The sequence below is a fragment of the Salarchaeum japonicum genome, from assembly GCF_020614395.1.
Classification (GTDB): Archaea; Halobacteriota; Halobacteria; order Halobacteriales; family Halobacteriaceae; genus Salarchaeum; species Salarchaeum japonicum.
Genome location: NZ_CP085325.1, coordinates 1 through 56,259 on the forward strand (window position 1 = coordinate 1; position 56,259 = coordinate 56,259).

A 56,259-nucleotide genomic window follows, 5' to 3' on the forward strand; every position below is an offset into this window, starting at 1 on the left:
TCTCGTCTGTCCCGCCCAGCTTTTGCACTGAATCTCGCTGTTCAAGTCAGGGTGGTCGTTCAACAACTGCAGATCACGTATAATTCGTAATTTACGAAATCTACGAAATAGACGCCTGACACAGATTTATGTGTGATCTCCGTGAATTACGAGATATGCCACCACTGATGTGGAACGGAAAACGAAGGGAGAGCCCGTTAGTCTCGCAAGAAAGACCTATTCAATTCAGAGGCCATGATCGTAATGTGCACAAATTACGTCTAATTCGCGATGGTCGTGATTCTGGTGACTCTCGTCAATTGCGTACAACTCGTGATTTACGCAATTTGCAGAGTCGCCACATGATACGAAATATACGTAAATCACGGAATGCACGGACTATGTGTACCCCACGAGCTAGCACGTCAATCAACGGTGATCGAGATGGCGAATAGGCTCACAGTTGCGATGCAGAAGGGGGGCGTTGGGAAATCAACCACCACAATCAACGTCTGTGGAGCGCTCGCGTGCGCAGAAGCGCTCGCCGACGAGAACGATGTCCTGCTCGTCGACGCTGATCCACAGGGGTTCGCCACAATCACACTCGGCTTCCGAGATTATTACGTGAGCGGTGACGCCGTCTCGTTGTACGACCTTATGCTCGATTTCGAGCGGTTTAGTGAGGTTAATGACATTATACAGTCACACGAGGAGTTCGATGTCCTTCCTGCTCACGGGAGTAATTTCAAGCTCGAACGTGAACTCTGGTCGGCAAACCGGTCGCTCGAACGACTCGATATGATCCTTGATGAGGTCGAAAGCGATTACGATTACATGCTAATCGATTCGCCACCGAATCTTGGACCACTCGCCGACGGAGCACTTCTCGCGGCAGAAAACGTTCTCTTTGTCTCGCGAGCGGATTCGATCGCGACCTTCTCAATGAATCTCCTCACCCAGGAGATCACCCAGCTCGAACGAGAATTCCAGCGCGATATCGGCATCGTCGGCGCTGTCGTGAACGCAGTGACGAGAAACAAAATCAGCGATGACCGCCTTGACTGGTTTTTGGATAACCTCGGCGAAGAGAACGTCTTCATCGTCCCAGAGACCGTCGCCATCGAAGGGGCGTTCAACCAAGGACATTCAGTATACGAATTCGAGCCATCGAACCGCCACCGCAATCAGAAGGCCGAAGAAGTACGGGAGATCTACGACCGCCTCGCCGATCACGTGGAGGGACACTATGCCTGAAGAAGACGACGACGCCCTTGGACAAATGCTCGGGGATCGAATCAAGGGGACCAAGGGTGACGCAGCGGATGAAGAGCGAGACACAGAGGAGCTCAGCAATGAAGTTGAAACAGAATCTGCCTCGGGTAGTGATACCAGCGGAGCAACGTCCCCAGACAATACGGAATCTGCGCAAATTACGCAATCTACAGATGAGTCTTCTGAGGATGACGAAAATGGGAACGGGACAGAGTCAGAGACGGAAGAAGGCACCGTCCGGTCTCGCTCCCCGTTCCCGCTGTACGTGACTCCCGACTTGAAAGAGACTGTGCAGAATCGCTTCGAGAAGTTCAATGCTCAGCGGACACTAAACGATGAGGCTCAAGTCGAGAAACACAAGCACTTCATGGAGGGCTTGTTACGCGCTGGACTCGATCATCCTGAACTAGAAGAGTACGTCCTTGACGAATTCAAAGACGACTGAACACTAACTCGCTGGCTCACAGACCGAGTTTTTCTCTGATACGACTCAACCCCTTCTTCGGACCGATACATGGCCAGAGGTACGTAATCAGAGCGAACGAGAATCAGACGCAACCACACTGGCGAACGCGACGTTCTGTTGCACCTGCTCGATCTCCACGGTCGGCTGCTGGCCGGGTTGGGTATCGGGGACGATCACGACGTAGCCGCGGTCGACTTTCGCGATCCCGTCACCCTGATCACCGACCGTTTCGATTGTCACCTCGCGTACTTCACCCTCCTCAACAGGCGGCTCAGGAGATTCACGCTGATGGTCAGGCTGGGCACGACCTGCGGACGCGGACTCGTGCTCATCCTGCGCCGACGTGGGTGCGTCGAAGACAGCGATCCGATACGTTTCTCCGAGAGAGACAGCGTCATAGCTGAGTTCTCCAGACGGAACCTCGAGAACGTATGTCCCGTCCCGCTCGTGAACAGTCGCGCTGAAAACAGAGCGAAGCGAGTCCGGAATTTCGACCATTCGATAGTCTATACCTGGCTAGTAGAGAACTTAACTCCACGGAAGCGGCATAAGACAGTGACCTCCTGTACTGTCGGTTGTTCGGTCCACCACCTCGGGGGCAAGCCCCGTGTATCCGCCTCGGACCGCTTGTGAAGCCACCGTTCTGCCACTATTGAACCGTGAAATAATGTGGTCTTGTTCGTACAGCCACATAGGAGCTACAAGCATCGCGTCGAAAGAAATTAACCAACACATCGACTCATCAGACAGTCTGTTGGTTAACGCCGTGAAATACGGTGGTCTCAAAAAGAATTCGAGAGGGTAACTGAATCACCGATCGGGACAGAGAATCCGACGACAGCCTACGAGTAAGCGTCGTTGAACTCCCGTTCACGGCGCATCAGCTCCTCGACACCGTGCTCGAGAATACCCCACCCCATTGCCGTCGGCCGATAGTACGTGTAAAAACCCTGGCTGTCGGCGGTCCGTCGCTGGCGCTTGTCGACAAGCCCGACGTCGACCAGTTCGTCGAGATGATAGTGGAAATTGTGAGATTCGACATCGACCGCGGTCTTGAGATCGGCAGCACTCAGTTCCTCATTGGCGACGAGCGTGCGGAGGATCCGGAACCGCGTCGGGTGGCCGATCGCCTGTTGCATCGCGAGGTACTCCTCGAGCGTCAGCCCGCTCTCTTCGGGAAGCGGCGGGTCCGGCTGACGAACCTCCTCTGTTGGCTGGCGATCGGTTTCGGACATTTGGGGGTGCCTCAGGTCCTACGTTGGGACGCCACCTACTTAGTCGTTCTCGACTAGAATATTCCTGAGAACACCGATATTTATATACTACCGTTGCGAATGAACGAGTCGAATGCGGCAACGGATTATCGATAATCTCCCCCGTGCCGCCGGTGATTCAGATGCGCTCGCCCCAGTCCGGCGGGAACAGTTTCTCGTCTATCTGATGGGCCCATATCGGACATTCGACGTCGACGCGCTACTGCCGACGGACGCCGATGTCGAAACCGATGCTCCATCGTTTGCGACGTGGGACGAGACCAGCGGCGAGCACGCCGAAGACGAGGTCTTGCGGCTCCTGCAGGAGACGCGGGACTGCCTCCGCGACCGCGGGTTTAATGCCTTTCTCGCAATCGACGTCGGGATTCCGCTCGACGAGATGGATGCCGCCACACAGAGTATCGCCTTTGCGCAAGCGAGTAATGCAACGATCTTCATCGCTCCACAGGTCGGCGACAACCTCGGTGTCGGGATCGAGATCGGGAGCGTCCTCGAGGATATGCTGTCGACAGCTGGAATGCAGGGGCCGGCGGCCGATGCAACGCCACCAACGCGTGCGCGACGGGTTATGGTCGCGACCGAACCATCGGTTCGAAGTGCGATGCTTGGCGCCGTCCACGCGCGCTGGGATGCCAGTGTCCGGACGTTCACCGATGCCGCGGACTGCTGTCGGCTCTGCGCACAGTTCTGTACCCACATTCAGAACGAGGAACTCTACGGCTCGCTCGACCGTCTGGACTGATCGGACTCGCGGTCACCCCGGGAAGACCTCTTCGCCGGAGCTGCTGCGAGAGTCACCCGAGAGCAATACTCATTGTACTTATTGTACCTCAGAACCAGTTCGAAAGCTCGTGAGTTCGTCGATTCGGTCTTCCAAGTCTTCGATCTCACTGCGGAGGACATCTGCCTCCTCGCTTTCAGTGGCCGCGAGTCGGTCCTTCAATCCCTGCAATCGCGTCTCTTTCACGTCCTCGTTGACGTCGGCTTTCCTGACGTACGCCCGCTCTTCGATATCGTAGACGTCCTGCTCGTGGAGGTCAGTCACGTCAAGTGCGTCTTCGACCTTGTCCGGGTCGACGCCGAGGACACGATCCTGATCGATACCGGCGTCCTCCAACGCAGCGAGGACCTCTGTGTCGTCCTTCAGTGACTTCGACCGGCGCGAAGTTCGTTGGACGGAGCCGTACTGGGCATGAACTGGCTGGTCGTGATGGACTCGATCAAGGAGGGTATCGGCGATGTCTTTCCGAAGGTCGTTCGCGCCACGTTGCACATCCGAGAGTAGCGTGTAAAGATCGATGAGTGTCTCCGTATCCAGGGTGTCCATGCTGGTCGGATCGTGGCGTTCTAATTCATCAATCAACAGGAGTGCATCAGCATAGACGCCGACATCCGGCTCAGTTCTATCGTCAGTCTCGGTAGGGCCTTCACCAATCACCTGGGTGGCAGTCGGGGCGTCCGTTTCACCGAGGATCCCAGCGTCTTCGTCAATCTCGAATTGCGGATGAAGCGTTAGCACGGCCGCATAGGGTTCGGCATCCGGGGGAAGCCGGTCAAGTTCAAAGCCGCCACCCGCATCCTGAACGCGTCGATAGAGCGTTTCGAACTGGTCGCGCTGGAGCGGCTGAGAATCATCCGAGTCCAGAATTTCGATGATGACGCGGTATTCCTGTGAATCGGTAATACGAAACTGGGTGTGAGAAAGCGGTGTAATGAGAGTGGCCTCCGGAGAACGCTCCTCGGCCGCTTCGAGGAGCGTGTGCCAGTTCTCACTGAACGACATATCTATACTCTCGCTGCTGAGAGCTTAAAATCCCCAGTTCGCCCAGATTGCAGGGTGGTCAGAGCTGTCGACAGAAGCTCGTCATACTGGCGTACATCCCTATAGCGATCCACTCTCTCCGAACAACTCATCAATACTGTCGGTACGCATACCCGCATCAACACCGAAGCGGACGAGCTGTCGCCGAAGCCACGCGCATACTTGTACGAACGGGTAGTAAAATCGGCTATGACGGATGAGAATGAGCCGGTCCAGCATTGCACGGTGGATGAGCCGGTGAATCTCCCGACAGCACTCGAGGCAGCCGCAATCGAGTATCTCGACGTCGACGACCAGCGGACGATCGTGATCTATCAGCAGGCGATTCTGATGGTTATCGCCAGTAAGGGACAAGCAACGGCAGCGCGGGAATTTGCAGTCGAACTCTGGGAGGAGCCACCGGACGGCCTTCCTCGCGACCCGGATGATCTCATCACAGCATTCCTCGATGAGCTACTGGCGACCACCGATACAACTCGCGTTGAGTACTGAATTTCGTCTACTGTAGAAGGCTATGGACGAGAAGGATGTCCGAACTCAAGAAGGGAGCTATCGCGAAGTCTTATTCTATATGGTTCCCTTGTTGTTATTCACGATCATAATATGTCCCTCGAACGAACTGACATCCGGACTAATACTCCTCGTCTCATCGAACACATACGTGACAACTACGATGTCAGCCGACCACCAACCATCGTTGAACCCATCCAGAACTCGCAGGACGAGTATGCAAACCAGATGGATGCAGGCACACTCGACGAGGGGCGAACGCTCCGCATCACGTTCCGCGTAAACGTCGACGAGCGTTACGCGGAGATTACCGACAACGCGGGCGGCATGTCGCGCGAGGTGATGGCCGACGTGGTCCCCGAGATCGACACGACCTCCGCAGAGAAAGCCAGCGGGAAGAACGTCGGCTCCGAGGGTCGCGGCCTGTTCGCCGTCGCCGCGAGCACCGAGAAGCTGTATATTGAGACGCTGAACACCGATGGCGAACGCCTTGCCACCATCCTCTTCCCGGAGGACGGCACCACACTCCCCGAGCCCGTGCCGCCCCGTGAGATCGCGGACGACCCCGAAGAGGACGTCATCCAAGACGCGCCCCAACTCGCCGGCCCGGAAGGAACGCTGCTGAAACTGGTCGGCCTCGAACAGAGCGCGCTCAATACGCTTTCCAACTGGGACGAAGTCGAACGCGTGCTGGCCGAGCTGTTCACACCACTGTTCAGCCGCGACGATGTCGAATTCGTCTACCTCGTGGAGGAGGACGGCGAGGTCCAGCGGCACACGCCCGACTTCCCGACGCTCGACGAGCTGATGGACGAGGAACTGAAGCGGATCGACGAGCACCCGTTCTCCATCGGTGACGACGAGTACGTGCTGAAGGACGTCGTGTTCGGCCGGGCCGCCGGCGAGTACCCGTGGGACGGCATCGCGTTCTTCAAGGGCAACGACTACTTCGACGGCCCAGTCATGATGGTCGACAGCTACGAGCCGCACGTCTCCTCGATCTACAACGACGACCCGGAGATGATCGCCTGGTGTCGGATCGACGAGTGCGCCGAGCTCGAAGACCCGTCCCACCAGAAGCTCAACATCCGCAACCGGCAGACCGGACTCCGGAGCGTCACCCAGCAGGTGCACGCCAACCACTTCGCCGAGGAGAGCGCCTCGGACGAACAGGAGATCAACCGGCTGCTGCGCGACACCGTCAACCAGGCCGTCGACAGCCTGAACGACGAATACTTCCAGGACTTCGTCAACCTCGCAGAACACGGCGCACTCACCATCGACGAGGCCGGCAGCGAGGACCAGCTACGGTCCGATGACGACGGCTCGCTGCTCACGCTGAACCCGGAGGAATACCCGGAGTCGGTCGGCGACATCTCAATAGAGACGCGCGTGTACCCGCCCGAGACGCCCAGCGTGGACGAGTACGTCGTCCACGACATCACCGTCCGGGGCGATGAACTCGACACGGCCCTGCACCTGGACGACGAGATACTGGTCTCGGCCATCCCGGATGAGATCCAGACCGCCGACTTCACCTGGGAGGCCGAGACGCCGGGCTGGTACCACATCACCGCCTCCATCTCCGGCGTCCCGGAGGACACCGACCCCGCGGACTGGACGCCGTCTGACGACGACGTGATCGACGAAGGGCTAATCATCCTGCCCGTCGACGTCGAGCCCCGTGGAAACCAGCCGCCGCAGGGTAACGGCCAGGGCGGCAGCGGCCCCGGCGGCGACAGCGGCGGTGACGGTAGCGACACCGGCGAGGACGGGGACTCAGACGAGTCCGCGACCATCTTCAAGGAGATCAACGAGATCGCCGACCAAGACAGCCACATCTTCGCCGAGGCGTTCGTCGAGGGGGGCGGTGGGTTCACGGTGAACCTGAACAAGGCGCACCCGAAGTGGCGGGAGATCTACGAGACCGCGAGCCGCGAGGAGGACCGGAAGGAACAGCACCAAGAGTTCGGGTCGAAGAAGATCGCCCGCGCCATCATCGAGGAGCTGAAATTCGTCCAGCTGGAGGAGGCCGCCGAGGATGCCGACACGCGGGACGACCTGCTGGACGAGGCGTTCGACATCCGGCAGGAACACGAGGAGATCTATGCCGAACTGGAGAGCCACGTCGAGGAGATCGTCGTCGGGTAGAAGCTAATGACTAACTTCGTCGGTAGCGAACCGATGCATATGCACTGGAGGGACACCCCCACATCATGAGCACAAAGGACACCTCCGAACTCATCTCGTTCGTCTACGACAAAGTGGCCGAAGAGGAGGTCTGGGAGGTAAAGATCGTTGAACGGCGCGTCCGGCGAGACACCGAGAAGCAGCTCGCGCTGAACCGGAGCAAGGACTTCTACGACGAGAGTGAGGAGGAGAACGAGGCGCGCATCGAGTTCACGGACGTTTTCGGCGACTTCCTGATCGCGGTCGATGATATCTCGGAGGAATACGAGCTGGGGAGCGTCGAGTGGCACTGGGAGGTCGGACGACTGCTCCACGAACGGGACGTGGTGAGCGAACTAAAACACGATTCACACCAGGCGCTCGGCGAGCTCATCCCGCGTGACGATGTCGATGGTGACACGCTCCTCACCGCGAACAACATCTACGAGCTGTTCCCCGACCGGGATTTGCCCGAGACCGACCGCGTCACGATGCTCGGGAAGCTGAAGTACAACGCCGACTCCGTCGACGACGCCCGGAATGTATTGGAGAACGCGCAGCAGGCCGGATTCGTCCCGATGAACCGGGAAATCCGCGTCTGGAAGGATGTGAAGCCGAACCCGGAACTGGACGAGGTGGCAGCGCAGGTCAACCGCCGATTTCCGACGTACGACGACCCGAGCTCGAAGGTGAAGTTCGTAAGGCACGCGTACCACCTGTGTCGGGTCAACGACGGGAACATACCAGAAGACGACCAGATAGAGGCAGCGCTCAAAGAGCAAGAAGGATAGACGGATGCCACGACCGCCACGACTTAACGTATCTGTTTTCTTCGTCGAGTGGGTCGTCGACTGGCCCCGTGGTGGCAAAACCATTATGTCGCCTCGCTTCGTCGAACGGAATGTCGAAGTCACTAAGTACGGGGACTGACCCAGGATTATACAATGAGTGATGATGCATCTGGCGACTCTTCAATTTCCTACGACGATGTGGTTAGCGAGGCACTAGCGGAACGCGATCTTGATGAGGAGATCGACGCTCTCAGCAATATCTTATCCGAGAACCTTCTTGGCGACCGCAAGGCGCTTATCGAGAAGCAGATGCAGCTGGGCGGGTTCGAGGGGTCAGTCTCCAGCGCGTCCGATGTCCATGATATCAAGTCAGTATTCCAGGAGCACCCTGAGCAGGCGAAGGGGTTACTGGAGGAGCTGCAGGAGTTCTTCGATGAACTCCGGCGGGAGCCACCGTCACTCGATGAACTGAAGGTCGCGCAGGGACCGATCGGAGGGAAACCAGACGACGCGGAACTTACGGTCCACCAGGCGGACGCGACAAAGATCGAGCCGGACGTGGACGCTGACCACGAACACGCGATCGATGTCGCACCGAACAGCGTCGACCTGATCATCACGTCGCCGCCGTACTGGCAGAAGCGTGACTACGGGATCGAAGACCAGTTGGGACAGGAGGACTCGGCACAGGAGTACGTCGAGGACCTCGTGGCCGCGCTTGACAAGTGGCGGGAGTTCCTCCGGCCCGGCGGCTCGATCTTCCTGAACGTCGGGGATACGTACAAGCGCCGCAGCATCACCGGCATCCCAGGGATGTTCGTGCAGGAAGCCCGGAATGACGGCTGGACCATCCGGAACGAGATCGTCTGGGAGAAAAAGAACGGTATCCCGTCATCAGCGAAGGATCGACTGGCGAACCGACACGAAGCGATCTTCCATCTGACCAACGATCGCGACTACTTCTACGACCTGTACGGGTACTCGAAGGCGTACGGCAACGGGTCGAACGGTGGCGACGTCTGGGAGATCGCGCACGACCGGAACACCGGCGACCACCTGGCGCCGTTCCCGACCGACCTCGTCCGCCGGATCATCACGTTGGCGTGCCCGCCGGCTGTCTGTCCGGAGTGCGGCCACACTGCCGACCGAGAGTTGGAGCGCGACCCGATCAACCTCGACACGTCCCGGACACAGGCCAGGCGGGCGCTGGAGATCTACAACGTGGCCAAAAACCGGGATAACTTCGAGGCGTACGAAGACGAGGACGGCGAGTACCGCTGGCGGCTGACATCCGGTGACGATACCATCACGGAGAGCGAGGAGGTGTACGATTCGGAACGTGCTGCCGAGGAGGCCATCGATAACGTTCAGCTGGAGAAGAAGCACCTCAACGCGATCCAGAAGGTCGGGATTTCTGATGCCGGGAAGGCAAAGGAGTTCCAGGACGGCGCCGGTCGGAACGCCGAGGACGTGCAGGAACTGGCTGACAACGCGAAGAAGATCCTCGGCGGCTACTTCCGGGAGTTCACGTTCCCCAAGCCGACCACGAAGGGCTGGACGGACTGCGACTGCGAGGTCGACAAGCTTCCGGGCCTCGTGATGGACCCGTTCGCCGGGTCCGGGACCACGCTCGAAGCCGCGGACGAGCTCGGATACCGGGCCGTCGGCGTGGACCTGGACGACTCCCACTTCGATGGATGACCACTCCATGAGACCATGACAGAATACGTATTGACCGAAGAGGCGGTCCGCGACTGTATCGACGAGCTGGTGGAGCTCCCAGTCCACCGCCACTTCCCGGGGTACCTGTGCCTGGTCCGCGAGGCTGGACAGGAGGGGCGGACGACAGGGCTTGATTTCAACTATGACGAGTTCTTCGACGCGTTCTTCCGTGTCGCTGACGGCGATAAGCCGTACTTCGTCCCGTTCAAGGAGGCTGATGACCCGAACTGGCCGACACTCCGGTTCAACGAGAACGTCGCCGGGACGTACGCACAGTCCTCCCTGCGCGATACCTCGCCGCTCCGGGACGTGGCGAACGTCGACGGGTCGGGGCACGGAGCGACATGGACGCTCGTCGATGAGCACTGGATCCCGGCATGCACGCATTTCTGCAACAGTACGCAGATCCCGGTCGAGGCGTTGGCCGGGTTCCTGTTCCGGGACTACGCATTCAGTGCCCATGCGCCGGACGGGAACACGCTGGTCGATGCGTTCTGTGAGGAGTTCTACTACGGGCGAGCGTCGGACGAGTTCCAGCACCTGTACGAGATGGGCGCGGTAGACATCGGTTCGGAGGATTTCACAGAACATGAGTGACCAGAGCCGACTCGGCGACCAGAATCGTATCCGGTCCGCGGGGAAGGTCCGGCGGCTATCGCTGGACGACCTCGGAATCCCGCTGACCGATGAGAGCGAGAGCCGTGCGGAGAAACTGCTGCAGGCGGCCGAGGACGTTGCCCCGAACACTGTCGGGGACGGTCCGGACCGTGGTGCCGCGGTGATGACGGCGGGCGGCGCGATCTATGCTGCGGCCCGGATTGAGACGCCGGACCAGCGGCAGACCAGCCACGAGCTGGAGCTGGCGGTGAAGATGGCGCTGTCGGATGGTGCCGGCCGCATCATCGAGGCGACCGTCGTGTCCGAAGAGGAGCCGGTGTCGGTGTGCGGCGATTGCCGCGAGCTCGTTGCGGCGTTCGCGAACGAGGACGCGGTCATCCATGGCGTGGTGGATGGCGACGAGGTGTTCGCGGCGACGGTCGGGGAGCTGCTTCCGGACGAACTGTAGGACGCCCGAAATTCTCAAACCACGCCGGGACGAATTACCTGTAGACATGGGTACCTCCGTGCGGCCCTACGGAGATGGAGTGTTGGTCTATGAGCCGGTGTATAGCTGGATTACTAGAACAGCAGATATCATCGGGATGTACCTAGATCTCCCCGTCTCAATTGGGTTACCGCTCGCGTCGGAGATGGCCTGGGACGAGGTTGTTGGTGGCGTCGGAGTCTCGATATCTATTGTGGGGATGGCTCAGTTACTGCTGATGAAGCTATCTGGTCGGCTCTATCGAGGTGTCAGGCAACGTGTTGGACCGATGGAGATGGAGATCGCGATGTCCCCTGACGCCCCGACAGAGACTGAGGATGGCATGATCGGTCAGGTTATCTCTGCGGAGACGGTGTGACCGCGGCCAGTTGATAGAGGGTATCCCAATTGCTGGCTCCGGGTTATTCGACCATACAGTAGTCCGATACGTCCAGCTGATCTAATTTCTGATAGAACGCATCCCTGGCCTGGTCATCGACGAGTGCGTCCTCTATCGGGAGTCCTCCATCGAGTAGTGACGTGTTGGAGTCCATCCAGGCGAATATGATGATCGCAAGGCGGAGTATCTTCCAGAGATCTGACTGTAGGGGGCTAGGTTCACGGTCCACGTGGCCGCCGTGGGCCCACTGATTGCGGAGTTCATATCCTTCCTCGATCTTCTGAGCGACCGTGAGCGGATCGAGTCCATCGACCGTGTTCCCGATGAGGAACCCGGCGTACCGCGGGACATCGTTACTTGGAGTAGTGCCGCTCGTGTGCTGGACGAACAGTGATTCCAGCCCCATGATGGCCGATGTGACGCTATTCTGGGGGAGACCTAGGGCTCGGATCGACCGGCCGTAATGGCAGGTCGCGACGTCCACGGGCGGCTTGAAATTGTATGGTATCGACCACGGGTGCGAGAACTCGCGGGTCGTTGGCTCGTGAAACGGCCGCAATAGGGACAGCGTGTTCTCGACTTGCCCGCTGTTCGCCTCCGTGAGTTCTGCTTCAAGGGAAGCAGTTTCACCTCTGAAACGGTGCCCGAGCTTATGCATATCGTAGCTGATCGGCTTTAGATAGAACTGGGGGACACGGATCCACCCGCCCAGTGAGAGTCCGAGGGCGACCGTATACAGGTTGATGCCTTTGTCAGGCATTCTTGCGAGCACGTCGTTCTGCGTGTATTCGACCCGGAGGTACGAGTTATGGAACAACTCGTGGGCCTCGATCAGTGCTGCGGGCTTCCCAGCGTCCTCCTCGGCAAGGACTTCGCCTGCACGGAAACTCCGCGCTTCGACCCCATCGGATACCTGGACCGCGTCACCTTCGACCTGCAGGCCGTACAGGATCGCGATATACTCCCCCTTGCTCTGTCCGTGAAGATCCGCAACGACGTTGGAGTATACCCGATCCAACTCGGAGTCATACGAATCGATTCGCTCCCCTGTCTTCCCGAACGCATCGATCAGTAGCCGCTTGAGGTACCCGTAGCGGATCTCCCTGTCGTACTCGTCCTCCAGATGGGATCTGAACGCAGCCGCCGCCTCTACGTCGGAAATCCAGTCGATCTCCGAGAGCGCTTGGCCGAGGTCTGGGCGTTCGACGGCCTTGAACGTCGCTTCATCATCTTCATCAGATTGAAGCTGCCAGACCTGTTTCTCGGGCAACTGGACATCCTGGAGTTCAGCCGCGGCCGACTCCAGCAGCTCCTCCACTAACCGCCTCAATTTCTCGTCCCGATCACCGACTTCACTGAAATCGGAGATGTCCATCTGGGCTGTTCGACACGTTCTAGCGGGCGGAATTTAAGTTGTGCTAGTGACTTTCTCCACATAACATGGCTAAATCAGGGGCCTCGTCCGACGCCGAAGAACCGGATCGGGGCGATCTCGCCGGGTTCGTTTCTGAGGCGGAACGCGAGCATGAGTTTCAGATCGAGATCAGCTACGACATCCTCCGGCAGGTCTCGTCGCAGCTCTATACGAACCCGCGCCGAGCGATTGAGGAACTGGTGTGTAACAGTTACGACGCGGCAGCGACCGAGTGCTTCGTTTCGACGCCGGAGACGACGGACGACATCCTGCAGGTGCTGGACAACGGCGTCTCGATGGACAAGGACGAGATGGAGATCCTCTGGGAGGTGGCCGGAGGTTCCAAGAAAGAACTGGCGGAACAGGGCGAGGAGCGGGTGATCGACGCGGGCGACATCGAAGGACGGCGACAGATCGGACGGTTCGGGGTCGGGAAGCTAGCAGCGTTCGCGCTGGGGAACGAACTGACGCACGTGGCCACGAAAGACGGCGTCACACGGATCATCTCGGTTAGGCAGGAAGATATCGAGGGTCATGACGTCGGCAATCCGCCCGAGGCCGAGATCTACCGGATGGACGAGGACGAGGCCCGCGACTATCTCGGTGCGTATCTGGATGGCCTACCCGACCCGTGGGACCAGAACTGGGACAGCTGGACGCTGGCTGTCGTCGATGATGTTGACGAGGACAGCTCGGGCCGGGACCTGAAGCCGGAGTACCTCGACCGGATGATCCGGACCGCCATCCCGCGTTCGGCCAACTTCGTCGTCCACCGGAACGGGCAGAAGGTGGAGCCGCGGGACTACCCGGACGAGCACTACGCACACATCGAGAATCTGGCGAAGGACGAGGACGCCCGCGAGAAGGTCGAAGAGGGGCTGAAACAGTTCTGGGTGGACTGGAGCGAGGAGTACGACGAGGCCGACGACGTTCCCGAGGAGAAATACGAGCTCGATATCGTCCAGATCAATCCCTACGAGGAATCGGACGGGGACATCGATGACGACGATGTTGAGAGCAAGGACGCGGATGAAACCGAGGAGGACGATACCGAAGCAGATGATGGCGAAGAGGAAGCCGGCGACGAGGAAGTCAGTAACGAGGAGTTCGGGGCTGAGGTCGCCGCCGTCGAAGTTGACGACCTCGGCCCCGTCGTTGCCCGGGGAACGATCTACAAGGAGCTACTGACCCGTGATAAGCTTGAGGATCGGAACCTCCACGATTACGGGTTCAAAGTCAGGGTCCGGGGGAAGCTGCTGAACCGCGGGGATCCTCTGTTCGGCACCCGGGACAAGGTCTACCAGTGGTTCAAACGGTTCCACGGCGAGTTCGAGATCCCCGGACTCGATGAAGCGATCCTCGTACAACGGGACTCCGTCCGTGAGGGCCTGAAGCCCGAGCTGAGCCGAACGGTGATGGAGAGCTTCTTTAGTGTACTACGAAGCCGAGCTGTCGAGGCGAAACAAGAAGAGGAGGAGGAATACGACCCAGAAGAGTTCGGGCACCGCCTCCATTCAATCTCGCCGCACAAAGCGCCCCAGGCACTGGAGGGGCTCGCGAACCGTGACGACACCGATTACCCCCGGGGTGGATGGAAGGACGTCGATATCCACCTTGCAGAACACGGCCGTGACGGGGACGCAGTGGACTACCACGACGGCACCATTTACGTCAATACCGACCACCCGCTATTCCGGTCGCTGGAAGCTGATGACATGCCGAGCGAACTGGTCAAAGTCGTCGGAGAGGCGCTCGCGGGCAACCTCATCGCCTCTGGCTATCTGTCCTACAAGGACGTCCGGGAAGACCTGGTCGACGACAGCATCGATATCTCCGAGGACGCGCTCAGGACCGCTTCCCGGTACCTCGAAGACCCGATCGAGTATTACAAGGAACAGATCAAGACGGCGTCGCACGAGGGAGATGACCCCTTCGAGCAAGCGATTGTCGACGCGCTAACCCATATCGGCATCGAGGCCGAGCACTACGGCGACTCCGGCGACTCGGACGCGATCATCACATTCGGAATCCAAGGCGGCGAACAATTCAAAATCTCACTTGAGGCGAAAGGGAAAGAAGAAGGTGCTGTCGACCACTCGGACGCTGAATTCTCAACGGCTCTTGAACATATGGACCACGACGACTGTGACCACACGGTGTTCGTCGCACGAGAGTTCCAGCTCAACGGGCCGCCAGGCGTGGAGGATAGCAAACTCTTGAAGCAGTTCCGGAGGCACGATGACCTCACGCTGTTGACTGTAGAGGCGATCCAGGAGATGTTGGACCGGCACGCAGACCGCGGATTCAGCCACGAGCGGATTAAGAACATCATGACGACGGACGCTGAGCCGGGTAATGGAGAGCTATTGGACGTGATTGAGGAGGAATGGAACGAGATGCCTGAGGAGACCGGGGTTATGCGGACGGTCTTGGAAGAGGCTAGACAGCAGTTCCTCGATGAAACAGTCGACGCGCCGGACATTGGGATGGTGCGCGGTGCGCTACGTGCCAAGGGGAAAGATTCTATCGACAAAGACACAATCCGAACCGCTTTGAGGATCGCCCAGGCGGATACCGGGATGGTGAGTTTCAATCCCGACGACAATTCGTTCTCTATCAACCAGAAGCCGGAACAGATCCTGCAAGAGATGGATCAAAGTGGAAACAACTAATATAAACAAACAATCACGAGTGCTCTGTATTGGAAAATAAAGTATACGGGACGCCAAATGGTCATGAAACAGTAGGACTCTTACCTCCAGTACAACAAGCAGGACCCCCCATCACACTCGCCTACGAAGCAAGCGAAGCACACGACTATCGTACTAATGGACACAGTTCGTTCGCGCTGTCGAAAGTGTCCCCTCACAACTCAGCTGGGATCAAACGTGATTTGTCGGGAACTCGCTGAGCACGAGAACGGAATCAGACAGCGTATAAAAACTAGCAAGAACGAGGAGTCAGCCATCAATAGATAGTGGTGGCACCACTACGCTTTCCAGAATATCGGTGACGCGAGCTTCTGGACAGTCGCCTCTATCGATTTGTTGTGTGATCAACTACCACAATCTGTAGACTCACCTCTATCGACTTGTTCCTGTCACCGATGGAGCTGAGTCATCGACAACACCCTCACCCCTATCGACTTGTTCGATGAACACCCTACTGATTGAGTTGTGCATTCACGACGGTGCGGAGTTCGTCATTGTGGACATCATCAAGTCGTGAATCCTCTCGAAGCGTCTCGATGATAGTCTCCGGATTCTCACCAAACGTGAACTCGAGGTAGCTGCCTGAGTGTGGACCCTGACTCTTCCGCTCTGTCTCGACTAACGAATACGTCGTAAGTTCCTTCATTTTGTTCACGTACGTCTCCTGGTGGTACTGGTCCGAATCCAGGGTACCCGTCAAGTACTGATACACCCGGTAACCAATCGGGCTCTTTGCTGCACCAGTTCCGGCCTCACGGGCCACAGCTGCAGTCGCGAACAGACAGAGCTTCTTCTGCGTACTAATCCCACGTGTCACCTCCAACACGCGGTTCTTTTCAACCTTATCTTGGGCCTCTCGAACGTGCTCTTCACGGACTTTGTCTGCACCTGTTTTTTCTGCAATCGACCCCGCTGTTCGCATCAAGTCGATTGCCTTCCGGGCATCCCCGTTGGTTTGGGCGGCGAATGCTGCTGCGAGCGGGATGACGTCATCGCTGAGTGCATCCTCGTGAAAAGCGTCTTCCCGAGCCCGGAGAATCTCCCGGAGTTGGTTGGCGTCATAGTCACTAAAGTGAACGTCCTCGGGAGTGAACGAGCTGAGAGCGCGACTTCCCACACTCTCCATCATCTTCGTGTCGTTCGTGATGGCAGTAACAGAAACTTGGGCGGTGATCTCATCGGTGCTTCCAGCACGAGAGAGCTGATAGAGAAGGCGGGAGAAGGCTGGTTCGTCCTTGTCGCGACGACCGACGAGCATGTCGAGTTCATCGAGAATGAATACGACTGTATCGTAGTGGTCGTTGATCAGACGGTAGAGTTCGCGCCATTTTTTCTTGTTTGGAACCCCGTGTTCCGGAACGTCGACACTCGTTCCGATGTCGTTCGCCACCTTTCGTGCAAGTTCGTAGACGGCTGCACCGAGGGTGCCCACGTTCTGGCAGTTCATCTGGATGACACCGAACCGGATGTCACGACTCTCACAGAGTTCGACGATGTTCTGACAGACGGCGTTGATGATGAGCGATTTCCCGGTCCCAGAGGGGCCATAGAGGAGAAGGTTCGGCGGTCGTTCGTTACTTATTGCGACACGGAGGTGCTGAGTAATATCGGTGAGTTGGGTGTCACGACCGACGATACGTTCTTCGTCGACGATCTCGTTCGGTTCGAGGAGTGACCGGTTCTTGATGAGACTCGCGGCTTCTTCCTGCTCGAGAATGAGATCTTTGATAGAACCCGTGGACTCGGAGGTTTCCTCGGGACCAGGATCCGTGGGCATACCGGGACACACTCTATCAGGATACTAAAAGATTCCCCTGTCGATTTCTTTTCTATCGGTATGACGTTCAGAACCAGGATATCGGAGGGTTACACCGTTGTCCTCTGCGGCCCCCGACGATTTGTTAGGACCCCTTCGTCTCGACCGATCCAGGAGAACTCCCGAACACCCTCTCACCCCTATCGATTTGTTCTAACCAATACGGAGGGTAGGGTGAGAGAATTCCCGAACGGGCTAACGCTCCATCTACGTCACGATTAGCACGGGATCGAGAGCTGCTTTCATCTTCTCTTTCTCTTCTTTCTAGTTCTAGCTACTATCTAGCTAGTAGAACACACGTCTATCGATTTGTTCTAACTGCTCTTATTCGCTCTATTCTCCTCCTGATAGAGTATTTAAACAAGGGTCGAGAAACCAAGGGACGAAGACCAGGATCGGGCTGCTTGTACACTGTGGTGAGAGGTGTCTTGTTGTTCCTTCTGTTTCTTCGGCTAACTATTCTACACTCTTCCCTATCGATTTGTTCAATCCTCTCTCTGTACACCGATTATAACAAGAATCGAGCTAATAAAGGTGGATTTAGCCGAAGGATATTATTCTGATGAACCATATCCACCTCGGTTCCCCGTGATTGACTCCCCCTCCCCACCCTTTCTCGTTAGAACAAATCGATAGGGGTGGGTGTGTGGTCCTGGCGACACGGTCGCGGTGAATCAACCCGGCTACGTGTAGGAGCGGTCCTATGCTCAATCTTGATCAGAGATGGAAACCCCTCACTAGGGCGGAGAAGGAACTTCTCTCCACTGGTTCAATACCGATCTCCTGTGGGTGACTCCTCGCTAAACAAATCGATAGAGGTGACCCTCTGCATGCAGGTGGTTTTGTTGAACAAGTCGATAGGGGTGCGTCTCTTCGATATCGAAATAAGAGTGCGATTTTTCAGCTCCTGTATTCGGATCTCCGACCGAATCGACAAGACTGAGGACATCAAACGATACGGGACCGATGCGAGTCCACTCCACGACTTGAGCGCTGACAGCTTTCTTCTTTCATTTTGTAGACGGGGATACTTTTGAACAACTGGCCGTCCAACTCAAACGCTATTTCGCTTATTCGTCGGGACTGACGGGGCTTTTATATTTGGACCGGATCTTTTCTCCTTCTCTCCACTGCCAGTAGTAGTAGCGATTGTCGTTGATCTCCTTGATCGTGATCGTCGCCTTCGCCGGCACGTCGTCCGGAAGGTCATCGGGTCGCTCCTCAACGTCGTCTTCGTCCGATTCCTTCTCAAGACGGGCTTCCCGTTCCTTGTGTTCGGCTAGCCCCTCAGCGTAGCGGGCTACGTCCCGAAGCTGCTCCGGCGAGGCCTCGTTGAGAGTGTCGACTAATTCGGCTGGAAGTCCTGCCGGCGGGGTCGGTGGCTCGTAGGGCATCGACTGTCACCTCGTATTAACCAACAGAAGCCATCAATCCATAATTCTGTTGGTTAATAACGTCGATTCGACTCGGTCGGGAGTCGACCGTCCGGGCGGGGAACCCGCCCCTGCTTGATTTCGTGGTCCACCCGGCGGATGTGTTTGCAGCCGCCTTCGGGAGCTCGCTGCTGCCAATCCGGACAGGTGCAGGATTCGCTGATCACGTCGACTTCGTACCAGTTCCCCGACGCTGACCGAACTTCGTAGCGACCGCCTTTTTCGAGCAGCGAGACCTCCATTGCTTCGTCGACGGCGCGTCGGGTTCGCGGTTCGAGGTCCGCACGCTGGTTCGAGTGCTTCGTGACGACCATCCGGTCGCGAACATCGCCAGTCCGCCCACCGTCCGGCGCAACGGGGGCGGCTGGATCCTGGTGCCGATCTTGAAGGAGTTCCTCAACCGGATGGCCCTCCGGCCAGCGATAGTGGACTTCACAGCGCTCGCGATAGTCGTAGGAGCCACAGGCTGTGGCGTTCCCAGCCCACACGCGCCACGCGCCGAGGGCAGCCATCACGTCGACGACCACCCGTGGGACGATTTCGTACTCGTCGGGGTAGAAGATTCGGAAGCGGGTACACCCCTCTCGCGGTGGGACGTCGTCCCACCACTCGACGTCATTACCCCAACTGTCGAACATCGCTTCGTCCGCTCCGTACCCGACGGTTACGCCGTCGATTTCGGGCACGTCCGCAGCTGTCTCGTCAGACTCGCCTTCGAGCAGCCGAAGGACGCCGTACCGCAGGTACTCGTGCGCTGTCTGATCCGTCGATCGCGCTATCTGGTCGTGTTGTTCTGCAACTCGTTCCGCCTCGTTGAGGACAGCGGATAGATACGGTTCACACATAGTTCGTAGAGGCGTGACTGCGCCTCCGCCCCTCGGCGGGCGCTGATAGACTTAACCAACGAAATACCGTCTTACTGCCAGCTGTTGGTTAACTAGAAGAACCGCGTGTTCAGCCCTCTACAACCGTGTCGATGATCTCCTGTGCGGTCGAACTGATCCGCCCGAGACGCTCCTGAATGCCCTCTGCATCGTCGTCCTGCCACGCGGCAAGATAGAACGCTGATCCGCTCGTATCCAGGTTGAAATACCGCCCGACGATGTACGCAACGGCTTCCGCTTCGACCTCGCGTTTTGCACGCTCGGGTTCGTCGTCGACATCGAAATGAAGCAGTGCGTGGGCGTACTCGTGAATCAGCGTCACCGCGAGATCGGCCTGATTTGAGCGAGCTTTCGCTTCGACGACGGGTTGGCACTCGTCGAGATTCCGGTGTTTGCAGACGCCTTTCGCGTCGCCATGCTCCCACTCAGCAGCGTCGACGACACGGACGTCGATATCGAGCGTAGTTGCTGCATCGAGGAGTGCTGGCACCAGGTCGTCGGCGTCACCAGTTGCCTCGGTTTCCAACTCGGGGAGCGGTTCGCCCTCGGTTTGAGACACATCGAAGACTGCCGTTGGTTTGAATCCAACCAGTCCTTCGGACCACTCCTCGGCCGGTGTCTCGTCGTAGTCACAGTCGCTTTGCTCGTGGTAACTCGGTGAGTTCTCGCACTCAGGGCACTGCTTCGTAATAATGGGTGCCCAGATCCAGATCGCCTGTTCGCCCTCTTGGACGTGCCGGTCGAACTCCGACCGCCACGTATTGTAGCCCGCTACGCGGGTTGCCTCGGGACACTGGAGCTTGATCAAGAGGGTGTTGCGATGGGAGTAGTCGTGGAATCGGGACTGGACATCGAGCCACTCCTGGAACTGTTGGCTGGCTTTTGCCTCGTCGACGTCTGCGACGAGCTCGTCGATCCAGTCTTCGATGGTACTGTGCATCTCGTCGTGTCGGGTGTCGGTCTCCTCGAACGAGACCTTCGACTCGCTGGCTGTCATCATGGATTGCATCACACCAAGTACGACGACGTCTCCGAGAAGTCAGGACGCGCCGCGCCCCTCGGGGGCGCACGATAAACATCGGCGCGACTTCGGGGGGTTTAGATCGGGGCTGCTATCGGAGCGCTGCTTTCTCGTCAGCGAAGCCGACCGTGACGAGGTACTCGAGGAACGCGTCGAACTGGTCGACATCGCTCGGCGTGTCCGTCGCGAGGTGTCGAACCCACTCGATCGCCCACTGGAACGCGGGATCGGTTCCGCCCTTGCCATGTATATACCACCAGCGGGCGGCCTTCAGGACGACGAGCGGATTCGTCGGCGGTTGCTCGCTTGCGAGTCCACGAGTGATCGATCGGATTTCCTCGGGTACCTCAGCGGGGTCGACCTCGCCTGATTGGGTGTTCGATACGTCGACTGGAATATCGTCGATCGAGACATCGTTCGGACGCTGTTGTTGACTCACGGAAAATCACCTTCTCGGAGGACTTTTTGGATCGAGCCCTCGCCCCCTCCGGGGCGCGAAAAACCACTCGTAGCGTCACGCCGGTGGAATGTACACGCTCTGCTCGCCGGCGATCTCCTCGAGGTTGTTCCGATGGCGATGCGAGAAGTAGCACTCGTAGCTGCAGTAGCCACAGAGCACGCCGGTATCATACTCCGCGATGAAGGGACCGCGCCGAGTCGTCCAGACGTTCGCTTCACATTCGGTACACGCAGCACTATCGAGGTCGGTTGGTGACGGCCCCTCGTACTCGATTTCGAGGATGTCGCTATGTGGCGCTGAGTCAGGCCAGACGCCGTGGGACTGCCAGAAGGCCTTGATGCGGGCGAGACTGTGTCGCACCGTCTTCCGAACTGTGACGTGGGAGGCGTCACGACCGCTATCATCCCAGCCGTCAGCCGTCCAGAACTCCCCGAACTGCGCGCCGCGATGCAGCCCGTTCCAATCGAGGCCGACGATGTCGGCTGGTGGCTCGTCGGTGAGTGTCGGCCTGGTCAGCTGTCGAATGGCGTCGAGCTGCTTGGGCGGACTCCCACCGAGGATGTGGACGCGCCGCCCTCTCCAATCGGTTGGGTCGGAGAACTCGTGCGCCAGGCGATCGGCGTACCCTCGCGAATAGCCGAGGATGATATCATCTGGGATCGTGTCAATCACCGCTTGGGATTTCGGGACGATGATGACCTCGGCATCGGGAAAGCTGTCCTGAATCTCACGAGCAGCAGCGATGTGGGCGTCAACGTCAGTAGGTTCGTAGATGTCGCCGATGACACCGACCTGTGGCTCGTACTCGAAGAACCGCTCGACGAATCGATCCAGATCGGGGTTCTGGAAGTCGTTGTCGAGCATCCCGACGGGGAGGGTGAGATTCTGATATTGGGTCTCCTGATACCCGCAGTCCTCCCGAAAGCCGGGAAGGAAACCGAGCTCATAGGCCTCCAGAGTGAACGGCGCTCGATGGAGGAACGCCACGATGTCGGCTTGTCTGGCGGCAGCGATGTCGCTCGCCGTGCTGGCGCTGGAGCTCAGCTCGAGGGACATGATTGGAGTTACGAGGCCGCTGTTGGCCGCCCCGCGCCCCTTCTGGGGGCCTGACAAACCGAGGTACAGTCTGTTAACCAACAACAGGGAAACTTATGCGGGGATTGTTGGTTAAGGACAGGACTTACTCTTCGTCGTCAGTGGTCCCCTCCTCTCGAAGAGCCTCCACCCCTTTGGGGCCGACACAAACAACTCTCCGGACGATGACGCCCCGCCTCTAATAGAGATAAAACCGATACAACAGTTACCGTAATGGTCATCCCCCGCGAGTGTTTACAGGCCCGTATGGAGCGAAAGACGATCGCCGTCATCGGGATGTCGTGCAACGGGTGCGAACAGAACGTGGAGACCGCCCTGCGAAACCTCGATGGTGTAAATCGGGTCGAGGCCGACCACGACGCTGACACGGTCGACGTCGTCCTCAAGGATGGAGTCTCAGACGACGACGTGAACGCGGCAATCGAACAGGCTGGCTATGACGTAAAGGCTTAATCGGCTGTCACTCGGCCGTCTCCACGCTCGCCGTCGGTGCGTTCTTTGAGAGCGAATTCGGTGTTGACACCCTCACCGGAGAGGAGCTGACCAGCGAAGCTGTTGGCGAGGACGGCCGAGACGGACAACACCATCGCAAGCATCGCGAACACCGGGTGAACGAGCCCCGTGGTCGCGGCGGCGACGCCGATGCCGTTGAACGCAAAGGCCGTCACGAGATTCTGGCGAGTCTTTCGATAGCTCTCGTTCCCGATCTCATAGGCGTCCATCACGCCGCCGAGCCGGTCACCCATCAGGACGATGTCCGCCGATTCGATGGCGATGTCGGTCCCGGCGCCGATGGCGATGCCGATGTCCGCCTGTGTGAGTGCCGGCGCGTCGTTGATGCCGTCGCCGACCATCGCCACGCGGTGGCCGGCTTCCTGCAGGCGACCGATCTCCTCGCGTTTCTCGTCGGGCAACACGTCGGCCATGACGCGGTCGATACTGACCTCCTCGGCGACCGCGTTCGCGGTGCGCTCGTTGTCCCCGGTGATCATCACGGGCGTAATGCCGGCGTCGCGAATCCGCCGGATGGTCTCGGCGGCGTCTGCTTTGATTTCGTCACCGATGCCGATCAGGCCGAGTAGGTCACCGTGACGAACAACTCCGGCAACGGTGAGGCCGCGGCCCTGAAGTCGCTCAATATCGTCGCTCCTCTTCGAAAGGTCAATCCCCTCATCGCTGAGCCATCCGGGTTTCCCGACCAACACGTCGTCGCTGCCGACGATCGCTCGGACGCCCTTGCCGGTCACCGAGTCAAAGACGTCGGGATCCGCGTACTCGACATCTCGCTCGTCAGCGAACTCGAGGATCGCATCGGCGAGCGGGTGTTCGGAGAAGGCCTCCGCGCTGGCCGCCGTCGCGAGTACGTCTTCCTCGTCGGCGTTGAACCCGACGACCGCACTGACGGCGGGTTCGCCGACGGTGATCGTGCCGGTCTTGTCCAGCACGATGTGGTCGACGTCGGGGAAAATCTGGAAGGCGTCGCCGGAGCGCATCAAGATGCCACGGTTCGCTGCCTTCCCGCCACCCCGAATCAGGGCGAGCGGTGTTGCCATCCCAAGCGCACACGGATAGCCGAGGACGAGGACCGCCAGCGCTGCGAACGCCCCTCGCTGGACATTGGGGTCTGCCCCCCACGCGAGCGGTGCGACCACCCAGAAGAGGAACGAGAGCGCGGCAATCGTCAAGACGCCTGGGACGAAGTACTTGAGGACGCGGTCGGCGAGCTGGATAATGCCGGGTTTCATCGCCCGCGCCTCCTCGATCTCGCGTGCCACCTGATTCAGGAACGCGTCCTCCCCGGTTGCAGTCACCTCGATAAGCAGCGTCCCGGTCTCGTTGACGCTGCCACCGATCACCGTGTCGCCGACCGTTTTCTCCTCGGGGATGGACTCACCGGTGGCAACCGACTCGTCGACCGTGGACTCTCCCTCGACGACCATCCCATCGACGGGGATGTTCTCGCCAGGCTTGACCCGGACGTAGTCGCCGACGTTGAGGTCGTCGAGGGGGACTTCCTCGACGTCACCGTCATCACTGACGCGGCGTGCCGTGTCGGGCTGGAGGTCGAGAAGGCCTTGGACGGCTTGGGAAGCCCGCGTGCGGACGATGAGGCTGGTGTACTCCGAGAGGATGTGGTAGGTGGTGATGAACACGGCGACGGCGAAGAAGTGGACGGTCGGGAAGCTCGGGAAGACAAACAGGCCGAGTAACCCCCCGAGGAGCCCGGCGAAGGCGCCCGCTTCTAGGAGGACGTGCTGGTTGAAGATCCTCCGACGAAGGCTCTGGAACGCCTTCTGTTTGATGTAGCGCCCGGGACCGAACATCGTCCCGAGCGCTAGCCCCAGCGTCACCAGGTCCATCGCGAGCGATGCCGACTCGAAGCGTCCCATTACGAGAATCATCCACCCCATCAGGGCTGCGACAACGAGAGATGCGCCGCCAGCGATGAGGAGACGCCGCTTCCCGTCGGTGAGTTCGGCCTGCTGCTGCTCGTATCGTTTTGCCTTGTCCGGATCTCGGATGGTGTAGCCGAGGTCCCGGAGTGTGTCCTTCACCGCCACCTCGCTCAGGCGGTCATCGTCGTACTGGACGAGTACCTCCTCGTGGGCGAGACTCACGTCGACGTCCTCGACGCCGTCGGTCCGGGCGTAGGCCTTCTCGATGCTCTCGGCACAGAACGAGCAGGACATTCCCCCGACGTTGAATTGTTCGTGTGTCGTTCCCATCGTGAGTGGTGGTTATCGCGCGACGCGGAAAATCATTACGACAATAATTATAGCGGTATCAAAGTCCTAATACCGATGTCGGGAGAGTGGCGTTACTCTTACTGTCGTTGTTCGCCTATCTCCTCACAAGAATGGCGCTCCTCGAATCTGATGTGCCGATCCGCGAAGTCGTGACGACAGACCCGGAAAAAGCGAAGGCGCTGGAGAACGACGTCCGGGCGAAGATCCTCGATATGCTCGCGACCGATGAACTGACGATCGAGGAGATTCACGACGAACTGCATCGTCGCGGCGAGGAGAAGGCGGAAACAACGGTCCGCCACCACGTGAATGTCCTGAAGGACGCGGGGATGGTTGAGATCGCCCGTCTCGAGGAAGCTGGTGGGGGGACGCGGAAGTACTACAAGTCGAACACGCGAGTCTTCTCGTACGAGCTCCCGGAGGGTGCCGACGAAACCCTTGCAGGGGCGCAGTCCACCGCATCCGAGGAGCTGACATCCCTCATCGAGACGTTGTACGCGGACCACGGTACTGAGATCGAGGCGGTCGCCCGCGAGATGAAACCCTGTGAATACTGCGATACCCAGCACTACGAGGAGTTCATCGTTCGCGAACTTTTGAACCGTGCCCTCATCGAACTGGGCGAGAGCGGCACGCTCGAGGACGTGTTCTCGACCGACGACTGACCTCACTCGATACAGCAGCTCATTTTGGACGTATCCCGACGGAACGCCTGACAGGCCTGCTTGAACGCCTCGGAGAACGTCGGGAACGGGTGGACAGTATCGATGATGTCGTCGACGGTCAGTCCGAACCTCACAGCCAGCGTGGCTTCCATAATCATGTCGGCGGCACGCGGCCCGACCATGTGGACACCGACGATTTCGTCGGTCTCGTGGTGTTTGACGACCTGGACGAGGCCGTCAGTATTCTTCACGGCTTTCGCCCGCGGCACGTCCGCCATCTGGACGGTCCGGCACGAACAGGTGCCGTGCTCGTCCATATACTCGAGTTCGGTCGTCCCGACGGCGGCGACTTCGGGGCTGGTGAACACGACTGCGGGGACTGCATCGTAGTCGATGCTGACGCCCTCGTTGCCGAAGGCATTCTTGACGGCGTGATTGCCCTCCTTGGCGGCGACCGTCTCCAGTTCGGGCTCGCCGATCACGTCGCCCGCCGCGTAGATGTCGGGATTCGTCGTCTGGAAGTACTCGTCGACACGAATCGTTCCATCGGGGTTCGTTTCGACCCCTACCGTTTCGAGACTGATCTCCTCGCTGTTGGGCTGGACCCCGGTCGCGACGAACAGCGCGTCGCCGGTGACCGTTCGCTCAGTGCCGTCGACGGTTGTTTCGACGGCGACGCCCGACTGGATCGCTTCGGCGCCGCCGTCAGCTGCTGGCCTGCGGACGCGCCGGAAGTCGTTATCGGTGAGTATCTCGATGCCTTCCTCATCGAATGCACGCTGCATCTCGCGACCAAGTTGGCCTTCCATGTCCGAGAGGACGCGCTCGGAGCGCTGGAGAATCGTCACGTCGACGCCGACACGGTGGAGGATCTGGCCCCACTCCAGCGCGATGTACCCACCACCGAGCATTAGGATACTCTCGGGGAGGTCGCGCTCCTCGAGGATGGTTTCGCTCGTGTAGTAATCGACCTCCTCGAGGCCGTCGATGGGCGGCGCCCACGGTGAACTGCCAGTCGCGACGAGCGCCTTCTCTCCAGTAATGCGCGCGCCCTCGTCGGCGCCGTCGACGACCTCGATGGTTGTGTCGTCGACCAGCTGGCCGTACCCCTCGTAGATGTCGGTCTCGAAGTGCTCGGCGACATCGACGTAATTCTCCCGCCGGAATCCCTCGACGAGGTCGTCGGTCCCGTCGAGTGCGTCGGCCCAGTCGACAGTCGGTTCCTCAGGGTATCGAACGGCGTCGAAGGGATTCTCCGACGCTGCAGCGCCGCTCTCGGCGACGGCAAGCAGATGCTTACTCGGGACACAGCCGACGTTCACGCAGGTTCCGCCGATGGGCAAGCCGGTGTTCACCATCGCCGTCGAGAGGTCCCGTCGGCTCGCTTCAGTGATCGCGGCGAAAGCTGCGGCGCCACCGCCGAGAATCACGAGATCATAGTCGGATGTGTGAGTCATCTATACCGAAACTTTACGACGGGAAGTTCTTATACTCCAGAGTCCGAAGCTATAGAGTAGGTTGGAGGCCACGAAGCTATGGCAGATACTACTTCACCGGCGCCAACGTGCGATGTTGAGGGGACGTGCTATTGTCCGCTCACAGGAGTTATCGACACGTTGAGCCGAAAATACGCGATGCAACTCGTCAGTATCATCGGCGCACACGATTCGCTGCGGTTCGCGGAGATCGAGGCGCACCTCCCTACAGCGAGCACGTCGACAATCTCGAAACGCCTCGACGAATTCGAGGAGGCAGGGATCGTCTCACGGACGCAGTACAACGAAATTCCGCCACGCGTCGAATACGCGCTAACTGACGAAGGGGATGAGATTCGTTCGAGATTAGAACCCCTTCTTGAGTGGGCGACGGCGAACTCCTGACGTACGGATTCCAGTGAATTTCATCCCACATTTGAGGCTACTCCATTCAGGTGGGGGTGTTAGCCCCAAGACTATCCTTTCTTCGTGTGCTACTGTGACGCATGATAAACGAGGGAGCGTCTGCACCGTCATTCACTCTTCCAGGTCTCCGTGACGGAGAACAAACCGAGTACAGCTTGGATGAGACAACTGCGGATGATCGGGCTGCGTTGCTAGTTTTTTACCCATTTGATTTCAGTCCTGTTTGTACAAACGAACTGTGTGCGATCCGCGATGCAGAGTGGTTTCAGCTGACGCCGGCGCTCGATGTCTGGGCAATTTCTGGGGACAGCGTCTACGCCCACCGAGCATTCGCCGAGGAATACGGCATCAATTTCCCGTTACTTAGTGATAGTTCCGGGCGGGTTGCCGAGTCATATGATGTCTGTTATGACGAATGGGAGAACCACGAGCGCGTTCCACAGCGTGCCGTGTTCCTCATCGATTCGGAGCAAACGATTCGATACGCTTGGGCCACAGAAGATGCACTCGAGAAGCCGGATTTCTTCCCGGTTAAAGACGCTCTTGATACGCTGGAAGCGGAACGCGATGAATTCGGTCCTGATGATGTCGAATTAGTCGTCGAATATAACGAGGAACCGGAACCGCTCACGTAAACGGCTGTTTGAGGACAGTTTCAGTGAACGCCGCTCCGACAATCAGCCCATCGCCTCTTGGAACCGCTCACGCAGCGCATCTTCACGCTCCTCGAACTGGTCGACCTTCTCCTGTAGATCATCGCTGACGCGCTCGATGCTCGCGAGCGCACGCTCGCCGGCGAGCGACGCCTGCGACCCGTCGTCGCCGTCCGCCTCGAGCTGCTCCTCGTAGGCTCGCTCGACGCGCTCGATGGTACCCTCGGGGTTGAACAGGATGTCGTTGGCCGTGCGGACGTAGCCGTCCAGCGACGCACCCTCCTTGCCCTGGAAGAAGTGAGTGAGCGCGTACGTCGCGCCGGAGTGCAGCGTCCACATATCGATCTCGAACGGCGACGCAGCGTTCGCCTCGGCATCCTCGGCAGCACGCTCTGCGAGATAGTCCGGGAATCCCAGCAGGCTGTAAAACTCGGTGACGGTGAACGGGAGCTCGGAGAACTCGAGATCGATCTCCTGCGCATCTCGGATGAATTCGAAGAGGTCGTCGGCGACGAGTTCGACCTGGGCGAGAATCTCCTCCCACCAGGTCCGGAAGTCCCGAACGTCCCCGACGTGCTTGATGACTTCCTTGTCGGTGAGCGAGCGCATCGAATTCGAGCAGTACCCGTCCTGAGCGAATCCCTCGACGTAGACGGCGTGCTCACCGAAGAAGTCGTAGCCGGAGGTCACGCCCATCGTGATCGGGTCTGACCGCCCGGGCAGCCGGACTTCGAGGCCGTCGAACATCACGTCCATATGGACCTCGCCGCCGCCCCGGTAGCGCCGGATCTCGCCGAACATCACGTTCCCGAGCGGCGACCCGTCGATGGTCTCCTCGCGAAGGACCTCTTCCAAGGGCCTGTACACATCCACCGGGTTGATGATCGCGTAACTGTCCGTGGGGACGTGAAATAGTGGGTCTGCGTCGGGCTCGCCGTCTGTCGCGTGGTCGCGCGCTCTTGTCGGCTCGACCAGGGCGTTGAAGCGCTCCGTTTCGACCCACTCGTCGGAGTAGGGATTCCGGTATGCGACTGTCGTCTCGACGGCCTGCGGGAGGTCACGAATCGTCTCGGCGAAGGACTTCGGTTCGTCGACCGTTTTCTTCCGGCGGTACCAGTCGGGTAGTTCTGTATCGGTTCGTCCGTCGACGCCAGCGAACACGGTTCTGGATTCTGGGTCTTTCATTGCAGTCACCTCGAAATCGAATTCGTCGCTCGCGACGGCGCTCTCATCACGCGCCCTGCGCCCCTCTCACGGGCGCAAAAACAACCACTCTTAACCAACGCCCCGCCCACGAATCCAGTACTGTTGGTTAAACATCTGGACGGTCTCGACACCTGGCTTCGGCTCTTCAATTCACTCGTCGGCGTGGCGTCGACGGCGCACCTGTTCAGGATTCGGCACCCACGGATGTGCGTCCCAGCAGTGCAGGGCGTGCTCTTGTGCCGTGTCGAACAGCGCCTCACACGACCCACACTCGTAGGCGGTGTCGGACCACGGTTCCGTGACGAACATCGCCGTCACCGTCGATCTGACTGGATCTGGTGCGGCCGACCGCTGAACGTAATCATAGCCGATCACTGTCCGTCGACGAAGCGCCGACTGTGCCAGCCGTTCGGGCCGGTCTGCTGGGAGATACACCCAGCGGACGAACGCCTCTTCTGAGTCCTTCGCCGAGGGTTGAAGGATGAACCATCGGTTGTGCTCGTCGCGGAACAGATACCGCTCAGTGCCCCGGTTCTGGAGATAGAGCGGATCACCACGACCGGGAATCAGCCGAAGTCCCACTGACGGCGAGATCGGGGTGAGGAGTCGCTCTTCCAGTGAGAGCGAGCCGGACTCTCCGGATGATGTCTCGCTCTCGAAGTCATCAAGCGTCGCTTCGCCAGTCATGATTCGCCGGGATTCGTCTCGTCTGTGTCTTTCCCAGCTGTTCGCTCGTGCCGGTCGTTGTATCGCTTGAGTTCTCGGCCGATGCACTCCAGCGCCGTGACAGCGCGTTCGATGAGCTGGTACGTTGCTCGCGAAAGTCGGAATTTCTCCATCAGTTGGCCTCCTCTGGCTCGACGAGGTCGTTACTCTCAGCGACGAGTGCCTGAACGGCAGAGACAGGGTCGTTCTCGACCGGAAGTGTTCGATGGTCAAGCGGGGCGGGATACGCCCGGTCCCCCTGCGCACAAAGTATGATCAACCACTCTTCGCTCCCTTTGGCGCGGACGACGTAGTGGTCGATATCTCGACGTTGGAAGACTGTCCGATCTGTCCGGCTCACCGCACTCCAATTCGCCGGCAGTGACGATGACGGCGCCCCACCATCTGGCGTGAGTGCTCGGTACTCTTCGAATTCGGCGAGTGCCGCCTCGATATCCTCCCCGGTGAGGTGCCAGCAGTCGGCCGGGCCATCACACACCAGCTGACTGACCACGTCGTTGCGGAACTGGATGTAGTGTTGCTGGGCGACAGTTTCGTTGTCGGTGTAATCGAGGAGGAGCACACAGGCGAGCTGTGCCGGTCCGCTTCCCGTATAGCCCCAGTCGAATTCCGCCGGGCTATGCCGCACGAGACCGAGACTTCGATTTGGGGAGAGGCGTTCGTGTGCGGTGAGGTTCAGGACCACTGGCGTTCCGTCGACACGCATTCCGACGTACTCAACGCAGTCTGCACTCGCCTGCCATCGCTCACTCGCATCCTGTACGACTGCTCGTGGGTCGGTAGTCGAATTCATCTCCATCGGTTGCATGCGGGCGTTCGGATTCCCCGCACCCTGCTGGGGGTCGAAAAACTACCACCGGCTATTAGCCCCTCAGCGTCGCTTCAAAATTAGAATTCAGACTATTATAGTCCAGACTACAACAATTCATCAGACAATCAATCGATAGAGGCAAGTCTATTCTTCGAAGAGACAGCGAGCGGCTGCATCGTCGCCAGTGAGGGTCTGCTGATCCTCGTCCGTATCAGCGAAGAGTGTTGACTGATCTCCCTCGGATGTTTGCTCAACTTCGGGTCGATCGTCGACGCCGAACTCACTCGCCTCGGGGTGATCAAGACGCGAATCCCGGTCACGATGATCCACGTCAGCGCCGAAGTCCTCAAGCGAGGTCTCGACGCTTGTTTCGGTTACTTCGAGTTGACCATCGTCACCGAATGCGGTCTGTCGTTGAATCTCGATCTCTGGTCGATCGCTCATCTGGATTGAGCCTCCACCCACCGAGGCTCCGACAGACACCTCCGGGCGTTGGGTCAATCGTCTTGTGCGCGGAGTTCGCTGGCCCGCTGTTCAAGCCGGCGGAGGATTTGGACCCGTTGCTGATTCGCGTTCTCGTAGGCGACGCAGGCTCGCAGCGTCTCCATATCGTTGATCGTCACGATACCAGCGTTGATGAGTCGCGTATTCGGGGGCTCGAGCCGTTGTTCTGGCGAAAGATCGCTTGTGTCTGTTGTTTGACCGTCTGGATTGCTCACTGATAATCGCCTCCGCCACTGCTGAGGCGACAAAAAACGGCCCTCGTCGTTACCCGTCTTCTTCGGGTTGGATTTGGCGAGCGTCCTCTGCGAGATCGTGGATGTATTCTCTGAGGGTTTCCATGTCCTCGCGAGCGTCTTCGAGGGTCTTGCCTTTCGCTTTCGCGATTACCTCGTCCTGATCTCTGGTACCGGTTCCACGCTTGAGCTTTATGGTGAGGGAGACGCCGACGTCACTGCGTTCGACGTACTCCGTTCGTGTCGTCTGTTCGCTCGATTCAGCCGATTCGCCATCCGTACGAGATGGTTGGGTATGTTCTGACATGGGTTACTTTCGGTGATTGGTATTTAGATGGACGGTGCGGCTGGCTCGCCGGGTGTTTCGTGAAGGACTGCGTCGATCTCGGGCCCGGTGAGTCGCCAGCTTCCAGCAGACCCAGCACAGTCCAGTTGGCTCACGACCTCGGTTTTGAACTCCTGGTAGTGGTCGAGGGCGAACGCCTCGTCTCCCGTGTAGTCGAGGAGGAGTGCGAGCGCGAGTTGTGCCGGACCACTACCACCATATCCCCATTCGAATCCCGAGGGACTGTGATTCACCAGCGCGAGACTCCGCTCTGGTGTGAGCCGTTCTTGGCCGGGACGTTTCTCAACGATAGCCTGCCCGCTCTGCCGATATCCGACGTAGGCGATGTCGCAGTCGCTCGCTGGGCGTGTCTGTTCAATCGAGTGTGTGTCGCTAGGTCTACTCATCGGTCTGTTCGGGAGCTACTCGTTCGAGCACCCCCGCACCCCTCAGGGGGTGAAAAACAGTCCCAGGGACTGCTTGCCCCTACGCGAGATGGGAGATATCGGCTGGTTCGTCGACATCGTCGAACTCGCCTCGTTCGACCGGCTGCCAGTCATCACCGGGTGCTGGACTCCACCAGTCGACCTTGTAGGCACCTGGTGCGCCGAGGATCTTCACCCGTGCCGAGCCGTCAGGCAGATCACGACGGAGCTTCTCGTCGACGTGAAGGTTCCACGTCGAGTCGGTGTCGAAGCACGCGAGTACGGCCTCCTCGTAGCCACGGTCTTCTCTGGATTCCCGGAGGATGACCTGCGTGTTGCAGTTCTTGCAGAACACTCCCTCGAAGGGAATGTGACTGAATATCTCGTGCCCGCAGACGGGACACCAGAGGAACTCGAATAGTGCTTCTCTGTGGCGGTCGATGACTTCCAGACTCATCTGTGGATCTGGCCCGATTGAGACGGGCCACCCATTCCGGCCCAAAATAAACGTCACCGTAGACCCGCACCAATCAATCAGCGCTCGGCGCCGTACACGATTCTCGAGGATGCTTCGTACCCACAGCTCCGACACTCGAACCAGCGCTGAACCTTCGCGCCGTCAGCCGTTTTCCCACCGATTGCTACATCGCTGTTCGGACACTCGGGACAACTCAGTTCGGGCGCTGGCCGTTTCCGGAGATCGTCACGGAACGATTTCGCATCCTTCGTCTCGTACCCCCGCGACCACACCGGGTAGCCGTCGACGAGGATTACGCCACGCCACTTGTAGCGGTACGAGCCCGGGGCTCGGTGTAAGACAGCCCGAGCGCCGGTCTCCGTATTCCGGTATGCGAGTGTGGGCGTGCGGCTCTCGCGCTTCCAATTTGTGATCCGGGACATCTGTTAGAAGTGGACGTCGGCGGGCACGATCCAGAGCTCCTCGCTCTCCTCCAGCACTCGATCCAGCTGCTCACGGTGACGGATACCGTTCCCATATTCGTTGTACAGGAAGATTGTTGGCCCGTCGTAGGCACCGACCTGGTGGAACGCGTGCCGAGCGAGATCTTCGTCGCGCATGATCTCCTCATCGGAGAGTTCGTCAAGTGCTTCCCTCACCCGTTCGAGATTCCGATCGAACTCCTCTTTCGTCGCCTCCCAGCCACGCTCAAGCAGGTCTTGGCCGTCATCGGAGTCGACGGGCACCGCGGTCGGGAGATCTCCCCATCGCGCCTTCCCCGCAACGGACGTGTCCTCCTCGTCGAAGGTCACATAGTAGTCGAAGACGGCGCCGGCATGTGGGTCCGCGCCGACCAGGCGATCGAACACCGTCTTTCCGGTGACCAGCGCGTCGTCGTGCGTCGATGCCTCTACCAGTGCGTAAATCACCATATGCATCTCGAACACCTCGAAACGCCGACGCATCGGGAGTGATTGCTCGCTCGCTCCTGCTGCGCCGGCACCCATCGCCGGTGCAATAACAAACACGGCTCTCATGAGAACTCATAACTGATGATTGGCATCTGAGGCTGTGTGAATGGCTGAACGTAGTATGAGTGGCTTGAGCTATATTGGGTGTGTGATTGATTAGAACAGAAGGGAACTTTTACGGCTGAATGTGTTTGGAATGAAATGAGGATCGCAACCAAATCGGACTTCTCCTCAACACAGTACTGCTGTTTTCGATTCTAAGTAGTTCCAAATACAAAACCAGATACCTGAAAGCAGTCGATCCTACGCGATTTCACCCGGAACGCGTCACGAGTCGGTCAGAAGTTGCCGAAGCACGTAGTGCAGGATACCGCCGTGTTCAACATATCGCACACCGGCGGGCGTCCCGACCTGGGCCGTCACCGGGAACTCGACCGACGACCCGTCCGACCGCTCCGCAGTCACCGTCAACTCGGCCATCGGCTCCAGCCCGTCGTCCAACCCGTAGATAGCGAAGACTTCTGACCCGTCTAGTCCGAGCGCTTCACACGAGTCGCCGTCCTGGAACTGCAACGGCAGCACGCCCATCCCGACGAGATTGTCCCGGTAGATGCGCTCGTAGCTCTCGGCGATGGTTGCGCGAACGCCGAGGAGGTCGGTTCCCTTCGCCGCCCAGTCACGACTCGAGCCGGTTCCGAACTCCTCGCCCGCCATCACGACGAGGGGCGTCCCCTCCTCGTGGTAGCGCTGGCTGGCCTCGAACACGGTCGTCTGCTCGTCCGTCGGCTGGTGAATCGTGTAGCCGCCTTCGACGTCGTCGAGCATCTGGTTCTCGATGCGGACGTTGGCGAACGTCCCCCGCATCATCACCTCGTGGTTGCCCCGGCGGGCACCGTACGTGTTGAACTCGTGAGGCTCGACACCGTGGTCCATCAGCCACTGCCCGGCGGGGAGGTCCGAGCCGAACGGTCCTGCGGGGCTGATGTGGTCGGTCGTCACCGTATCACCCAGTGTCAACAGACACCGTGCATCCTCGACGTTGGAGACGCTAGGTTTCTCCAGTGGGAAGTCCTTGAAAAACGGCGGTTCCCGGATGTACGTCGAGTCCTCGTCCCACTCGTAGACCTCGCCAGTCGGCGCATCCAACGCCTCCCATCGTTCGTCGCCCTCGAACACGGAGGCGTACTTCTCCTCGAACATCGACGGGTCGACGAAGTCGTGGACGGCTTCGTGGATCTCGTCGCTGTCCGGCCAGAGGTCCGACAGATAGACCGGGTTGCCGTCCTCGTCGTACCCCAGCGGGTCGTGCTCCAGATCGATGTCCATCCGACCGGCCAGCCCGTATGCCACCACCAGCGGTGGGCTGGCGAGGTAGTTCGCCCGCACTTTTGGATGGATGCGTGCCTCGAAGTTCCGATTCCCGGAGAGTACGCTCGTCGTCCAGAGGTCGTGTTCGTCGATCGCGGTCTCAATCGGTTCGGGGAGTGGCCCTGCGTTTCCGATGCAGGTCGTACAGCCGTAGCCCACGACGTTGTAACCCAGGTCTTCGAGGTACGGCAAGAGTCCCGATGCTTCGAGGTACTGGGTGACGACGCGGCTGCCGGGTGCGAGGCTGGTCTTGACGTAGTCCGGGACGTCGAGGCCGCGCTCGACGGCGTTCTTCGCCAGGAGCCCGGCTGCCAGCATCACGGACGGATTTGACGTGTTCGTACAGCTGGTGATGGCGCTAACGACGACGCTCCCGTGCCCGATCTCGATTTCGTTGCCGTCGAGGTTCACTGTAGCGCGCTTCGTGAGGGGTCCCAGATTCTGTTTTTCAGTGTCGCCCGCTTGTTGAACGCCGCCGTCAGTTCGTTCGGCGTCGGTTGGTTCTCCGGTCAACTCGGCCTGGGTGTTGCCGCCCTCTCCGAGCCACCGGGCCAGCGCCTCCTCATCGATTTCATCGAGGGCTTCTTCGAACTCGCCGTGGAGTAATTCCCGGAAGTGGGTTCGCATGTCACCCATCTCGACGCGGGACTGGGGTTTCTTGGGGCCGGCGAGACTCGGCGTCACGGTCGAGAGGTCCAGTTCGACTGTCTCGGTGTACTCGGGGTTCTGCTCACCGAACAGCCCCTGGGCGTCCAGGTAGTTCCGGACGAGTTCGATGTGTTTCTCGTCGCGGCCCGTCAGTTCGAGGTAGTCGAGGGTGGCCTCGTCGACGGGGAACATGCTGATGGTCGAGCCCTGCTCGGGGGCCATATTGGCGATGGTCGCCCGGTCAGGGACGGTCAGCGTCTCCACGGCGGGGCCGTAGAACTCGACGAATCGGTCGACGACGCCGACGTCCCGGAGCAGTTCGGTGACGTGCAGTACGAGGTCGGTCGCTGTCGCACCCTCGGGGAGTTCACCCGTAAGTTTGACGCCGACGACTTCGGGGAGGTTCATCGTGATGGGCTGGCCGAGCATCGCGGCTTCGGCCTCGATGCCACCGACGCCCCAGCCGACGACGCCGATGCCGCCGATCATCGGCGTGTGACTGTCCGTGCCGACGAGCGTGTCCGGAAGCAGCCAGTTCTCGCCGTTCTGCTCGCGTTCGTGGACGACCTGCCCGAGATACTCTAGGTTCACCTGGTGAACAATTCCCGTTCCAGGTGGGACGACGCTGAAGTCGTCGAAGGCGTTTTGCGCCCACTTCAGTGCCCGGTACCGTTCGCTGTTGCGCTCGTACTCCAGTTCGACGTTCTTCTCGTAGGCGTCCTCGCTACCGAAGTAGTCCACTTGGACGCTGTGGTCGATCACGAGGTCGATGGGCACCTCGGGTTCGACGAGAGTTGGGTCGCGGTCCTTGCGGTCGACGGCCGACCGGAGCGCCGCGAGGTCTACGACGGCAGGGACGCCTGTGAGGTCCTGGAGGATGACCCGGGACGGCTGGAACGGAATGTCGGCGTCGGAAACGTCCGGTTGCCAGCCAGCGAGGTCACGGATGTCGTCCTCGGTAATGTCCTCCCCATCGGCGTTTCGGAGGACGGATTCGAGCATGACACGGATGCTAACCGGGAGTTTATCAAGTTCACAGAGGCCTTCCTCTTCGAGGACGGTGAGGTCGGCCATCTTGTAGGTCGTTCCATCGGCTTCGAACTCGCGGATCGCATTGAAGGGGTTCATTATTGTGGAATACTTCAAACGGAGTAACGGTTATTCTTGTCCCCGTTCTCGGGAGACGGGATTCGAGCAGTTGGACCTGCCCGAAGGGGTTCAGAGAGCTCGTTGCTCTCGCGTTCGACGAGTGGTACAGTTCTGCATAAGGTGGCACTGCCTTCCTCGCCAGTGTTCATGGGTTCAGGCACCCGTTTCTTGGCCAGTCTTACTGTCCATGCGTTCAGGCGCGATTCGTGACAACCGCATCGCGTTCCCGGTGACGCCGAGGCTCATCCCCATGTCGCCGACGATGACCGCGACCGCGACGCTCACCAGTCCCAGCGGGACGCCGAGTGCAAGCAGGGCCTTCACGCCGAGGCTCGACCAGATGTTCTGGCGGATCACGCCGTTCGCCGTGTGCGACAGCCCGTAGAGATACGGCAGCTTGCTGATGTCGTCGCCCATCAGCGCGATGTCGGCGGTCTCGATTGCGGTGTCCGTTCCGGCCGCGCCCATCGCGATGCCGACCTCAGCGGTCGCCAGCGCGGGCGCGTCGTTGATGCCGTCGCCGACCATCGCCACGTCGCCGTACTCCGCCTGTAACGCCTCCACGGCATCGACCTTCTCGTCGGGCAATAGTTCTGCGCGATACTCGTCGACGCCGACCTGTTCGGCGATCGCACGGGCCGTCCCCTCGTTGTCGCCGGTCAGCATCACGACGTGCGCGACGCCGAGTTCGTGCAGCCGTGCGACCGCCCGTTCGGCGGCCGGCCGCACCTCGTCGGCAATGGCGATAATGCCGATCAATTCGGTATCCGTGCCGACGAGGACGACCGTCTTCCCCTCATTCTCGAACCGCGAGATCGCGCCGTCCTCGAGGTCGGCACAGTCCTCGCGTTCGCACTGCTCGTGGGCCACTTCGGCGACTGCGCCGCCGTCGGCACGGAGGTGGGCGTGCGACAGGTCGAAACCCAACTCCTCGAAGAGGGCGGGCTTGCCTGCATAGTACGTCTCGCCGTCGATGTCTGCGCTGATCCCCTTTCCGGTGATGCTCTCGAATTTCTCGATACTCGGCACGTCATCGCCGGCATCCTTTTCGGCGCGTTCGAGTATCGCCTCGGCGATTGGGTGTTCGCTTCGCTGCTCGAGTGCAGCCGCGTGCTGGAGTACCGTCTCGTCGTTCGTACCGCCAAGCGCTACGACGTCCGTGACCGCGAGTTCGCCCTTGGTGAGGGTACCAGTCTTGTCGAGGGCGATGGCGTCCACCTCGCCCATCGCTTCGAGGTGGTTGCCGCCTTTGATGAGGACACCGTTCTTCGCGGCACTGGTGATCCCCGACACCACGGAGACTGGGGTCGAGATGACAAACGCACACGGGCAGGCGATCACCAGCAGAGTAAGCCCCCGAATGAACCACGCCTGCCAGTCGCCCGCGAAGGTGAACCCGTAACCGGCTAGGTCCACCGACACCGGATCAGCGATAACCAGCGGCGGGATAGCGGCGGTCAGGATTGCCAGCACGACGACGAGGGGTGTGTAGTAGCCGGCGAACTGGTCGACGAACTGCTCGGACTCGGTCTTCTTCGCCTGTGCGCCCTGCACCATCTCGATGATCTGCGAGAGCGTCGACTCCGAGGCGGCCGAAGTGGCCTCGAACTCGAGGTATCCTTCCTCGTTGATGCTGCCCGCGTACACTTCGTCGCCGGCAGCCTTGTCGACGGGGACGCTCTCGCCCGTGATCGGCGACTGGTCGACTGCACTCTCGCCTTCGATGACCGTCCCGTCGAGCGGAATCTTGTCACCGGGGCGAACAACCACGGTCTCGCCCACCTCCACCTCCTCGGCGGGCACCGTGACTTCCTCACCATCGCGAAGGACGGTCGCCTCGTCGGGCGAGAGTTCCATCAGCTCGCGCAGGGAGTCCCGTGCCCTGTCCATCGCATAGTCCTCGAGCAGCTCGGCGATGCTGAATAGGACGGCCAGCGTCGCCGCCTCGACGAAGTAGCCGATACCGGTCGCGGCGATGATGGCCGTCCCCATTAGCAGGTCGATGTCCAGACTCCGGTTCTTCGCGGAGTAGTACCCGCTACGGACGACCGGGATGCCACTGGCCGCGACGGCGCCGAGGAACAGGACATCTGCGATGTGGAGCGGGTACTCGAGGACACTTGCGATGGCGATGTTCTGTCCTGCGAGGAAGAACTCGAAGAGGAGCCCGACGGTGAGGAACGCCGCGCCGAGCCACGTCTTCTTCGCGCGAGGACTCGTCCAGACCTCCGATGGTGGTGCGATGTCGACGCCATCGGCCGCCTGGTTGTCCTCATCATCGCCCTCGGCGTCCGAGCCCCCGACGACCTCGTAGCCGGCGCCTTCAATCGCCTTGACGACGTCGGCTTCGCTAGTCCGATCAGGGTCGTACGTGACGTTGGCTGTGCCGGTGGTCGGCTGGAGCGTGACGTCAGTAATGCCGTCGACACGCTGGAGGCTCTTGTTCACCTTTTGGGCGCAAGAGGGACAGTCCATCTCGGGAACGGCGAGGCGGGCGGTCAGCTCACGTCGCTGTCCGCCGCCGCTCGTTCCTCCTGCTGCGTCCGGATTCTCTGTCATCACGTCACGGTAGGAGCGGGAGTTCGATATGTCTTTGTTGGAATATTCCAACTACGGCCCTCAGTGGGATGCCAGCCGTTCTTCCGCTACCCGCTCGCCGGCGACATGTTGCTTCGCCAAATGTTCTTCCGCCCGACGGAGTCGGTAGGTGAGTGTTGACCGTGGCACGTCGAGATGCTCTGCGAGTTCTCCAACATCGACCTCGCGGGGTGATTCGTAGTAGCCGTGTTCGACGGCGGCCTGGAGAGCAGCCTCTTGGGCTGGAGGCAATCCACTTGGTGTTCCGTCGCTTCCCCTAGCTGATGTTGTGTCCGCTGTGCGGAGCATCTCCATCTGGGCGCACTCCCCGACGGCGACTTTGAGAGCGTCGAAGAACGCCGCCACGTCGCCATCGCCGGAGTGGATGAGTCGCCACGTGTAGTGGCGGCCCTCGTGACGAGTCTCGAACAGCACGCCGTCGCCGAGGTGGTCGCGAGCGATGTGGGGGACTGAGGCGCAGGTCGGAGTGCGCTCCCAATCTGAGTAGAGGATGAGCGCGTTGTCCGTGCGGTCGAGGACGCGGGTGGTCTGTGTGGCGTTGCAGTCCTCGGTGGCGAGACAGTCAGCGTAGTAGTCGCCGTTGAGAAAGGCGTCCTCGATGGCGTTGAGCGCCTCAGGCGTACCGGTGGCATGGTCGACCCGCCAGAGACGCTCGGCAGTGGCGTGCAGCGAGAGCGAGCGAACGCGAGCGTCGGGGTGGTCGGCGAGGGCGTCCGCCACCCTGTTGCAGCCGGGCTCGTATTCGAGAGCGAAGACGAGTTCGCGCATACCCCGTCTAAGGCCTGCTACGACATAACCCATGGCCTGCAGCGTTATCGACCAGTAGATCTCAGATTACGTCGTCAGGGTCGTGAACTTCCTGCATTCGCTGTGCTTCGGCCGCGTATTGCTCCTGGAGGTCGGGGTCATCGACCATGCCAAGATTGCCGGGTTCAGCATCGACTGCTGCTGTCGTATCTCGGACGTCGGTGAAGGACGTGAGTGCGCGTTCCTTCCGATAGTACTGTTCTCCATCGGGTGTTGCGTAGGTGAGGATGATCAGGTTCTGCTCGTCATCGGAGTACGTCCGTTCGACAAGCCAAACACGAACGTCATCTTCAGACTGATTTGACATACTTAGACATCCCCCGATATCCACTAAGGGATTGGTGTTACGGCTTGCCGAGACTCGCTGTCTCGAAGGGTGATTCTCCGGTCGGAATGAGCAGCTCCTGTCGGTCTCCGACTCGCTCGGCCAGCTTCCGTTTCAGATACTGTCTCGCCGTCGACGGCGTGAAGACGCCCTTGTCGAGCATATCGCCGATGACGTCTTTGAGGGCCGCGAACTGGCCCTGCAGGTGGCCGTCGCCGACCGGCTCGCCGTCGTACCAACGCACCGTCGCGAGCGCACCGTTCCCGACCGTCTCTCCCTGTTCGACTGTCTCCGAATCGTACTGCAGGCCGAACCACAGCGTCCGATAGGCGGTCACCTCGAACGTCGTCGACACCACGAAGAACGCCTCGTGGTGGAGATAGTCGAGATGGTCCGCGACGATCTCGTCGAGCGTGAGCCCGGTGGCGCGGGGCTTCAGCTCCACGACCGTCGACGGCCGATCTTCGCCAGCGAGGTAGCCGTCGACCGCATCTGTCTCGAGGCCATCGGCTAACTCCGCCAGCAGCTGTTTCGCCCACTTGGAGTCGGTGTCTTCGCCACCGAACGGTGTTTCGGCCGATATTCGGTGTTTGAGCTTGAGATTCGCAGCACCCCAATGAGAGTAGTGGAGCGTGTACTGTCCGTCTGTCCGTTCGTACGCAACGAGTGCGCGGTGACCCATCGAGCAATCACCTCACGGGGCGACCGCGACTGGATCGCCCCGCACCCCTCCCGGGGGACGAACAAAGCTACTCGTCGATCGGGTCGGGTGAACTGAGGTCCGCGTGGAGGACTTCGCCGTCGCGAACGACGTACCGCTTGGCCAGGACTGGGAAGCGGCACTTGGTAAATCCGGCTGTCTGGATGTCGAATTCTTCGTTCGGTTCGAGATACTCCGCGAGCGACCGGAGGAACTCGTGGGTGACGATGCCACCGTCGTAGTCAGGAAGTCCGTTCTCACGAGCCTCGTACACTTCGAAGCTGTCGTAGCCCCAGATGATCAGTTCGCCGTCGTCGTCCACCTCCCAGTTGAGCGTCCCGAAGCAGTGGTTCTCACAGAGTTCGCGGACTGCCTGTGGGTCTGTTACGAGCGCGCCGGTCGATGTCGTTGCGGCTTGGAGTATTGCCATGGATTGTTCTCGGGAGCTGTCTCGCGCCCCCGCACCCCTTCAGGGGGCGAACAACCGTTCACGCTGTGACGGCCACAGGACGCTGAGCTGCCGACGCGTCGAGCTGTCAGGATTCTCTGTTGACGTCACCGTCCCCTGTCGTATTCGGTTGGGTGAGAACATCCACCTGCTCGAGGAGCGTCGTCGCGGTGCTAATTCGCTCTCGATCAGCGGGCCCCAATTGGTCGGCGTCGATACTGGAGAGGCTGCTAAGCGCGCGGTGGAGTCGATAGCCAGGGGTGTCTCGTGGGTCCATGTGTGCGCCTCCGCCAATTCTCGGCGCCGAAAAACACCGGCGGGCAGTCAGCAGGTGTGGTATCGTCGGGTGGTCGCGAGCTGGCTTCTGTTAACCAACAACTCCGAGCCGACACCAGGATTGTTGGTTAATTTGACGTTGTCTTTACTGACCGGCTTCGGGTTCGGGCCCGTAGCGTGGCGTGCCGCACCGCTGACAGCCCCACATTGGCTGCCCGGTCCACTCGTCATCGGGGACCGCCTCGAATTCGCGAAAACGATGCTTAGTCTCCCGACCACACTCCCGACACTCGAGGTGAATTCTGTTTGGGCGCTCGCGTCGTGACTGTTCGGTATCAGTTTTGTCAACGGATTCCTGGAGCGAAATCGCTGGCACCAGCCAGAGGTCGTCGTCTGCGTCCTCACGGAGGCTTACAAGACGATCTTCGGAGCGAACCCCACTCCCGGTTTCCTCATAGAGAAACGTCGTGTGCTCGCCGTCGTGACGGGGCTGCGTCGTCTCTGTCCACGCCGTCCGCTCACGAGCAGCCGCGAGCAGCTGATTACCACATTCAGACGTGACTCGTGTCGCCGAGGGGAGCGAGGGCCACTGATCGACAAGCTGTGGGGCCGGTTCCTCGTCGAGATCGTAGATTAGCTTGCAGTCATCGACTACTGGGTCATCATCTCCCTTCGCGAGGAGGGTGGCCGCAGCAGATCCCTTCGCGACGGCGCCGTAGAACGTCGACGCCTCAACGACTATGTGGATGATATGGAGGAGAGTCTGTTCATCAGTCGATGTGTCCTGATCGTCGGCTGCTTCGAGATGGTTGGTGAGACAGAACCGGCACTTCGACTGGCCAGCGGGGATCGACGCTCCACAGGAATCGCACTCGGTCTCACCTTCTGTCGGGTCGTCTGGATAGCCCGCGTCGACGCCACCAGAGCGTTGCCGCCGGGGCTCGCCACTACTACTGGCGAGTTGATCGTCGGGAACGTGGGTCGCTTCGCCGAGCGGTCGGAGGACTTCGTAGTCGGCGTACTGGTCGGTCATAGGGTGATCTGGCCGTATCATGCTTCGTCTTCGGATTTAAACAATGGCTCTCACATCAATCAGACAACAAAATACAACCGAAAATCAGCAGTGTGGGCGTTAGACAGCCAGTTCGTCCAGCGCGTCGCGGTGGGTTCGCACGGTGACCACCGAGACGTTCGCAACGTCGGCGACGTCCGACTGGGTAAGCCACCGTCCGTCTTCGCGCCCGGCCTTGTACAGACAGGCTGCGGCGAATCCGGATGGTCGAACCCCCGTGGTTGCTCCGGTCGATTCGGATGCTTCCGCCAGCTGCCGAGCCCGCTGCCGGATCTGATCGGAGACGTCAAGCTCCGAGGCCAACCGCGGAACGAACGCACTGGGCGTCACGGGTTGGGCCGGCAGGCCAAGTTCCGTATTCAGCGTCGTGTATGCGTTCGTCACCCGCGATTGCTCGACGCGCGCCGACTCGGTGATGTCGTTGAGCGTTCGCGGCCGCCCGTTACACCGACACGCTCCGTAGACACTCGCGGCGGCCATCGCCTCGATTGAGCGGCCCTGCAGGAGGTCCTCGTTCTGGGCACTCCGGAAGAGCTGGCAGGCCTGGTCACGGATCGTCTCGGATAGTTCGAGCGTACTACTGATCCGGCGGACTTCACTGAGTCCGTGTGCAAGGTTGCGTTCGGCTTTCGACTGAAACCGCCCACGCGTCTGTTCACGGCGCATCCGGAACAGCCGGCGTCGCTTCTGCTCGGAGAGGCTGTTCCCGTTTGCATCGGTCCCGTGGCCGATCTCCGTCGACAACCCACGATCGTGCCGCGCTGCCGTCAACGGAGCGCCTGTGCGCTCGCGCTCATCTTCGTCGAACGCTCGCCACTCTGGCCCGTGGTCGATCCGCTGGTCATCGATGACGAGCCCACACTCCTCGCAGATGGTTTCGACTGCGTTGGTAGTGACCCGCCCGTCGCATTCGGGGCACTGGTTAGGGTTCGACTCCGTCTGACCGTCCTCGTCGAAGCTCGTTTCGTAGATGTCTCTGATTGCCATGGATACTCACGAGGGGACTCACGTGGATCGCGTCTCTCGGAGTGCCCCTCACCTATCAGGGGGCACATACACACCACACGGGACAGCGCTGACACTGATGGGCTGCGGTGGCGAAAGCCCGGCCGCGAAACGGCGCGTGAGCGCCGTGAGCAGCCCGGACCGTGGAGGTGGTGGGAGGTGGCGGTGACCGCGTACACACCAGCAAAAAAGGGGTGCGCCGACCGGCTATTCCCACCACCGACCGCGCTCAGGGAACATAATGGTGCTCCACCCAGTGACAGCCAGTGAGACGCGCCCCTCGTACCAGTTCCGGGCTACCTTGTGAATACGCACCTGCTCGCCCTCTTCAATCCACGGCGCATCTGATTTCTCCCAGATCGTCACCTTCGTTTTTCCACTGTCGTCTGCGATCAGCCCGACTTGAGCGATGGCCGGCGAGTCCGCATCCCAGAGTACTTCCACTCGACCCTCGATGCTCACCTCTTTGCGATTGACGTCCTCGAGCTTCCCAATGGGGATCACCGTCCCAGGCGCCGTCTGCAACTCCTCGAACACCCCGACGACTGCACTCGTTAGGTCTTTCCCACCGACGACGGCTTCACCCAACCGCCGGCCAATCGCTGCTCGCGACCAGCCATCCAGCTTCTCCGCCAGTCGCATCGACTGCTTGTTCACCGCCGCCAACTGCTCCTGCGTGAGCTCTGCACGAGGATCGTCTCGCTCCGGGTCAGCCATCGGATTCACGCTCGCTGCCCGCTTCTGGAACTTCACACGCCGCTCAGCGCTTCGCTTCGCTGCGATGTCTCGCGTCCGCTTCGCACGCCCCTCCTGCTGACTGAGTTCTGCCTGGGCACTGATGTGTTCCAACTCGGCCTCTCGTGCCTTGATGCGCTCTTCCTGTTCGAGGGTCTTCCCGAACATGTGATCCGGGCCTTCCTCGACGCGCGCGTCTGGGTGGTTGGAATCGACTTTGGCCTGGACTTCCATGTCGACCGTCGCCCGGAACTCCGGGGTCTCGTCGACGACTTCGAAGCCGTCCTCGCCGATCTCGACGTCATCGTGTTTCTCGAAAGCCTGTTCATCGACCGAAACCTCATTACCGAAGACGTTCTTACTCGACATTGGAGTTCAGCTCCTGAAGGCGCTCACGCGCCCGACACCGCGATGCTACAACATCGCGGATTTCCTCGACGACAACGACCGACAGAACCATCTGCGCGCTCTCGCTCGCGCCTTCGCGAGCGCCCTGTGGGCGCGAGCGAGAGCGCGCCCGAGGCGGACGATCATCCAGCACCGCGCGCCGACCCGCCCGGAGCGAGCGGCCAGCGGGATATGCCCGCTCGTGTCCGGCCCGATGTGCGGGTCCGTGTCCAGGGCGACTGTCGCCGAGAACGCGCGCCGCGGTGTGGCGCGCGACAGCGCAGGCGGCACAAAGCGCTGGAACGCGAAAGCCCGCAAGGGGCGCAACCGACGGGGATACCCGCTGGCGCCGAGGGCACATCCATTTTAGCCCGGAACGGGCGCGGGCGGTGCGGAGAGCGCCCGCAGGCCCGGAATGGTCGGTCGCGAGCGACGCGGAGGGCGGAACGCGGCGAGCGGTGCGGGCCATAACGGACACATCTGTCCACCCAGCCGCGACACTCAGCGACCCAACTACTGCCCTGGCGGACTCAGAAAGGGCGAGGCCGTCTCGGTCACCGGGAAAGCAGGCTCTCCCGAGCTAACGGGCGGCGCGCCGCCCGTGAACGGCCGAGGGCCTTCATCGTGTTGCTCACCCAGCAACCTCAGCTGAGTCAGTCATACTCGTTGCGAGATAGCGAAGTTATTTAAATATCGGTTCGTATCTACGCAACAGATGCTTACCGAAGGCGAGGTTCGCGCGCTCACCGTCCTTCACGGTGAGCAGACAGTCTCCGAATTTGCGACCCAGCTGGACCGCAGTCTCAGCTACACGTCTGAACTTGTCGATCGTCTCGAAGCGACCGGACTCGTCGAGACGCGTCGACAAGGGAAAACAAAGCAGATCCGGCCATCGGACGCGAAAGCACTCGAACTCCTCGCAGACATCACCCAAGAGTATTCGCACATCGACTGGCCTGAACTGTTGTCGGGTGCGACGCTCCGCGTTCTCTACTATCTTGAAACACCGCGGGTCGTAATGGAGCTCGCACGCCGGGCCAACATTCACAGGAGTACCGTCCATCGCGCCCTCGATCCACTTCAGCATCGAGGGATCATCTACGAAACTGACGAGGATGCATATGTGCTGAACGAGGGATTCGAACAACTGAGTACGCTTGCTCGGGAACTCGTTCACCACGACCATCGCCAGACCGTCGAACAACACACCGACACCTACACGATTCTCTGGGAGTCACTCGACGAGTTCCTCGTCCAGACCGCAGATGAGATTACCGCCGAGGACTTCCTTTCGACGGGGCCAGAGCGTTTCCAGACCTACGACCTGCCCCTTCTGGCCCGCGACCGTCGGTACTATTTCCATTCAGAGACGATGAATGATCTCTCGCCGGCGATGCTGTGCTGTCATATGCTCGTAATCGATTCGGGCGCACGTACCCAGTCATACTGTCTGCTCCTGCTCAGCCACGTTGACGTCGACCGTGACGAACTGCGTGACCAGGCCACAAAGTACGGCGTCGACGATCTCGTCGAGGACTTGCTCACGTATCTCGACACGAGTGGCGAGGAGCGGGCATCTCGACTTCCCGAGTGGGAAGAGTTCCAAGAATTGGCTGCGGACTACGGGGTGTCAGCATGAGGGCGCGATTCGACAGTTCGTACATTCGGTCGGAACTCGAGCGCATCGGCGAGCAGCTAGACGACCCACTCACTGTCTTCTTGATCGGCGGTGGGGCAATGGCGTTCCAGGATCTCAAGACCACTACCAAGGATATCGATCTCATCGTCGCATCCGGTGATGACCTCGGGCAGCTCCAAGCAGTACTGCTCGAACTTGGTTACGATATCGTTCGGGAACCGGACGAAGAATACGAAGCGCTCGGTGCTCAGCGAATCCTCGAGAACGATGATGGGTGTCGAATCGACATCTTTCACCAGCAGGTAATCGATAAACTGGTTCTTTCTGACGGGATTCGGAAGCGTAGCGAGCGGTACCTCAACCCCAGCAACTTGGTGGTCGAACTCGTGAGCCCAGAGGACATCTTCCTATTCAAGGCGGTCGCCGGACGGGTGGACGATATCGAAGATATGTTTTCGCTGCTGCAGACTGACCTCGATTTCGACGTCGTCGAAGCAGAACTCGCCGCGCAGATCGACCTCTTGGATCAAGAGCTATTCGTAACATACGTGAACGAGGCGTTGGCCGATCTCACCGAGCAACACAACGTGAGGACACCCCTGCATGAGCCGGTCGCGGAGATTACAGAGCGCGTATACGAGGAACTCGAAGTGCTTCACGCCCTCGACGAACCGAAATCTATGCCTGCCCTCCAGCAGGAACTCGATTACACCACGGTTGAATTACAGGATATCGTGAGTCGTCTCGAGGAGAAAGACGCAGTCAAGGGAACCGCTGATCGCATCGAGCGTCTTTCGACGACGATCTGACGGCGAGGGATACCGGAATCTATGGCGTAATGCCAAGCGGTGCGGCTTATTGGATACTTTCCCTATCCATGGATAGGGAGACTCCCCATTAGTCGCGGTCAAGCGCGACGTCGACTTCGTCAACGAGGTCCTCCATGGAAACGGTGTAAGCGTCGGCAACATGTCTCACTCAACGAGATGCTCATCGAGGTCGTGCGTCCAGTACGTCGCGGGCCCGCCAGGACTACATCGCGCACACAGCTGCAGCGGCCCCTCGAGATGGCCGAGTTCCACACGGAAGCGCGTGAGCGCCGCGAGAGCGTCGACGACGAGCCCACAGCCATCGCAGGCGTCGCGATCGCGCTCGTCGGGATCCGGCTCCATCTGGATCGCGCAGTCGACGCAGATAGGGTGGGTGACCCGCTCATCTTCCCCCCAGGTGTGGGCGTCGCCAGTCTCGGTGCTGGGCGGAGCGTCGCAGAACGCACACCCTGTAAGCGTCTGCTGCATTACTCCGCCTCCGCGTCGGCGTCGCGGCCGGCCGTCCAGCCACGGTGGAAGACGGCCAATTGCGTCGTCGAGTCGAAGGTAGTAACACTCGGCTCGTGAACGAGAACGCGATCCTCGGGAACGGGTGTGACGACGTCCGCGTCGATGAGGTCGTCGACTAGGCTGCGGGCCGTTGCGTCGTCGACGTCCGCGGTCGCGACGCTCGCGGCGTCACGGTCCTGTGCGAGGAGTTCGGTTTCGAGCTGTTCGTGGTCGGCACTCGTGTCGTCGTGAGGATCGGGACCAGCCATGGTGAATCACGCCGCGCACGCTCTCGCGCGCTGCACGCCTCCCGGCGCCGATAAACAGCCCAGTCGGAGGGCGTCAGTCCGACCCTGGGTCGCGATACTCGAAAACGGCAACGTCGCGGAGGGATAGGGCGGTGGGCGGGGGTTGAGGGAATGAATTCTGGCAACGTCGTTAACCAACACTTCGACAGAACTGGTCCCGAGTGTTGGTTAAGAGTGTGGCCTATGGAGTCCGGAGTTCCTGAACCGGCTTCACGTTGAACGTGTCCGGCTCGCTGGCTGCTGCTTCTCGTGTGCGTTCCGCTTGTGAGGCTGCCGACCGGGTGAGCTGGGTGACGAGTTCGTCGCGAACGATCTCCCGAGGAACGGTTGTCTCGTGCCAGCCCAGCCGGGCGTCGAAGTGCCGCTTTTGGAACTGCTCGCTGACGTCGTCGACGGCGACGTACTGCGTGCGGTTTGTCCCCCGGACCTGGTGGGTGACGACGACTGCCCCCACGTGCTCGTGCGTCAGCTCGATTAGGGCACACTCCACGAGCGCGACGAGCGACGCGTGATCGCGGTCGTTCGGGATCGCCACCTCGAGGTCTGCCCACGGAGCCTCCCCGTCGGAGTTGGTTGCTGCTTGCTGTACCGTCTGCGTTTGGGTCGTACGTTCCGAAGCCATCGTCTATCGGGGGCACGTGATGTACCCCGCCGCCCCCTGGCGGGGGTGACAGACGTGCCGCTGCGGTCGCAACGCTACTTGGACCGACCGCCGAATAACCGACCCAACAGTGAGGATGACTCTGACTCACTACTGTTCTCACTCGTAGTAGCGGCGTGCTCGCCCTGGCACTCCTCCTCCTGGCCACGGGTGGCGAGTTCGTCAGTGAGTCGCTTGACCTCCGCTTCGAGAGCGTCGATGCGCTCGGTTTTCTCCGTGAGTGTCGCCTCGAGCTCGTCGACGCGGTCGCTCAAGATCTGGTTCTTCTCGGCGAGATACGCGCGACTCCGCTCCGAGTCAGCAGCGCCGACGTCTGGCGACGATGTGGCGGGGATCTCGTCCGCGGTATCGTCGCCGGCGTCCGGGTCGTAGAACTCCGAAGTAGTCGCAATTGCTCGCTCGATGGTCTTCTCCCCATACGTCGACCCATCAGCGTAGTGGACCTCGTCCCACTTCTCCCGAAGCAATCCTGACTGGCGAAACAGGTGATCCATCTGCGTCCGGTCGCCACCGGTCCAGAACGCCAGCAGACAGCACAGCGCCATGTCGGCCTCGGACTGGCTGTCGTAGCCGGCTGTGTTCCCGTTCCAGAGCCGCTCGAACTTCTCGCCGTTCGATGCATTCCGCGCTTTCTCGAGGAGGTCCTCGTCTTCGAGGTCGACGTCAACGCCGGCTGCACCGGTCGTCGGTGACTCGTCGTCAGCGCTACCACGCTGTTCGGACTCTGCTGCCGTGTCACGCTCTGTCTCCTGAACGTACTCACGGTGAATCGCTCTGAGCGCGTCCTGTCGACGTGCGACGCACGTTGGTGTCCGCTCGACGTGATCGCCAGTGACGGTGAAAAATCGTGCCGTGTCGTACAGTTCGATGCTCCCGCGACGGTTCCGCCCCTCGGGAAGTTCGCCCCTGATGAGGACGTGATAGCCGGTGCCGGACGGTGACACCTCCGTATAGGAGTCGAGGCGCTCGATGATGTCTAGTGCCGCGTCGTCGACGTCGCCGGTTTCAGGATCACGGCAGTCGTCCAGGTCGACACCGACGATGGGATCGTCGTCGGTAAACACGAACCCAACGCCATCGGCGTGTGCCGTCTCGGTGTAGTCGAGCGCTGTCTCGAAGCTCGCCCAGGTCTCCGACTCTGTTGATGACGCGAACCCCCCACCTCCCGGCGTCACCGGAATCTTCGTCGACTTGCCGTCCCGCTCCTCTTCGCGCCAGCACACCCACTGGTCCCGTTCGCGTAGCGTCTCCGGAATCGCCTCCGATTCGTCGATACTACTCTCACTCATCCTCACATAGCACCTCGCATGGCTCTCACTGGCTCTGAGCCAGCACAGACTTCACGCTGCTCTGCGTGTCGATCCAATCCCTTGGTCCCAACGGGGAACCCCCGTTCTATCCTAGTTGGTTTTTGCCGTAACAGATCATTCAAATCAGTGAAATCCTGGGTCTGAGGCTCCCGATACGTGCATACAGCAAAATCTCTCCAGAATGCTTGTGTTACGGCATTTCGGTTGGTTGCCGTAACCCCTCTCCGTCTGCTGATTTCGGTGCTGCGGAGACGATATGCCTCGATGTTTCCGTAACGCGAGAGGCATTTCCTGTTATGCAAACTCAAATTTACATTTACGATATATTTGGCGCTGAGTGTGGATTGCATTGTATTCCCCTCCAGATCTATTCTGATTTGAGTGCAAGCCCCTCGTAGTATCGAACAGAGTCGCCGTTCTCATTGTCTGTGTTCCGCTCGAACGTGACATAGTTCCCGAGGCGACGGCCGAACCAGGGTTTGCTATCTGTATCAATCCCGTGAGCCTCAGCCCACTGCTCGTAGATTTCGTAGACATCTCCGGCGGCTACTCTGCTTTCCGGATCTTCGACGAGGTGTGTCTCTGCGAATCGCTCAACAACCGCCTCTGGATCCTCAGCAATATCGTCAATCGATGGCTGAGGCGCCTGCTGAATATGGTCTGCCTGTTCTCCTGTCGTTTCTTCGCACCCACTTGTGGTGACGGTATCGAGTAAGGTGTCCATCGAGTACGTACCGTCAGTATCGTACACGACCGGGTTGCCTTCTTCAGGGAGAATGACGATAGCGTACGACGTGGGGCTATAATCGGGTGTCTGGAGTTCGGCTTCGGGGACGAATGGCTTCTTGATACGCACCCAGTCGCCCTCGAACGCCGATTTCGTCTCGTAGATGTGTTGCTCACCGTGCTCGTATACGACGTACTCGTCGGCAGCGTGGTCGTAGCTGTAGATGGCCGGAACACGATCTTTCGAGAGTTTTCCAAGCGACGGGAGGCGGATGTGTTCCGTCCCGCTGGCATCACGAAGGATGATCTCATCGCCATCACGCTGCCAGATGTTCTGAGTCCCGTTCTCGTCGTCGGTCGCCGGTCGGACGGCCGTCACTCCACCTTCTTCGGTCGCTCCACCGTTGAACGTGAGATTCGAGTCAGTCGTGTAGAACCGTGTCTCACCATTCTGGAGTGTGCGAACGGGTGGTGTGAGAATGCCGTCGACACGCTCGGCCCACTCAGTTTCGTCGTTTCCTGGTCGAACGACAAACAGCGGGATATCCCCTGCTTCTTGGGCTTTCCGGAGATTCGTGAGCACCTTCGCGGGATTCTCGGGTGTCGTCGTTTCGACTTCGATGGCGAATCGGTCGGAAACGTCGGGGTGGCTCGCCCTCGCGTCAGGTTTCTCGCTGCCATCCTGTGCGAGGATCGAGACGGTGAAACCGAGTGCAGTGAGTTCTTCTTCGATCTGAAGGAGTGCTGCGTCGTGGGCACTCCCACCGGCGGCCTGCACGCCACCAGTATCGGGTGTCGCGACCTTTTCTCCGGCGTCAGTGAGCCGGATGCGGAGCTCGTCGGCGTCGATATCGACGGTCGTATCGAGGTATCGTGATCGTTCGCGAATGTCCGCGAGTGCATCATACGATGGCGGCTCGGCGTCGACGTCGTCAAAGAGGCGTCTGAGTTCGTCGTCAACCGCTTCAACGGCCACCCAACCGTTCTCCTCACGGCATCCTTCTCGAAGCTGGAGACTCCGGACCACCGTCGCAATCGCGACGTCCAGGTCGTCGCTCGCGATATCGAGCACTCCGTGTCCGTCGGTCGGTGTTCTCGTTGTTGAGGCGTCTGTTGCAGCCGGCACGCCGTGTTCCTCGCTGATGTTCTCGTGCATCGAGGAGAGTGTCTCAGTGAACTGCTCCTCTTCACGCTCTGTGAGCGGAGATTCGCTCTCGGGGTGGCCCGGTGGAATCGGGAGTGGTTCGAGACTGAACGGATACGGCCCCGTTTCACCGAACGTCGGGCTTGGCAGGCTGGCGATCCACTCCCCTCGTGGCAACGAACGAATCCGATTGGCGAAATCCGCGGGGTCCATCTCTTCGTGGGCCATCGCTCGCGCCAGTTCCCGGTCGACGTTGATTTTCCCGATGAGTGAACTGCCGATGTTGTTCAGAGCATTCAGGTAGATCTTCCGCCCACCTTCAGCCTCCATCTGTTCGGGGAACTGCATCGACAGGCCAACAGAGAGCCGGAATCCCCGGCCTTTCTCGAGGAGATCATTCATGATGTCGGAGACTACGACCGACGCTGCCTCGTCGACGAGCAAGTTCACGACGTAGTCGTCCGAGTGCTGGGAGAGGGCCTGTTTGCGGTCCTTGAGAGCTGCATCGAGATTGGTCAGGATCACACCAGTCATGATCCGGGCAGCGTCGTCGCGGAGATCTCCGAGGTCGAAGAGGATGACCGTATCCTCGTCGAGGACATCCCGAAAGTCGAACTGGTTCTCGGTATTGTTGAAGATCTGCCGCAGGTGCGTATCCTGTGAGATGTAGGCGAGACGGTTTCCGACACCCCCCATCACGTTCGCGAAGGTGTTCGAATCTAACTGGAGTTGCCGTCGAATCGTCCGCGTGACTTCCTCGTCGCTCGACCGTGGGGCGTCGCCGATGTTCTCGTTCGGTGGCCCGGCCTCCCAGAGCTGGTCGACGACGTGTTCGAGCTGTCGGTGGGCAAAGTAATCCGTCGACGCTCGGTAGAGCCCGTTCTCACGCCCGTATTCCTCGTCGAACAGTGCCTTGATGAGTGTCTTGATGAGAGTTGGAGCCACAGTCGCCCGCTCGTAGCGGTCGGTTCCCATCACGAGCTTCAAAATCTCTTCGTAGTGGTCGGCCTTCCGTTGGACGGCGTCTTCGCGGCGCCGTCCGCTCTCCATCGACGGTTCGAGATCGAAAAACGAGAACCCGGGGAGGACGTCCGGAATCGGGAAGTGGACGACGTTCTCTTCGAGGTCGGTCATTCCGAACCGACGCGCGTGAGCCCGCATGTAATTCTGGGCCATATCGTCGTTTTTCGGGATGATGAGGATCGTCGGCCCCTCGGTGTTGTCGTACAGCGACAGCATATCGTTGATGAGGGCTTTCGACTTCCCAGAGCCGGTTGTTCCGAACCGGCCGTAATGAGTGGGCAGCAGTCCGGGTGGAATGTGTGTCGGCTCGTCTTCGGCCTCGCCGGTGTCGTCGAGGGCATACCCGATTGCCATCCCGTCTCGGAACTCACTCATGAGGTCTTGGTGCGGACGGGGCAACGGATTCCGACTCTGCTGTTCCGCACGCGTCCCCCGTGTCCCCTCGACAGTAAGCTGTTCCGAGGAGGGGACGAGTACGAAGTGCGCGAGTTCTCGGCCGCTCAGGACGAACTCCGGTCGGGTCTTTCCACGGCCAGTCGTGATCTCACGATCCAAGAGCCGCTGCAGCGCCGCTCGGGCGTTTCGTTCTTTCGTGGCTGCCCGGAAGCCGCTGTTGCGTACCCGTTCGGCCGCAACCTGGTAGTACGGTCCATCAAGCGGGTCGAATACCGGGACAAGTGATTGCATCCGCTCATCGAGTTCACCGCGACCGTCGTCACCGGATGGAATCCCGATTGCTCGGACATTCGCAGTGAACGACCGCTTCGGATTTTTCGCCTCAATCGCCTCGACACGTTTTGCAACCGCATCGCTCAGCTGGTTTCTGTCCCGGCTCTCCGACTGATCGTCGAGTTCGAAAAGGGAGCCAATAATTTCCTGAGCGAGTGTGTCTCGTCCGTCGATGACGTCCTCCTTGCGAAGGTCGGCATCGGACTGCCAGCTCTCGCGTCGTTGGAAGACGACCTGGAACGCTACTGGTGCTGTCGCCTCCATCAGATGGTCGACGAGTGACGCGAGCGCACCTCCTGGCTGATCGACGGCTGGGAGTTCTGCTTCGTCGTCGGCAGTAACTGGCAAGAGTGAGGTCATCCAGTCTTGCTTCCGAGTCGCCGACCCTTGCCACCGTACGCCGAGTGGGGAGACGGATTCGGTCGCTGGCCGTGCGAGTATCGTCCCCTCCGATGTTACCGTTGGTTTGGCAAGCGTGGTGAGTGGCTCATCCTCAGGAATCGCATCTGGTGGGGCGAGTTCGAGGGCAGTATCACCAATCTCGATGAAGTGGTCGGCAGACTGGTCACCGACTGTTCCTCCATCCGCGACTGATTCGGCGTCTGCTGGCCCCGCTTGTTTGTTGTCGTCAGTGCCACGTTCGTATTGCTCGTCAGGGCCGAACTCATACCTGAGCCCGCCCGAGTTATACTGCTCGACGAATGTCTCTCGGTCGAATTCGACAGGCTGCACGAGTCGGGATGCGACGTCGACCTCGGTACGCTCGATGTCGAACGTCTCGGGATAGACCGACTGGAGCCGCTTCTCAAGGGTATCTAGATGGTCGTCGGCACCGTAGTAGAATTCGACGGGGTCATCTGCCCCCTCGCTCAGCGCGAGAAATTCGAATTGTATCGGTGTGTCGCTATGTAGCGGATTGAGTTTGTCAACTAGCCCTGTCGAGTCCGTTGAGGTCAGTTTGTGGAGGCTCTCCAGTGCCTGCGGCAGACGCTCCGGATTGAGGCGTTCGGAGGTTGGCGTCACGCGAAGATACTCACGCATCGTCGCCACCTCCCGTTTCGCCGCCATCAGTCTCTGTTGGCGTCCGCTCAGATTGGAGTTGTCCGTTGTCAGTCCCTCGGCGTTCAATCTCGTCTTGGAACGCCTGCACGTCCGCGTCCACGGCGTTCTCACCAGTCCCGGGGAGTGAGGATCGCCGTTGCTCGGTTGGCTCGAAGTCGATGACTTGCTTCTCTTTGGGCATCGCTTTGACCTGGATGCCGCGCCACTCGCCGTCGACGCCCACCAGCGCCTCGGAGAAGCCGGCGTCCTCGTTACCAGGAACGGCGTCCTGGACGAACCGCATCTGTGCGTAGTTCAGACCGAACTCGTCGGCCCACTCCTCGTCCATCCCGTCGAGGCGGTGGAACTGCTTGACCGCACACTGGTCCAGAATCGCCTCGGATTCGGCGTGCTCGAAGAACTCGTCGACGGTCTGCGTGACCAGCCGGATCGAGAGGTCGTGATGCCGGTGGTGGCGGAACACTGTCTCGAGGAACGCCAGACTCGCGGCGTCCTGCATGATGTAGCGCGCCTCGTCGATGTAGAACACGACCTCCTTCTCCGAGACCTTCGCTCGCTCGTAGACCAGCGAGATGAGCAGCTGCATGGTCAGCGCCGTACTGCTGTCGACGCTCCCCTCCTGCTGGGCGAGGTCGAGATAGATGACCTTCTCGTCCCGGATGTCGAAGTCGGATTCCTGGCCGAGGTTGGCGTGGCGACCGTCGTCCTCGAAGGGACGGAGCTGATCGAGCAGCCACGTTGCGTTCTCTTTGATCTTCCCCGCCTCCTCGTCGGACCGGACGACGAACTCCTCGGGGTCGTCGACCATATCTTCGAACACGTCCATCATCTCGCGGATGGTCGGACTCGGATTGCTGTGCGTCGAGATGTCGT

At 60.0% G+C, this 56,259-nt stretch carries 56 protein-coding genes (1 of these 56 only partly in view); 17 read left to right on the forward strand and 39 right to left on the reverse strand.

Annotated elements, in window-relative coordinates:
* Positions 1–423 precede the first annotated feature (423 nt).
* Both LI334_RS12320 and LI334_RS12325 read left to right on the forward strand, forming a co-directional pair.
* Complete coding sequence (locus LI334_RS12320; RefSeq protein WP_227262467.1) at positions 424–1,233, forward strand: ParA family protein; 810 nt, start codon at positions 424–426, stop codon at positions 1,231–1,233.
* The gene (locus LI334_RS12325) at positions 1,226–1,696 is read left to right on the forward strand and encodes a hypothetical protein (protein ID WP_227262416.1); all 471 of its coding nucleotides are present in this window, start codon (positions 1,226–1,228) and stop codon (positions 1,694–1,696) included. Before LI334_RS12320 ends, LI334_RS12325 begins: the two co-directional genes overlap by 8 nt.
* A gap of 87 nt (positions 1,697–1,783) precedes the next feature.
* Here LI334_RS12325 and LI334_RS12330 read toward each other — a convergent pair whose 3' ends face one another.
* Positions 1,784–2,215, reverse strand: a complete 432-nt coding sequence (locus LI334_RS12330) for a TRAM domain-containing protein (RefSeq protein ID WP_227262418.1) — start codon at positions 2,213–2,215, stop codon at positions 1,784–1,786.
* 344 nt (positions 2,216–2,559) lie between these two features.
* Positions 2,560–2,952 carry a winged helix-turn-helix domain-containing protein gene (locus tag LI334_RS12335; RefSeq protein ID WP_227262419.1) on the reverse strand — a complete coding sequence of 131 codons (393 nt, stop codon included), beginning with the start codon at positions 2,950–2,952 and terminating at the stop codon, positions 2,560–2,562.
* A 112-nt stretch (positions 2,953–3,064) separates the two neighbouring features.
* Here LI334_RS12335 and LI334_RS12340 point away from each other — a divergent pair, with 112 nt between their 5' ends.
* A complete protein-coding gene (locus LI334_RS12340) occupies positions 3,065–3,733 on the forward strand; it encodes a DUF7509 family protein (protein WP_227262421.1) in 669 nt (222 codons plus the stop codon).
* Positions 3,734–3,811: 78 nt separating this feature from the next.
* On the opposite strand, the gene LI334_RS12345 is transcribed toward LI334_RS12340, so the two are convergent.
* Complete coding sequence (locus LI334_RS12345; protein ID WP_227262423.1) at positions 3,812–4,774, reverse strand: hypothetical protein; 963 nt, start codon at positions 4,772–4,774, stop codon at positions 3,812–3,814.
* Between the two features lie 228 nt (positions 4,775–5,002).
* Here LI334_RS12345 and LI334_RS12350 point away from each other — a divergent pair, with 228 nt between their 5' ends.
* The 7 genes from LI334_RS12350 (at position 5,003) to LI334_RS12380 (ending at position 11,468) form a co-directional block, all read left to right on the forward strand.
* On the forward strand, positions 5,003–5,305 hold the full coding sequence (locus LI334_RS12350) for a hypothetical protein (RefSeq protein WP_227262424.1): 303 nt from the start codon (positions 5,003–5,005) through the stop codon (positions 5,303–5,305).
* A 111-nt stretch (positions 5,306–5,416) separates the two neighbouring features.
* Entirely contained in the window at positions 5,417–7,474 is a 2,058-nt protein-coding gene (locus LI334_RS12355) for a hypothetical protein (RefSeq protein ID WP_227262425.1), read from the forward strand.
* 65 nt (positions 7,475–7,539) lie between these two features.
* On the forward strand, positions 7,540–8,283 hold the full coding sequence (locus tag LI334_RS12360) for a hypothetical protein (protein ID WP_227262426.1): 744 nt from the start codon (positions 7,540–7,542) through the stop codon (positions 8,281–8,283).
* 153 nt (positions 8,284–8,436) lie between these two features.
* Positions 8,437–9,984, forward strand: coding sequence for a DNA methyltransferase (locus tag LI334_RS12365; RefSeq protein ID WP_227262427.1), 1,548 nt, complete (start codon positions 8,437–8,439; stop codon positions 9,982–9,984).
* A gap of 15 nt (positions 9,985–9,999) precedes the next feature.
* Positions 10,000–10,602, forward strand: coding sequence for a hypothetical protein (locus LI334_RS12370; RefSeq protein WP_227262429.1), 603 nt, complete (start codon positions 10,000–10,002; stop codon positions 10,600–10,602).
* A complete protein-coding gene (locus LI334_RS12375; RefSeq protein ID WP_227262430.1) occupies positions 10,595–11,071 on the forward strand; it encodes a hypothetical protein in 477 nt (158 codons plus the stop codon). The genes LI334_RS12370 and LI334_RS12375 overlap by 8 nt, the downstream gene beginning before the upstream one ends.
* Before the next feature lie 46 nt (positions 11,072–11,117).
* Positions 11,118–11,468 carry a hypothetical protein gene (locus tag LI334_RS12380; protein ID WP_227262431.1) on the forward strand — a complete coding sequence of 117 codons (351 nt, stop codon included), beginning with the start codon at positions 11,118–11,120 and terminating at the stop codon, positions 11,466–11,468.
* A gap of 43 nt (positions 11,469–11,511) precedes the next feature.
* Here LI334_RS12380 and LI334_RS12385 read toward each other — a convergent pair whose 3' ends face one another.
* A complete protein-coding gene (locus tag LI334_RS12385) occupies positions 11,512–12,864 on the reverse strand; it encodes a hypothetical protein (RefSeq protein ID WP_227262433.1) in 1,353 nt (450 codons plus the stop codon).
* Between the two features lie 65 nt (positions 12,865–12,929).
* Here LI334_RS12385 and LI334_RS12390 point away from each other — a divergent pair, with 65 nt between their 5' ends.
* Positions 12,930–15,575 carry an ATP-binding protein gene (locus tag LI334_RS12390; RefSeq protein ID WP_227262434.1) on the forward strand — a complete coding sequence of 882 codons (2,646 nt, stop codon included), beginning with the start codon at positions 12,930–12,932 and terminating at the stop codon, positions 15,573–15,575.
* Between the two features lie 490 nt (positions 15,576–16,065).
* Here LI334_RS12390 and LI334_RS12395 read toward each other — a convergent pair whose 3' ends face one another.
* The 6 genes from LI334_RS12395 to LI334_RS12420 all read right to left on the reverse strand — a co-directional run bounded on the left by LI334_RS12395 (position 16,066) and on the right by LI334_RS12420 (position 22,284).
* Positions 16,066–17,391 (reverse strand): orc1/cdc6 family replication initiation protein, encoded by a 1,326-nt coding sequence (locus tag LI334_RS12395; protein ID WP_227262435.1) that lies wholly within the window; start codon positions 17,389–17,391, stop codon positions 16,066–16,068.
* A 1,109-nt stretch (positions 17,392–18,500) separates the two neighbouring features.
* Positions 18,501–18,824: a hypothetical protein gene (locus LI334_RS12400; RefSeq protein ID WP_066419289.1), complete on the reverse strand. Its 324-nt coding sequence runs from the start codon at positions 18,822–18,824 to the stop codon at positions 18,501–18,503.
* Positions 18,825–18,877: 53 nt separating this feature from the next.
* On the reverse strand, positions 18,878–19,708 hold the full coding sequence (locus tag LI334_RS12405) for a hypothetical protein (protein WP_227262437.1): 831 nt from the start codon (positions 19,706–19,708) through the stop codon (positions 18,878–18,880).
* A 109-nt stretch (positions 19,709–19,817) separates the two neighbouring features.
* Complete coding sequence (locus tag LI334_RS12410; RefSeq protein ID WP_227262459.1) at positions 19,818–20,747, reverse strand: ArdC-like ssDNA-binding domain-containing protein; 930 nt, start codon at positions 20,745–20,747, stop codon at positions 19,818–19,820.
* A 112-nt stretch (positions 20,748–20,859) separates the two neighbouring features.
* Positions 20,860–21,207, reverse strand: a complete 348-nt coding sequence (locus LI334_RS12415; RefSeq protein ID WP_128904661.1) for a hypothetical protein — start codon at positions 21,205–21,207, stop codon at positions 20,860–20,862.
* Positions 21,208–21,282: 75 nt separating this feature from the next.
* The gene (locus tag LI334_RS12420) at positions 21,283–22,284 is read right to left on the reverse strand and encodes a DUF6610 family protein (RefSeq protein WP_227262438.1); all 1,002 of its coding nucleotides are present in this window, start codon (positions 22,282–22,284) and stop codon (positions 21,283–21,285) included.
* Between the two features lie 285 nt (positions 22,285–22,569).
* Between LI334_RS12420 and LI334_RS12425 the strand changes: the two genes are divergently transcribed.
* The gene (locus tag LI334_RS12425) at positions 22,570–22,776 is read left to right on the forward strand and encodes a heavy-metal-associated domain-containing protein (RefSeq protein WP_128904660.1); all 207 of its coding nucleotides are present in this window, start codon (positions 22,570–22,572) and stop codon (positions 22,774–22,776) included.
* Here LI334_RS12425 and LI334_RS12430 read toward each other — a convergent pair.
* Positions 22,773–25,049, reverse strand: a complete 2,277-nt coding sequence (locus LI334_RS12430) for a heavy metal translocating P-type ATPase (RefSeq protein ID WP_128904659.1) — start codon at positions 25,047–25,049, stop codon at positions 22,773–22,775. The two genes, LI334_RS12425 and LI334_RS12430, sit on opposite strands and share 4 nt — an antisense overlap.
* A gap of 131 nt (positions 25,050–25,180) precedes the next feature.
* On the opposite strand from LI334_RS12430, the gene LI334_RS12435 reads away from it, so the two are divergent.
* Positions 25,181–25,735, forward strand: a complete 555-nt coding sequence (locus LI334_RS12435; protein ID WP_128904658.1) for an ArsR/SmtB family transcription factor — start codon at positions 25,181–25,183, stop codon at positions 25,733–25,735.
* 2 nt (positions 25,736–25,737) lie between these two features.
* On the opposite strand, the gene merA is transcribed toward LI334_RS12435, so the two are convergent.
* Positions 25,738–27,192, reverse strand: coding sequence for a mercury(II) reductase (merA, locus tag LI334_RS12440; RefSeq protein WP_134671652.1), 1,455 nt, complete (start codon positions 27,190–27,192; stop codon positions 25,738–25,740).
* Positions 27,193–27,270: 78 nt separating this feature from the next.
* On the opposite strand from merA, the gene LI334_RS12445 reads away from it, so the two are divergent.
* On the forward strand, positions 27,271–27,615 hold the full coding sequence (locus LI334_RS12445; RefSeq protein ID WP_128904656.1) for a winged helix-turn-helix transcriptional regulator: 345 nt from the start codon (positions 27,271–27,273) through the stop codon (positions 27,613–27,615).
* A gap of 101 nt (positions 27,616–27,716) precedes the next feature.
* Positions 27,717–28,271, forward strand: coding sequence for a peroxiredoxin (locus tag LI334_RS12450; RefSeq protein ID WP_128904655.1), 555 nt, complete (start codon positions 27,717–27,719; stop codon positions 28,269–28,271).
* A 42-nt stretch (positions 28,272–28,313) separates the two neighbouring features.
* Here the strand turns inward: LI334_RS12450 and LI334_RS12455 are convergent, their stop codons facing one another.
* The 21 genes from LI334_RS12455 to LI334_RS12555 all read right to left on the reverse strand — a co-directional run bounded on the left by LI334_RS12455 (position 28,314) and on the right by LI334_RS12555 (position 45,447).
* The gene (locus LI334_RS12455; RefSeq protein WP_128904654.1) at positions 28,314–29,474 is read right to left on the reverse strand and encodes a hypothetical protein; all 1,161 of its coding nucleotides are present in this window, start codon (positions 29,472–29,474) and stop codon (positions 28,314–28,316) included.
* A 171-nt stretch (positions 29,475–29,645) separates the two neighbouring features.
* Positions 29,646–30,182: a hypothetical protein gene (locus LI334_RS12460; RefSeq protein WP_128904653.1), complete on the reverse strand. Its 537-nt coding sequence runs from the start codon at positions 30,180–30,182 to the stop codon at positions 29,646–29,648.
* Positions 30,179–30,334, reverse strand: a complete 156-nt coding sequence (locus LI334_RS12465; protein ID WP_198530094.1) for a hypothetical protein — start codon at positions 30,332–30,334, stop codon at positions 30,179–30,181. The genes LI334_RS12460 and LI334_RS12465 overlap by 4 nt, the downstream gene beginning before the upstream one ends.
* Complete coding sequence (locus tag LI334_RS12470) at positions 30,334–31,020, reverse strand: DUF6166 domain-containing protein (protein ID WP_128904728.1); 687 nt, start codon at positions 31,018–31,020, stop codon at positions 30,334–30,336. The genes LI334_RS12465 and LI334_RS12470 overlap by 1 nt, the downstream gene beginning before the upstream one ends.
* Positions 31,021–31,176: 156 nt before the next feature.
* Positions 31,177–31,476: a hypothetical protein gene (locus LI334_RS12475; protein ID WP_227262440.1), complete on the reverse strand. Its 300-nt coding sequence runs from the start codon at positions 31,474–31,476 to the stop codon at positions 31,177–31,179.
* 53 nt (positions 31,477–31,529) lie between these two features.
* Entirely contained in the window at positions 31,530–31,751 is a 222-nt protein-coding gene (locus LI334_RS12480) for a hypothetical protein (protein ID WP_227262441.1), read from the reverse strand.
* A gap of 49 nt (positions 31,752–31,800) precedes the next feature.
* Entirely contained in the window at positions 31,801–32,076 is a 276-nt protein-coding gene (locus LI334_RS12485) for a DUF7389 domain-containing protein (RefSeq protein ID WP_227262442.1), read from the reverse strand.
* Positions 32,077–32,099: 23 nt separating this feature from the next.
* The gene (locus tag LI334_RS12490; RefSeq protein WP_227262443.1) at positions 32,100–32,501 is read right to left on the reverse strand and encodes a DUF6166 domain-containing protein; all 402 of its coding nucleotides are present in this window, start codon (positions 32,499–32,501) and stop codon (positions 32,100–32,102) included.
* A 79-nt stretch (positions 32,502–32,580) separates the two neighbouring features.
* The gene (locus LI334_RS12495) at positions 32,581–32,976 is read right to left on the reverse strand and encodes a DUF7567 family protein (RefSeq protein ID WP_165896100.1); all 396 of its coding nucleotides are present in this window, start codon (positions 32,974–32,976) and stop codon (positions 32,581–32,583) included.
* Positions 32,977–33,053: 77 nt separating this feature from the next.
* Positions 33,054–33,419, reverse strand: a complete 366-nt coding sequence (locus tag LI334_RS12500) for a DUF7568 family protein (protein WP_227262444.1) — start codon at positions 33,417–33,419, stop codon at positions 33,054–33,056.
* A gap of 3 nt (positions 33,420–33,422) precedes the next feature.
* Positions 33,423–33,914: a hypothetical protein gene (locus LI334_RS12505; RefSeq protein WP_227262462.1), complete on the reverse strand. Its 492-nt coding sequence runs from the start codon at positions 33,912–33,914 to the stop codon at positions 33,423–33,425.
* 360 nt (positions 33,915–34,274) lie between these two features.
* The gene (locus tag LI334_RS12510) at positions 34,275–37,091 is read right to left on the reverse strand and encodes an aconitate hydratase (protein WP_227262446.1); all 2,817 of its coding nucleotides are present in this window, start codon (positions 37,089–37,091) and stop codon (positions 34,275–34,277) included.
* 174 nt (positions 37,092–37,265) lie between these two features.
* A complete protein-coding gene (locus LI334_RS12515) occupies positions 37,266–39,671 on the reverse strand; it encodes a heavy metal translocating P-type ATPase (protein ID WP_092635702.1) in 2,406 nt (801 codons plus the stop codon).
* A gap of 60 nt (positions 39,672–39,731) precedes the next feature.
* On the reverse strand, positions 39,732–40,478 hold the full coding sequence (locus LI334_RS12520) for a helix-turn-helix domain-containing protein (RefSeq protein ID WP_227262447.1): 747 nt from the start codon (positions 40,476–40,478) through the stop codon (positions 39,732–39,734).
* Between the two features lie 61 nt (positions 40,479–40,539).
* The gene (locus tag LI334_RS12525) at positions 40,540–40,824 is read right to left on the reverse strand and encodes a hypothetical protein (protein WP_006183450.1); all 285 of its coding nucleotides are present in this window, start codon (positions 40,822–40,824) and stop codon (positions 40,540–40,542) included.
* A 37-nt stretch (positions 40,825–40,861) separates the two neighbouring features.
* Positions 40,862–41,524 (reverse strand): DUF6735 family protein, encoded by a 663-nt coding sequence (locus LI334_RS12530; RefSeq protein WP_144800166.1) that lies wholly within the window; start codon positions 41,522–41,524, stop codon positions 40,862–40,864.
* Positions 41,525–41,591: 67 nt separating this feature from the next.
* Positions 41,592–41,972 (reverse strand): hypothetical protein, encoded by a 381-nt coding sequence (locus tag LI334_RS12535; RefSeq protein ID WP_144800167.1) that lies wholly within the window; start codon positions 41,970–41,972, stop codon positions 41,592–41,594.
* A 106-nt stretch (positions 41,973–42,078) separates the two neighbouring features.
* Entirely contained in the window at positions 42,079–42,267 is a 189-nt protein-coding gene (locus LI334_RS12540; protein ID WP_144800168.1) for a hypothetical protein, read from the reverse strand.
* 144 nt (positions 42,268–42,411) lie between these two features.
* On the reverse strand, positions 42,412–43,299 hold the full coding sequence (locus LI334_RS12545) for a biosurfactant protein 1 (protein ID WP_144800169.1): 888 nt from the start codon (positions 43,297–43,299) through the stop codon (positions 42,412–42,414).
* Between the two features lie 99 nt (positions 43,300–43,398).
* A complete protein-coding gene (locus tag LI334_RS12550) occupies positions 43,399–44,325 on the reverse strand; it encodes a transcription initiation factor IIB (RefSeq protein ID WP_144800170.1) in 927 nt (308 codons plus the stop codon).
* Positions 44,326–44,550: 225 nt separating this feature from the next.
* Entirely contained in the window at positions 44,551–45,447 is an 897-nt protein-coding gene (locus tag LI334_RS12555) for a DNA-binding protein (RefSeq protein ID WP_227262448.1), read from the reverse strand.
* Positions 45,448–46,180: 733 nt separating this feature from the next.
* Between LI334_RS12555 and LI334_RS12560 the strand changes: the two genes are divergently transcribed.
* On the forward strand, positions 46,181–47,104 hold the full coding sequence (locus tag LI334_RS12560; RefSeq protein ID WP_049983728.1) for a winged helix-turn-helix domain-containing protein: 924 nt from the start codon (positions 46,181–46,183) through the stop codon (positions 47,102–47,104).
* Positions 47,101–47,913: a DUF6036 family nucleotidyltransferase gene (locus LI334_RS12565; protein WP_135806887.1), complete on the forward strand. Its 813-nt coding sequence runs from the start codon at positions 47,101–47,103 to the stop codon at positions 47,911–47,913. Before LI334_RS12560 ends, LI334_RS12565 begins: the two co-directional genes overlap by 4 nt.
* Positions 47,914–48,078: 165 nt before the next feature.
* Here LI334_RS12565 and LI334_RS12570 read toward each other — a convergent pair whose 3' ends face one another.
* The 6 genes from LI334_RS12570 to LI334_RS12595 form a co-directional block, all read right to left on the reverse strand.
* Complete coding sequence (locus LI334_RS12570) at positions 48,079–48,402, reverse strand: DUF7558 family protein (RefSeq protein WP_227262449.1); 324 nt, start codon at positions 48,400–48,402, stop codon at positions 48,079–48,081.
* On the reverse strand, positions 48,402–48,692 hold the full coding sequence (locus LI334_RS12575; protein WP_135806889.1) for a hypothetical protein: 291 nt from the start codon (positions 48,690–48,692) through the stop codon (positions 48,402–48,404). The genes LI334_RS12570 and LI334_RS12575 overlap by 1 nt, the downstream gene beginning before the upstream one ends.
* 220 nt (positions 48,693–48,912) lie before the next feature.
* Entirely contained in the window at positions 48,913–49,353 is a 441-nt protein-coding gene (locus LI334_RS12580; protein ID WP_135806890.1) for a hypothetical protein, read from the reverse strand.
* Positions 49,354–49,427: 74 nt separating this feature from the next.
* Positions 49,428–50,681 (reverse strand): phage NrS-1 polymerase family protein, encoded by a 1,254-nt coding sequence (locus LI334_RS12585; RefSeq protein WP_135806891.1) that lies wholly within the window; start codon positions 50,679–50,681, stop codon positions 49,428–49,430.
* 388 nt (positions 50,682–51,069) lie between these two features.
* Complete coding sequence (locus LI334_RS12590; RefSeq protein ID WP_227262450.1) at positions 51,070–55,392, reverse strand: type IV secretory system conjugative DNA transfer family protein; 4,323 nt, start codon at positions 55,390–55,392, stop codon at positions 51,070–51,072.
* On the reverse strand, positions 55,358–56,259 hold the final stretch of the coding sequence (locus LI334_RS12595; protein WP_227262451.1) for a VirB4 family type IV secretion system protein. It continues 1,306 nt past the right edge of the window; 902 of the gene's 2,208 nt are visible here — the last part of the coding sequence; its start codon lies off the right edge, out of view; it ends in the stop codon at positions 55,358–55,360. The genes LI334_RS12590 and LI334_RS12595 overlap by 35 nt, the downstream gene beginning before the upstream one ends.

Excerpts from the sequence above, each read along its gene's own strand:
- LI334_RS12320 (WP_227262467.1), top strand. The coding sequence starts at position 424 with ATGGCGAATAGGCTCACAGTTGCGATGCAGAAGGGGGGCGTTGGGAAA.
- LI334_RS12325 (WP_227262416.1), top strand. The coding sequence starts at position 1,226 with ATGCCTGAAGAAGACGACGACGCCCTTGGACAAATGCTCGGGGATCGA.
- LI334_RS12330 (WP_227262418.1), bottom strand. The coding sequence starts at position 2,215 with ATGGTCGAAATTCCGGACTCGCTTCGCTCTGTTTTCAGCGCGACTGTT.
- LI334_RS12335 (WP_227262419.1), bottom strand. The coding sequence starts at position 2,952 with ATGTCCGAAACCGATCGCCAGCCAACAGAGGAGGTTCGTCAGCCGGAC.
- LI334_RS12340 (WP_227262421.1), top strand. The coding sequence starts at position 3,065 with ATGCGGCAACGGATTATCGATAATCTCCCCCGTGCCGCCGGTGATTCA.
- LI334_RS12345 (WP_227262423.1), bottom strand. The coding sequence starts at position 4,774 with ATGTCGTTCAGTGAGAACTGGCACACGCTCCTCGAAGCGGCCGAGGAG.
- LI334_RS12350 (WP_227262424.1), top strand. The coding sequence starts at position 5,003 with ATGACGGATGAGAATGAGCCGGTCCAGCATTGCACGGTGGATGAGCCG.
- LI334_RS12355 (WP_227262425.1), top strand. The coding sequence starts at position 5,417 with ATGTCCCTCGAACGAACTGACATCCGGACTAATACTCCTCGTCTCATC.
- LI334_RS12360 (WP_227262426.1), top strand. The coding sequence starts at position 7,540 with ATGAGCACAAAGGACACCTCCGAACTCATCTCGTTCGTCTACGACAAA.
- LI334_RS12365 (WP_227262427.1), top strand. The coding sequence starts at position 8,437 with ATGAGTGATGATGCATCTGGCGACTCTTCAATTTCCTACGACGATGTG.
- LI334_RS12370 (WP_227262429.1), top strand. The coding sequence starts at position 10,000 with ATGACAGAATACGTATTGACCGAAGAGGCGGTCCGCGACTGTATCGAC.
- LI334_RS12375 (WP_227262430.1), top strand. The coding sequence starts at position 10,595 with ATGAGTGACCAGAGCCGACTCGGCGACCAGAATCGTATCCGGTCCGCG.
- LI334_RS12380 (WP_227262431.1), top strand. The coding sequence starts at position 11,118 with ATGGGTACCTCCGTGCGGCCCTACGGAGATGGAGTGTTGGTCTATGAG.
- LI334_RS12385 (WP_227262433.1), bottom strand. The coding sequence starts at position 12,864 with ATGGACATCTCCGATTTCAGTGAAGTCGGTGATCGGGACGAGAAATTG.
- LI334_RS12390 (WP_227262434.1), top strand. The coding sequence starts at position 12,930 with ATGGCTAAATCAGGGGCCTCGTCCGACGCCGAAGAACCGGATCGGGGC.
- LI334_RS12395 (WP_227262435.1), bottom strand. The coding sequence starts at position 17,391 with ATGCCCACGGATCCTGGTCCCGAGGAAACCTCCGAGTCCACGGGTTCT.
- LI334_RS12400 (WP_066419289.1), bottom strand. The coding sequence starts at position 18,824 with ATGCCCTACGAGCCACCGACCCCGCCGGCAGGACTTCCAGCCGAATTA.
- LI334_RS12405 (WP_227262437.1), bottom strand. The coding sequence starts at position 19,708 with ATGTGTGAACCGTATCTATCCGCTGTCCTCAACGAGGCGGAACGAGTT.
- LI334_RS12410 (WP_227262459.1), bottom strand. The coding sequence starts at position 20,747 with ATGATGACAGCCAGCGAGTCGAAGGTCTCGTTCGAGGAGACCGACACC.
- LI334_RS12420 (WP_227262438.1), bottom strand. The coding sequence starts at position 22,284 with ATGTCCCTCGAGCTGAGCTCCAGCGCCAGCACGGCGAGCGACATCGCT.
- LI334_RS12425 (WP_128904660.1), top strand. The coding sequence starts at position 22,570 with ATGGAGCGAAAGACGATCGCCGTCATCGGGATGTCGTGCAACGGGTGC.
- LI334_RS12430 (WP_128904659.1), bottom strand. The coding sequence starts at position 25,049 with ATGGGAACGACACACGAACAATTCAACGTCGGGGGAATGTCCTGCTCG.
- LI334_RS12435 (WP_128904658.1), top strand. The coding sequence starts at position 25,181 with ATGGCGCTCCTCGAATCTGATGTGCCGATCCGCGAAGTCGTGACGACA.
- merA (WP_134671652.1), bottom strand. The coding sequence starts at position 27,192 with ATGACTCACACATCCGACTATGATCTCGTGATTCTCGGCGGTGGCGCC.
- LI334_RS12445 (WP_128904656.1), top strand. The coding sequence starts at position 27,271 with ATGGCAGATACTACTTCACCGGCGCCAACGTGCGATGTTGAGGGGACG.
- LI334_RS12450 (WP_128904655.1), top strand. The coding sequence starts at position 27,717 with ATGATAAACGAGGGAGCGTCTGCACCGTCATTCACTCTTCCAGGTCTC.
- LI334_RS12455 (WP_128904654.1), bottom strand. The coding sequence starts at position 29,474 with ATGAAAGACCCAGAATCCAGAACCGTGTTCGCTGGCGTCGACGGACGA.
- LI334_RS12460 (WP_128904653.1), bottom strand. The coding sequence starts at position 30,182 with ATGACTGGCGAAGCGACGCTTGATGACTTCGAGAGCGAGACATCATCC.
- LI334_RS12465 (WP_198530094.1), bottom strand. The coding sequence starts at position 30,334 with ATGGAGAAATTCCGACTTTCGCGAGCAACGTACCAGCTCATCGAACGC.
- LI334_RS12470 (WP_128904728.1), bottom strand. The coding sequence starts at position 31,020 with ATGGAGATGAATTCGACTACCGACCCACGAGCAGTCGTACAGGATGCG.
- LI334_RS12475 (WP_227262440.1), bottom strand. The coding sequence starts at position 31,476 with ATGAGCGATCGACCAGAGATCGAGATTCAACGACAGACCGCATTCGGT.
- LI334_RS12485 (WP_227262442.1), bottom strand. The coding sequence starts at position 32,076 with ATGTCAGAACATACCCAACCATCTCGTACGGATGGCGAATCGGCTGAA.
- LI334_RS12490 (WP_227262443.1), bottom strand. The coding sequence starts at position 32,501 with ATGAGTAGACCTAGCGACACACACTCGATTGAACAGACACGCCCAGCG.
- LI334_RS12495 (WP_165896100.1), bottom strand. The coding sequence starts at position 32,976 with ATGAGTCTGGAAGTCATCGACCGCCACAGAGAAGCACTATTCGAGTTC.
- LI334_RS12500 (WP_227262444.1), bottom strand. The coding sequence starts at position 33,419 with ATGTCCCGGATCACAAATTGGAAGCGCGAGAGCCGCACGCCCACACTC.
- LI334_RS12505 (WP_227262462.1), bottom strand. The coding sequence starts at position 33,914 with ATGCATATGGTGATTTACGCACTGGTAGAGGCATCGACGCACGACGAC.
- LI334_RS12510 (WP_227262446.1), bottom strand. The coding sequence starts at position 37,091 with ATGAACCCCTTCAATGCGATCCGCGAGTTCGAAGCCGATGGAACGACC.
- LI334_RS12515 (WP_092635702.1), bottom strand. The coding sequence starts at position 39,671 with ATGACAGAGAATCCGGACGCAGCAGGAGGAACGAGCGGCGGCGGACAG.
- LI334_RS12520 (WP_227262447.1), bottom strand. The coding sequence starts at position 40,478 with ATGCGCGAACTCGTCTTCGCTCTCGAATACGAGCCCGGCTGCAACAGG.
- LI334_RS12525 (WP_006183450.1), bottom strand. The coding sequence starts at position 40,824 with ATGTCAAATCAGTCTGAAGATGACGTTCGTGTTTGGCTTGTCGAACGG.
- LI334_RS12530 (WP_144800166.1), bottom strand. The coding sequence starts at position 41,524 with ATGGGTCACCGCGCACTCGTTGCGTACGAACGGACAGACGGACAGTAC.
- LI334_RS12535 (WP_144800167.1), bottom strand. The coding sequence starts at position 41,972 with ATGGCAATACTCCAAGCCGCAACGACATCGACCGGCGCGCTCGTAACA.
- LI334_RS12540 (WP_144800168.1), bottom strand. The coding sequence starts at position 42,267 with ATGGACCCACGAGACACCCCTGGCTATCGACTCCACCGCGCGCTTAGC.
- LI334_RS12545 (WP_144800169.1), bottom strand. The coding sequence starts at position 43,299 with ATGACCGACCAGTACGCCGACTACGAAGTCCTCCGACCGCTCGGCGAA.
- LI334_RS12550 (WP_144800170.1), bottom strand. The coding sequence starts at position 44,325 with ATGGCAATCAGAGACATCTACGAAACGAGCTTCGACGAGGACGGTCAG.
- LI334_RS12555 (WP_227262448.1), bottom strand. The coding sequence starts at position 45,447 with ATGTCGAGTAAGAACGTCTTCGGTAATGAGGTTTCGGTCGATGAACAG.
- LI334_RS12560 (WP_049983728.1), top strand. The coding sequence starts at position 46,181 with ATGCTTACCGAAGGCGAGGTTCGCGCGCTCACCGTCCTTCACGGTGAG.
- LI334_RS12565 (WP_135806887.1), top strand. The coding sequence starts at position 47,101 with ATGAGGGCGCGATTCGACAGTTCGTACATTCGGTCGGAACTCGAGCGC.
- LI334_RS12570 (WP_227262449.1), bottom strand. The coding sequence starts at position 48,402 with ATGCAGCAGACGCTTACAGGGTGTGCGTTCTGCGACGCTCCGCCCAGC.
- LI334_RS12575 (WP_135806889.1), bottom strand. The coding sequence starts at position 48,692 with ATGGCTGGTCCCGATCCTCACGACGACACGAGTGCCGACCACGAACAG.
- LI334_RS12580 (WP_135806890.1), bottom strand. The coding sequence starts at position 49,353 with ATGGCTTCGGAACGTACGACCCAAACGCAGACGGTACAGCAAGCAGCA.
- LI334_RS12585 (WP_135806891.1), bottom strand. The coding sequence starts at position 50,681 with ATGAGTGAGAGTAGTATCGACGAATCGGAGGCGATTCCGGAGACGCTA.
- LI334_RS12590 (WP_227262450.1), bottom strand. The coding sequence starts at position 55,392 with ATGGCGGCGAAACGGGAGGTGGCGACGATGCGTGAGTATCTTCGCGTG.